This window comes from Polaribacter sp., from assembly GCF_965660385.1.
Taxonomy (GTDB): domain Bacteria; phylum Bacteroidota; class Bacteroidia; order Flavobacteriales; family Flavobacteriaceae; genus Polaribacter.
Map to the genome: position 1 here is coordinate 1 of NZ_CBFHZT010000023.1, position 55,232 is coordinate 55,232.

Here is a 55,232-nt window from a genome sequence, read left to right on the forward strand (position 1 = left end):
GTGTAATTGGATGTTTTGGGCAATTGCAATGGCTTTTATTTTTTGGTTGATGGTTTTTGAATAGGGTTCTAATAGATCCACAAAAATATTTCCAAAAGCATTGGCTCCTTGAAATGCCAAAGGAGACTGCCCTTGTAAATTGATATGATCTTCAATCAGCATTAAGTCTCCTTTTTTATAGTTGAGGTTGATGGCTCCTGCGGCATTAGAAATTAATAAATTTTTGATGCCTAAACCATGAAGTGTTCTAATACCATAAGTAACTTCCCAAGCATTGTAACCCTCGTATAAATGAAAACGACCAGACATCACAACTACTTTTTTGCCAGACAATTCACCATAAATTAATTTACCTGAGTGAAACTCAACGGTAGCTTGCGGAAAATGTGGAATTTCTGCATAGGGAATCTCTTTTTCAATGGCTATTTCATCCACTAATTTACCCAAACCTGTACCTAAAACGATACCTATTGCTGGGTTTGAAAATCCGTTTTCGGTTAAAAAACCAATGGTTTCTTGTAACTGTTGTTGTTTGCTCATAAGATCTTATTTAGATTTCTCAATCGTTCATTCTTCACTCATTTCGAAATGACATTTAAAACGTATACTGCCATTCATTAAGAAGAAGGAGAAGAATGAGAAGAAGTCTATATTTTAATCAATTACTAATTTTTGTGTTTTCGATTTTCCATCAACATCAATTTTTACCAAATAAACACCTTTGTTGAAAGCAGAAATATCAATAGTTTTTTGGCTAAATTTTGATTGATTCAAAACCTGTTTTCCTAGAATAGTAAAAATACGAATTTCAGCAGATAAATTATCTAAATTAGACAATTGAATTTTATCCTTTCCAGGGTTTGGGTAAATGTGAATTTTATCCACAGGAAAATTAGTAACGTTTAAAGCAGCACAAGTGTTTGCAGTAAATTTTTGGAAAGTTCCTAAATCCCAAAAATGATCAAATTGTAAGCAATAAAAAAATAGTTTATCAAATTTTGTAATGTCTTTTCCTTCAGGAATTGTAGCAGTTAGGGTTTGTGCACCACTGGCTTGGGTTAATCCAATTTCTATATAATTTAAATTACTGATAAGAGTTGTTGTTAGTTCAGCATCAGTTTTGCCATCAGAAACTACTAAAAATGCACGAACATCTGGCCCTGGAGTGGTACTAAAATTAGCGCCTAATTGTAAGGTAATTGTGTTGTTGCTATTTAAAGTCAAATCTACATCACCATTGATGTGGTAGGAAGGGCCATCTGGACTGTTGCCAAAACCACCAACACTTTCTGTACATTGAGCATTAATTTGTAGCAAGTTGAAACTTAAAAAAGCAAAAAGTAAACGTGTTTTCATAGAATATTATTTAGCGTTGATAAACATTTGCATAATTTCTGGGATATTTTCAATATCCTCATATACATCTATGTCGTTTTTAAACGCTAATAATTTCACTTTTTTATCATTTAAATCTGTTAACGTCGATTTTCTAACAGTTGCTGTACCCCATTCTTTGTTTTTAAATACCTTTTCTTGTAGCGAATTCATACCTAATAAATAATAACCACCATCTTCTGCAGGTCCAATTACCACATCATTTTCATCCAAAGCTACAAATGCCTTTTCAATATTTGTTGAGGATAAATCGTATAAATCACTCCCTATGATTAGTACTTTTTGGTAGCCAGCTTCAAAGCCGTTTTTAAAAGCATTTAACATTCTGATGCCTAAATCTTCCCCAAATTGTTGGTGTTTTTGGAATATGTTTGCATCCCAAATATCATTTTCTCTAATTTTTACAGAATAGTACACAGCTTTGTCTGCACTTTTGACTTCAGAAGCAATATTTTTAGTTCTTTCTAATAAAAATTTATAGATTTCTAAGGCAGTTTCATCGCCCACTGTTTTTGCCAAACGTGTTTTGGCTTTGCCTAATTCTGGGTTTCTTGTGAAGATTAATAATAGATTTTTATTCATGAATTTTAGCTTCTAAATTAGTTCTCGATACGATTTTTCGTTCCTCAAAATCACTCGAACTGACATTGTTAGATTTTAACCAACAACTAATACACTTTCTTTCCTTTTTTTAACCATTTGCCCCAATTTTTGTTAAAAGCATGTACTTTTTCTGTGGTGTTTCCTAAAGTGTCTACTACTTTAAAATTGGCGTTTTTCCACTCAAAAATACCTCCATACAAATTATACACATTGGTGTAGCCAGCTTCTATGATTTTATGTGCAACCGTTTCTGAACGAATACCTAAAGAACAATACACTACTATTTTAGCATTTTTATCTTTGGGTAATTTTTGAATGGTTTCATCTAATTTAAAATGATTGTAACCAACTTGAATCGCATTTTTTAAATGACTTACCTTATATTCTTTTTCTTCTCTTGCATCTAAAAGTATCGCCTCAGTTTTGGGCATTGCTAAAGTTTCTACAGACATGTAGGGTACATTTCTGGTATTCCATTTATTGAGTAGTTTGTCTAGCTTTTTCTGTCCAAATGCTGTGGAACTGATAACTAAAAAAAGAATGCAAAATTTTTTCATATTATAATTTTATTATCTTTTGTTATTTCGACTTTATGGAGAAATCTTAACAATGAAAAAGATTTCTCAACTTCATTTCATTTATTTAGAAACGACAAACTAATTACTATATACTATTAAGCAAAAACCAAACTAGCAACAGCCGCCACCACCATAATTAAAACTAGACTGACTTATAAAAAGATCGTCTCTGTGTAATTTTGATAATGCTAAAGCCGTTTTATCGCAGATGGCTAAAGGTTGATTTTTATATAAAATATGTCCTTTTTGGTCATCAAAATAATCTTCTTTTCCATAAAAAATGGCTGTTCTTCCCGTAAAAACACAAGGACCATCTTCTGGCATTGGGTCTTTAATGGCAGCAATTTCTATGGATTCTATAAAAATCAGTTCGTCTGTAGGGTAGTTTTCTGGATCTAAAATTCGATACGGTTTTCTCGCTCTAATTTCAATGGTTCCAAAACCAGCATCCGTTAATATTTTTACATAATCTGCAATAGGCAAACTACCACTTAAACAAAGCGCGCGTAATTTTTCGTCATTTCGTAAGGTTTCGTTCATGGGCTGCTCACAAGTTGGATCACTCATAATTAGTTTTCCATGGGGTTTTAAAACACGATACATTTCTGCAACCGCCTTTTTTAAATCGTCCATTTTAAAAATATTAAACAAACAATTTTGAGCAGCAACATCAATAGAATTGTCATCAATTGGCAAGTTTAGGGCATCACCTTTTCTTAAATCTACAAAATCACTTTGAAACCAATCGTTTTGTTCTTCTGCAATTGCAAAATTTTTGCGAGAGGCTTCTAACATTTCATCCACCACATCTAAACCAATTACGCCCCCTTTTTGTCTGTTAAAGTATGAAAATTGTAACAATTCCATGCCTCCACCAACACCAACATATAACATTTTAGGGTTGTTGGTTAAGTCTTTTGCATGCACTGTAGAACCACATCCATAATTCATTTCTTGCATTATTTTAGGAATTTTAAGTCCTGGTAATTCCCAAATAGCATTGGTAGTACAACATAAACCAACATCTGGTACTAAAGCTGCGTCTTTGTATACATTGTGTGTTGTTTCTAGATAACTCATAAGTTTTATTTCAATATTGTTAATTTAATTATTTTAAAGCTGAATTCCAAACCCTTGTAAACCACTTTCTACAGGAGGTAATATTTCACAATTGTCCCAAAGCCCTGTTACTAAGGTTCTAGCATATTCTAAAGGTAACAAATCATTGTGCATCAATTTACTGGTTTTTTGATGATTGTACGAATACGAATGATGTTTAAAATGAAATTCACCATTTTGCTCATCGATAATTACATACCAAACATTTGGGGTTCCATCATTTGCGGGCATCCCAATTACACCTGCATTTATCCAAAGTTTATCATCTCTTTTGTGATAAAAAGGGAGTCCACAATGACCGCCAATAATAACATCACTATTGGTGGCTGTAAAATTTGGAGCTTTCTTTTTCCAAGAAGTAGATTTAAAGATAAATTCTGAGGTTTGAAAATAGGAACCATGCAAAACAAATATCTTTTTTTCGCCAAAATCAAAGGTATAATGATCTGGTAAGGTTTCCATAAAATCTAGGGAATCTTGAGAAAGTTGACTTTGTGCATAAGGATACCAAAGTTTTGAAAACCCGTCACAACGTGAACCTTGTCTAAAATCGCAACCACAGCCTTCTTCACCCTCTCTTAATTGCATTTCTACATTGCCAGCAATACCTCTTGCACCCCAATTTTTAAAGGTTTGTACAGCTTCTTCTGGTTGTGCACAATAGCCCACAATATCTCCAGTAGAAATACAATTTTTAGGTGCGATATTTTCTTTTTCAGCAATTTCAATAAGCGAGTCTAATGCTTGTAAGTTGCTGTAAACACCACCAAAAAGTAGTACTTTCCCCTTTAAATCTGTTAAATGTTCTATTTTTTTATCCACGTTGGTGCTAAATATAATGTTATACAACTTAAAATTCCCCATAAATTTACCCAAAGTAAATCTGCATATTTACCTTTTGTAAAAATAAGTGCTTCCGGAAAACTATTGAAAATCAGTAGAAATCCGAAAATCAATCCACAAAAAACACTCAAATAAAAACTAATTTTTGGCACTTTTACCTTCCAAAAAAGGAAAATAGGTGTTAAGCCAATAACCATGGTGCCAGAAACGGTTGTGGCTGATAAGATTTCTGCATTTAAAAAGATGGGAATTGTACCTAAAATAGCCACTATAATCATCGCTAGTCTCCCAAATCTTAAACTTTTCCCCATTTTTAAATCGACTGCCAATAGTTTTGATGAAGAGGAAAAGGTAGAATCTAAAGTTGATGCTGCAGAAGTAATCATGATAAAGTTGATGATTAAAAGGATAAATACTCCAAACGCTTTACCCACTTCAACAGCAGCTTGACCTTGCATACCTTGGTATTTTGCAAACACGCCAATCAAACTAAACAAAACGATTAAAATTGCCCCAAATAAACTTGCCCAAAGAAAACTTTTACGGGTTATTTTTGGAGAACTTATAAAGGCTCTGTCAGTTAAAACAGGATCGTGAAAAGGATAACTAAAGCATTGTAAAAGTGCTGCGAAAAATAAATTCAGTCCCATTTCAAAACTCCAAACACTTGAATATACAGCCTCTTTTATTGTAAAATCCTCTTCAGAAAAAATGGCTCCAAGAATAATCACCAATAAAATAGAAAACAGTACCATTTGAATTACATCTGTAAAAATAGAACTGCTTAAACCTCCTTTTAAAGCATAGGCTAGCGTTAAAATGGTAAAAATAATTACTGACCATATATACGGTTCGCTTCCTTGTTCTCCAAAATAACTTCCAATAACCATGGTGTTGCTCCAAACTTCATTAAAAAGGCGGATGATAATTAAAAAAGAAAAAATGGCAATCGCTGTTTTTCCAAATTTACTCGCTAGAAATTCGTGAATACTTTTAAAACCACCTTTTACGCGCAATTGATAAATGATAACCCCAGCAACTGCAAATGAAAAATAATATGCTGCATAAGCAATACCACCCACAATACCATAATCTAAACCAAGATTGGCTGCATTTGTAATGCTTTTTGCCATGATCCAAGAAATGATTAAACTTCCAGCCAACATAAAACCATTTGGCGCTTTTTTTCGATGCTGGGCTTTAAAAAATTCTTCTGTTGTTTTTGCCAATGGAGAAATCAATAATAGAATCAAACTTGATGCTATTACCAAAATCCATTGCCAAAGTTGAATGTTATCCATTTTATTTTTTATTATTTCCCCAATCAATTGTATTTAAAAAGATGAGATAAATGCATCTTTATATTATTCTGCCCACCAAACATTAACATCGATACTATTATCATTTGTAGCATTTGCTGCCATATTATAATTGGCTGCATTTAATGCTGCTTCATCAGATGGGTAAGGCATTCTTACAGGATAGACATTGTTGTTTAAACTTGCAGAAATTTGTTTGAATGCAGGAAAACCAGTTCTTCTAAACTCTGTCCAACCTTCATAACCATTTATGATATTTGCAATCCATTTTTGAGTGATAATTTGTTGTAAAGGTGTTGTACCAACTGCATTAAAAGCCGCATTTCCTGTTAAATAATTTGCAGGCATTGCTGTTTGCCAATATTCAAAAGCCAAGGCAACTCCATTTTCATATAAGTTTTGTGCATTGGCAGTAATCAATCCTTTTTGTGCAGCTTCTGCTAAGAAAAAAGAAGTTTCCCAAGCTGTCGCAAAATTAGCGTCTAAAACAGAGGTGTCTTCTCTAAAAGCAGTGCCAGATAAAGAATAATCTGCAGGTGTAATAGAGGTGCTTGTAGCATCAACACCATTTAACAATCCTTTATAAGTGGTGGTGGTTGCATTGGCTACTGGCTTAAAAAAAGTGCCAATTCTAGTATCATTTAAATTTTCTAAAACTTCTTCCATAGTTTCAGAAAGCACATAGTTGTTAAAATCTCCAACTCTTAACTGTGCCAAACGAAAACTATTGGGTTCTGAATTGGTAAAATTAAAAACCGCATTTTGACTATTGGTAGAGATGTAATCTCCACTCGCAAAAATAGCTTGTAATTGAGAAGCTACATTTACCTTGTCTGAAATACGCATTAAATATTTAATTTTTAATGAATTTGCAAAACGAACCCAAGCATTTAAATCGCCCTCAAATAAAATATCGCCTTCTAATTGAATGGAACCTCCATAAGCATTTATGGCAGCAATCCCTTTATCCAAATTATCTAAAATGCCATTTTCGTTTTGATAAATATCTTCTTGTAAATCGTATTTCGGAGTTACAGTGCCATCCACACCATTAAAGGCTTCATAATAAGGCACATCTCCAAATAAGTCTGTTAATCCTGCAGCCATGTATGCTTTTAAAATTAAAGCAGGACCTTCATAAACTGCAAAAGCAGGCGTTTCTTTTGATTGTTTTAAAATGATTTCATTGTCTCGTAAATTGGTGAAAAATATTGGCCAAGGATTGCCTCCTAATTGCGGTGATTTTAAATCATGTCGTCCAAATAAATTAAAATCGAGTGCTGTTCTATATTGGCCTAATAAATCTCCAGCAGCAAAACCTTCGTAACTCATTTCGTCTCCGAAATTGTAAATTACTTGTCTTAACAACAAACTAGGTTGTACAGAAACTGGTGCATTTTGGTTCGTATTTATTTCTTCGAAATCTTTTGTGCAACTTGCCAATGTAATGGCAAAAATTGCGATGCTATATATAATTTTTTTCATTGTTTTTTATTTTTTAGACCTTTCAGGTTTTTATCTCTTATTTTAAGATGCTGAAACAAGTTCAGCATAACTTCGTTAAAAGTTAAATCCAACTTTAAAACCGATGCTTCTGCTTGTAGCATAACTCATGTCTTCTACACCACTTACAAAACCATTGCCTTGCACAGCCAATTGTTCTGGATCAAAATGCGGATTTTCTGTAATTACAAATAAGTTATTTCCTATTAAGGATAAATTCATAGTAGACTCATCTTTTAAGCCCATAAAACCAGGATTAAAATTAAGTGTGTAGCCAACTGAAAACTGTCTTAATTTTAAGAAAGAAGCATCATATACATTGTTTTCTTCATGGTTTCTGTCATAAAACTGTCTGTAATAACTTTCTGGGGAAACAGCAACTGTGTTGGGTAATCCAGTGTTTATGTTAATTCCTTGAGGAACAATATCAACATCTCTATTTGCAGTTTCTGCCAATTGACCACCAACATTTCCTAAAGCTCTTGTTCTAGAAACGATTTCTCCACCTTGTCTCCAATCAAATAAAAAGCTTGCATTCCAATTTTTATATTTGAAATTATTGTTCCAACCTAAGGTAAAATCGGGATTGTAATTTCCAATTTTAATTAAATTATTGTTGGCAATGTAGCGTCCATTATCATCTAAAAGAAATTCGCCATTGTCATTTTTTTGATATCCAGTTCCATACATGTCGCCAATTTGTCCACCTTCTTCTACTTGAAACCAAACAGTTTGGTTGGCACTATCATAAATTCTGCTGTAAGCCAATGTTAATCGACCTTCATCTTGGGGTAAATTTTTAATGATGGATTTGTTACTGGCAAAATTGAAAGTGGTATTCCATGTAAAGTTTTCAGTTCTAATAGGTGTGCCTCCTAAAATAATTTCGACCCCTGTTGTGTTTACTTCTCCACCATTTACTACTTGTTGATTGTAGCCTGAAGAAATTGGAATAGGCAATGAAATAATCTGATCTTTGGTAGTATTGTTATAATACGTAAAATCAATATTTAATCGATCTTTAAAAAAACGAACATCTGCACCAAACTCATATGAAGTGGTGCTTTCTGGCTTTAAATTTGCGTTGGGTATAAAATCTTGATTGCTAAAAGTGGGTTGCCCATTAAAAGGTGTTTGCGATACAAACGCCCCTGAAGTTTGATACGGATTGGTATCATTACCCACTTGTGCAACACTTGCTCTTAGTTTTGCAAAAGAGATGTTTTCTGGTAACTCTGTAAAGTTAGAGAGTATAAAACTTGTAGAAACGGAAGGGTAAAAGAACGAAGTACCATCCACAGAAAAAGGAGTGGCTAAAGCACTAGACCAGTCGTTTCTACCAGTAATATCTACAAATAAGTAATCTTTATAACCAAATTTTGCAATCCCATACAAAGAGTTTATTCTCTTTTTAGATTCAAATTGAAATACTTCTAAAGGAGATGCAGCATTGTTTAAACTAAAAATACCTGGTTGTGCTAAATTGGTCGTTTGAGTTTGTTTGGTGGATGCAGTTTGGTCTAATCGATTTCCTCCAAAAGAGGCATCAAAAGAAAAATCTCCAAAAGTATTGTTATAATTTAGTAAAAAATCGGTGTTAACCTCTCTGTAGAAAACATCATGTTCTGCAAAGGCGCCGTTTTTAAAACGATTGGAACTAAAATTACGTTTAAATTGTCTTCTTTCTGAGGAATAATCCATTCCAGAACGTAAAGAAATACTCAGGTTTTCTGTAAATTGATGTTGTAATGCGATGTTTCCAAAAACACGATCTCTATTAAATGAGTTGGTGTTTTCATACATCGTAAAAAAGGGATTGTCAAAATAGGTGTAGTTAAATGAATAATGTTGAACATCTTCTAAACCTGGTTGCCAATAATCGCGTAAACTATCAATATTTAAAGATCTTGGACCCCAAGCAACAAGCGCATAATTTACGTTTTCACTTCCATAACCATTGGATGGTCTGTTATCACTACCAGAGTTTACATAATTGACAGAAGTAGTAATTTTTGTTTTTTCAGTCGGATTGAAATTCAACTTTAAAGCTACAGTTTTACGTTCTAAATTCACACCAGGAATAATAGATTCGCTATCTAAATCTGTAAATGATAAACGATAAGAACCTCTTTCAAAACTATCATTTATAGCCACGTTGTTAATGGTAGTAATCCCTGTTTGATAAAAATCTTTTAAATTATCTGGATTTGATTTGAATAAAGTAGGTGTAATCGGAATTCCAGAATACAAAGAAGTATCTGCACCACGAACTACAGTGCCATCTGCTAGTGTTACTGGAGAATCAAACTGTGGAATTAAATTACCTGCATCTAATTTTGGCCCCCAAGAATAACTAATCAAATCATTGGTTCCTCCACCTAAACCATCAACATATTCAAACTGACCAGAATTCCCTTGTCCATATTCGTTTTGAAAATCTGGCAAACGAAAAGCATTGTCTAAAGTTACAGAAGAATTAATGCTAATTCCTAACCCTTTTTTCTTTTTACCATCTTTGGTTTTTATTACAATAACACCATTTGAAGCTCTAGTTCCATATAAAGCAGCTGCACTTGGCCCTTTTAAAACGGTTACAGATTCAATATCATCAGGATTTACTTCCATGGCACCATTTCCAAAATCAATTTCTTGAAAACCAGCAGCAGCTTCATTGGTAAAATTAAGAACAGAATTGTTGTTTATGGGTGTTCCATCTACCACAAAAAGAGGATTGTTATTCGAAAACGAAGCTTCACCACGAATGGTAATTTTTGAAGAAGAACCAACACCTGTTGCTCCTTGAGAAATAGTTACACCCGCTAATTTACCAGACAAATTGTCTAAAAAATTCACGGTTTTTACCTCTGTAACATCTTTCGCTTTTATTTCTTGAACCACATAACCCAGTTCTTTTGTTTTTCTGTTTAAACCCAAAGCAGTTACTACAATTTCATCTAAATTGGTTTCAATTTCTTCTAATTGAACATTGATGATTTTTTGATTTTCTACTTTGATTTTTTTGGTTTTATACCCCAAATACGAAAAGGTTAAAATTTTATTTTCATTTGAAACTTCAATAGTATAATTACCATTATTATCTGAAGTAGTGCCATTTTCTGCTGATGAGGAAATGGCCACTGAAGGAATTTCATAACCTGTATTTTTATCGGTTATTTTTCCCGAAATTTTAATTTGTGAAAAACTGATGTTAGTAAACAACAGTAAAATCCACATAGAAACGTGTTTCATTAAGTGTAATTTTTGTGTAAAAAAAGTTGTTTTTTTATATTGCTATTTATCAATATAAATGATGTGTTACGCAAAAATTAACGGAGATCCTTTGTTGAAGTGTTGAGAAAAAAGTACGGTTTGAGATCCCGTTTTCTTATAAATAAACTGTTTTTTTTCAATCCTGAAATAAACAAAAAGTAGCTTTAAAATTGCTGTTGGAATCGCTTTAAAACTATTTATAATTTTTTTGATGTCCTCTTTAGAATCTAAATCATTTAAAAGTTCTAAAAAAGAAATTTGTAATTTTTTGGATGACGAAATTGAAGTAATACACTTTTGTAAACGACTGGTTTGCCAAGGTAATTTTAAAAAAGTTTCTTTGTTAAATAGCGCTTTTTTAATTCCCATTAAATAAAAACCTCCATCTTTAGAAGGTCCTAAAACCAAATCATTTTTATGTAATTGATGCAAAGCAGCAATTAAGTGATGCGATTTTAAGTGAGGCGTATCATTACCAATCGTAATTACGTTGCTAAAACCTTTGTTAAAAACAGCTTCAATAGCATTTGAAAAACGTTCTCCAAAAGAATGACCCACTTGATTTTTTTCTGAAAAATGAAAGAAAGTAATTCCAGATTTTTTTACTGTTTTTAAGGTTTGATGATTCAGTGCACTAAAAATATCTGAAGAAAGAAACGATTTTCTTTCAGCATCTTTTTGAGCTGAATTGGCAAAAACTAAAAGGGCAGTATTATTTTTCAATGATATCTTTTAAGCTACAACTCCTTGACAACTACTTCCTGCACCAGCAGTACAACCATAACAATGTTGATTGATTATGATATTTCTGTTTTGTAACAGTTCTTCATTATAATCAGAAACGTGTTTTACTTTACTGGCTACTTTTAAGTTTAGCATTTGGTTGAAATCGCAATCATACAACCACCCATCCCAACTAATAGAAATTGTGTTAGTACACATTACATTTTCTACAGCTGCAGGATTATAAGCATCTAATAAAGAATGCATATAATCTTCATAATTGTCTGATGCAATTAAATAATCTAAAAATCGACTAATTGGTAAATTGGTAATGGCAAATAAACTATGAAAATCAATATCAAAATCGGCTTTTAAAGCCTTTTTAAAATCGTTTTCTAATGCTTGTTGATCACCAGGTAAAAATGCTCCTGAAGGATTGTAAACCAAGTCTAATTTTAAATCAGAATCTGGCATACCATAACCAACAGCATTTAATTCTTGTAAGGCTTTTATGGATTTATCAAAAACACCATCACCTCTTTGTTTGTCTGTTTTTCCACGCGTCCAATGAGGCATAGAAGAAACTACATGTACATTGTGTTTTTTAAAGAATTCAGGTAAATCGTAATATTTTTTGTTGGCTCTAATGATGGTTAAGTTAGAACGCACAATAAAATCTTTAATTCCTGCTTTTGATGCCTCTTCTACAAACCATCTAAAATTAGGATTCATTTCTGGTGCACCACCCGTTAAATCTAAGGTATGTGCTTCTGTTTTTTTAATAACATGCAAACATTGTTGCATGGTTTCTACAGTCATAATCTCTTTTCTGTCTGGACCAGCATCTACATGACAATGTTCACAGACTTGATTACACATGTATCCTAAATTAATTTGAAGAATTTCTAATTTTTTAGGACGTAATGGAAAATGACCAGTTTCTTTAATTTTAGCTGCAAATGTGGGTAATTCTCCGTCTGCAAAAATTCCGTTTGAAAGAATTTCCATTTGACGAGAAGTATTTGCAATATCGTTATTTCTTGCTTTTAATGATTTTGTAGCCATAAATATGCTGAACTTTTTATTTGTCTTTGTAACTAAATTTCTTCTTTAGGAATACTTACGAAGAAAGTGTTGGTTTGGTTTTTTAGATTAAACTCAAGAAATTTTATGTCTGATACACGTAGCTTTTCGAAGTGTTTTTTATGATAAAATTTCTTTGTTTATTTTTTTTGAGATCCCGCTTTTTTAGCGGAATGAGTGATTCACTCATTTTTTGTTTTTAAATAGATACCCACTTTCGTGGGTATAAGCGACCTCTAAAATTTTGCCTAAAAAAGGCAAAATAAGAGGCTGCTTACATTTCTAACTTATTCACTTTGTTCATCATCTGAACACCATGCACTAAAGTTGCGCCACTTTTTATAGCAGCACCAACGTGAATGGCTTCCATCATTTCTGGTTTTGTAATTCCTCTTTGTAGCCCATCTTTGGTATAAGCATCTATACAATAAGGACATTGCTCTGTGTGTGCTACTGCTAAAGCAATTAAAGATTTTTCACGAGCAGTTAAAGCACCTTCTTCAAAAACTTTTCCATAATAATCAAAGAATTTGTTTCCTAATTCCTCACTCCATTCTGTTATTTTGCCGAATTTTCTTAAATCGGCTGCATCGTAATATGATTTTGACATAAATTGATTTTAATTTTTGAAATTGAAAGATAGTAATTATTTACTGTTTAAACTCCAATCGTATTTTAAATAACTAATTTTTGCATTAGTATTTATTGTAGAGTTTGCATACCTATTTAAATAGTCTATAACAGTTCCTTTTTTTGTAAAATCTTCAGTAAACCAATCGAATATTGAAGAAATTTCAACTTTCTTTTTAGAAATTTTATTTCGATTTGAATCATTTACAAAAGCTGTCATAAGCTTTGATAATTCAGTTTCAATATTTTCCTCTGTAAAAGCACTATTTCCTAATTTCGGGCAAGAAATAGAAGCACAATTTACTCCCACATGAATTTTTGGGTCAAACAAATTTTTACGTAAAATTTCGTGTTCTATATGATCTAATGTATATGTTTCTCCACCCACTTTTGCAAATGGAATTTTCCAAGCGATTTTGCCTTCTTTTTTAATATCCATTATTGATTGTAAAGGATAATTTTCTAAAATTAATTTGATGGTATAGGCATTGTAAGCGTTAATCCAAAATGCTTTTTGTTTATTTTCTGACCAAGAATTGTCTGGATTCGTTTTGTTTAAATAAGAGAGATAATTGTCTAATTGAGCTACATCATTTTTAAATGATTTATAATCTACAAAACCATCATTCGAAACATGTTTTTGTAATAAATTATTAAAAATTGAAGTTTGTGCATTTCCTTGAGCTAAGGTAAAAATGGTTACAAAAAGTAAAAGCGTTCTTTTCATTTGGTAGGTTTATTGTTCTTTAGACGAAACGTAATACTATAAATTACAGAAATTAATCTAAAATTTCTTCATTTACTTTTAAATTGAATCTTTTTCTAAATGCATACACAGCAATATATAACAATGGGGTGTCTAAAGCTGCAATTATCATTTTAAAAAGCACGCCACTAATTAAAAGCCCCAAAAATTTATCCCAATTAATGATGTTGAAAGAACATAATAACAGTAACACAGTCATAGTGTCTATAAACTGAGAGGAAAAGGTTGAAAAATTATTACGAAGCCATAAATGTTTTCCTTTGGTAAGTTGTTTCCAAAAATGATACACTCTAATGTCTATAAATTGCGCAAATAAATATGCCATCATTGAAGCTAAAACTGCTAAAGGAGCTGCACCAAAAACATTTATAAATGTGCTATCATTTACTTGAGACCATGAAGTTGCAGGTACTTCTTTAGAAACATAAATAATTAAAAGCGAGAAAAAAGAGGCGAAAATACCAGCTATTACTACCTCATTTGCTTTTCTTTTACCATAAATTTCAGATAAAATATCTGTTATTAAAAACGTGATTGGATAAGGTAAAAGCCCCACAGAAACCTCAAATAATTTTACGTCAAATACCTCAATATGAAATGGATACCAATAAAAAAATTTCTGAAATATTAAATTAGAGGTTACCAAAGAAGCTATAAAAAGGGCTGCAAGAATTAAGTAAATTCTATTGGCAAGTAATTTGTCTTTGTGTGTCATAAAAACGAAGTTACAAATTTTTGACTCACCCTAATTGTACTAAATGTGGATTCTGCTTTATTTGTCTATTTCAAAAAAAAACTGCCTTTTATGGCAGTTTTTCTTGATTTTTAGTGTCCCCCAACACTAATAAATATTTTTACAATCTAAAACAAAAACCTATTAGAGATATCATATTTTTAATTAATAACATTTATGAATATTATAAAATATTTTTATAATTTATATTTTATTTATAAATTTTTATTTATTTCTACCTTTTTCATTTGGGTATAATGTTGGTAAAGTATCACTCTGAAAAAAAGCTTTTGTATCTATATTCATTGCAGTAACTCTACCCTCAAAAGCGGCACCTGTATCCACATTCCAAATATTTATAGCATTCATAGGTTCAGTTTCATTATAATTGGTGGTTGGTGTATGCCCAATATAAATTTCTTTATAATGTTTTAATCTTTTTGGGTATAAGTGATGGTTAAATTGAATTTTTTGATCCATAACTAAAGCCATTTCCCAAAGCGTTCTATCCGTGCAAAATTTATGTGGATAGGATTCCTTTTCTACTCCATGCATAGAAGTAAAACCTGCGTGTAAAAACAATCGGTTTTGATCATCTAAGAAATACATTTTCATATTTTCGAAAAATAGTAAATGTTGCTTTTTTTCTTGTTCAGAAAAATTGGCATAACTTTCAATGGTTTCTTTGCCTCCGTGCATAAACCAAGTAGGGTTCACATCATTACCATCTTTTAGCCAATTTTGGCACCAAACATCATGATTTCCCTTAATGAAAATACAATCTATCTTTTGTTGTAAATTGATTAAAAAGTCTACAACCTGGGCAGATTCACTCCAACCATCCACATAATCACCCATAAAAATAAGTGTATCAGCATCTTTAAGTTCTAGTTTATTTAATACTTGTAACAAGGCTTTTAAACCTCCATGAATATCGCCAATTGCAAAAATTCTCATGCTTTATCTTTTGATTACAAAACTAAAGTATTTAAAAAAGAAATGGTGTTATTAACCTCTTAAATTTACAAACTAGCTTGCGTTAGGGATAGAAATGGCATCCTTTTTTTTCTTCGGATTTTGCTGTATTCATAAAAATGTTAATACTCTTAAGAGGGACAAATTTTATAAATTTACCATAAAAAAAGATATAATGGATAGCCCGTAAAACGCCCTAAAAATATTGCCCAATACCAAAAACAAAACCTCCTTTAGAATTAGCTTTGGTATTTAAAACACTAAAGCCATAATCGATTCTAAAGGTGGCATTGTATATTTTTTTACTGATAAAACGCAACCCGAAACCTGAGTAAATCCGGATGTTTTTTTCTTGAAAAAAATCGTTTAATTTACCTCCTGGATTTCGCCATGAACCAAAATCTGAAAATACGTTGGTTTGTATGGCAAACCCATTTTTATCGTAAATTGTATGTCTGTATTCAGAGTTTAAAACAATGCTACCTGTACCTCTATCTACCAAAATCCCTACGCCTCGTAAATTAATGTTGTTATCTAAAGCAAATGGTGCAAATGGTGTGTTTTTGTTAGATGAAAGTCCAAAACGCAGTCTGTTTGCCCAGTTTCCTTTATCACCTAATTGTTTATAATAAAAAAAATCGTTCCAAAAAATATAAAAATCGTTTTGAAAATCGTTTTCTGTTATTACATATTGTGTGTACAAAATACTTTTAAAACCATTTACATATTGGTAATAGTAATCTAAACTATCATACGTATACACTAACTTTAAAAGTGCTTTATTTAAGTCTAAAGTTTCAGGAATCTCAGAGGTTGTAAAATCTATATTGCCAGATAAATATTGATATTTTTCTTTAAATACATTAACTCCAAAATTAAGTCGATTTTTTAAATTGATTTGATATAAACCTAAAACCTCGAAAGAAATATTATTGTAAAGATAATTGGCAGTTTGATTTTCGAAATACAAAGGCTCTTCGCTTTTCCAATTTTGATGATTTATAGCCAAGCCCCATTTATTGGAAAATAAATTCGGTGCTTTAAAATTAACAGCATAGGTATCAAAACCATTAAACTGATAAAAGCCACCTAAAGTGATATTTCTCCCTAAAAAATTATAATCATACAAGCCGAGTTTATAAGAAAAAACATTGTTAGTTGTGGTCCATAAATTTACTTCTGGAATAATGGTATAATTCTCTTCGATATGAATAAATATATGGTAATTGTTTTGTTGAGCATCAAATACTTGATAATAAGCGTGGCTGATTGCAGGTAATCTCTTTAAAAAAATGATATCATTCTCTAATGTTATGGAATCTATTGCTTGCCCTACTTTTGTAGTTAACAATGACTTGAGATAAGATACTTTTGTTTTTTCAGCACCTTTTATGGTAATTGAGGTAATTTTATGATTTTGAGAAAAAACAAAGGTAGTTATGCCAATAAAAAAGAATATAGAAAGATATTTCTTGTATTTCATTATTGTGCTACAAATGACTTTTGTAGTACCAAATTTACCCAATTATCTTCACTTACTGCCATGAGTGTAAAATTATAGGTATTGCCTAAAATTAAATTTGGAGGCTGTTCTGTATTTATGTTTAAAACCACGTTTGAGGTATTGTAATATTGAAAATATTTATTGTCTGTATAGGTGCCAGACATAAAATCATTATCTTCATTAGCAATTACTTGAAAGTAAATATCATTATCTTTAATACCAAAATCAGACCATGTAAAAATAGGTTGTAAACTTTGTGAATTATTGATAGTTACCTCTTCTGCCCAATTCGTGGCATTTGTTGCATTTTTTAAACGAATAGGACTAGAAACATGTAATTTACCTTCTAATACATAGGTAACAATACTCCAATTTTCTTCTGAACTAGAACGTGAGAATCTTTCTAACTTTCCTCCAAAAACATTTTCTGCAGAAGCAATATATTTTCGATAGTTAGAAAAATCAGTTTCATTTACATTTAAACTATCTGCTTCGTAATAACGAATATCAGTTGCACCTTCTTCAGGATAATAAAAAATGTAGGTTAAATTGTTATTACCATCTGCACTTGCAGCACAAGCAATTACGTTGCCAACATCTTTATTAGCAAATGTTGCTATGTATTCTTGTAAATTTCTTGGTGTTGTAATATCATTATCTTCTGAACAAGAAAAACAAAAAGCTAAAAATGTTAGGAATATGAAATACTTGTTTTGTATCATTTTATAATTTAAATGTCATAATTGGCAAGGTAGCATGATTTGAAAGATCTTCTGATATACTGCCTTCAAAAATATGCGAAATTCCTTTTCTACCATGTGTTATGGTTACAATTAAATCTGCTCCAGCTACATTAGCAAAGTTTAAAATTCCTTTTTCTATAGATTTTGCACACACAAAATTAACATTTATCAATCGATCTATATTACCATCTACTTTTGTTAAAAAATTATTTGCCATAGTTTCCATCTCAGGCGTAGTTTTAAAGTTTTCGTTTGGTAAATTCACATAAAGAATATGTTTTTTGGCTTGTAAAAAATCTAAACTTTGTAAACTCTTTTTAAATGCTGGTACAGACTCATTAGAAAAATCTGTAGCCATAACAATGTTATTAAAACTGATGTCTTTAATCTCATTTTTTACAATAAGTACAGGTATATTAGCATATCGAATTACTTTTTCTGTATTAGAGCCTACAAAAAATTCTTTTAAGCCAGAGGCTCCATGAGAGCCCATAATAATTAAATCTGCATTTACTTCTTCAGCTACTTTATTTACTTCACTAAACACTTTATAGTGTTTAATTATGGGTACAATATTTACATCACTTAAAAAATCTTGCGCTAAAAACTTTTTAAACTTCTTTTCGGCAAGTTTCAAGAAAAAAATCCCTTTTTCTTGTTTTACATCTGGATTTTCTGAAATCGAAAACTCCTGCATATCCAACATATGAAGGGCGTAAAGAGTCATTTTATATTTTTTTGCAAATAATGCAGCAACTTTTAGTGCATATACAGAGTGTTTTGAGAAGTCTACTGGAATTATAATTTTTTTCATATACTATTATTCTTTTCTATCTTTCAAAGTTAACATCAAAGTGAGTAACAAAAAAGGACTTTTGTCATGTTTTACTATTGGCTTTTATGGCCATATAGCTTTGCCAACCGCTTTTCAGCGGGTTTATTTTGTGGTGTAAATCTGTTATTTTCTTCACCTCCCACTTCATGATGTTTATGAAACCATTTCCATATAAAACCACCTGCAAACCATTCCTCGTTCCAAAATTGATTGTGAATTGCCTGTAAGCCATTTACTTGTGCCTCTAAATTTACGCTACCTTGTATTCTATTAGATTCCCAAGGTTTTCTACCAGCATAATCTACACTTCTATACCCATATTCTGTAAATAATACTGGTTTCTGAAACTTAGACTGAATCCTTTTAATATCATCTTTATGGGGTTTCCAACCATTTTCAAAATCTGTGATTGTAGGTGTTTTTTTATCACTTAAAGGAAAATAGGCATCTATACCTATAAAATCTAATTGATTCCAAAATGATACTCTTTTAAATTCATCCCAATTGGCTGCATAGGTTAGTTTACCTGAATATATTTTTCTGATTTCTTTAATTAAAGTCTGCCAATATTTTGGTCTTTGAAGTACAAATTTTTCTAATTCTGTACCAATACAAAAGATTTCTGCGTTAATTTCTTGAGCTGCTTTTGCATATGTAGTAATAAATAATGTATATGAATCTTCTAGAACTTTCCAATTTTCTTCAGAATTCATTGCTATACCACCCGTAAATTCACCTTTCCATACCCAAATTTGTGGTTTTACCATGATTTTAATTTGGTGTTTTCTAAACTCATTGGTATACTGTACTAAACCTGCTTTTGTTTCACCAAACCACTGTCTTTTTGTATTATGTATAATTTGAGGAGATGCCAAATTTTTAATAAAACCAAAAGGCATCAATGCAACAGTATTGCTTTGTGCCTTTAATACAGGAGCTGTATGTGTTTCATCTATTTTTATGCCTGATGCCACAAAACTAACACCATTGTATTTTTCTGTTTGACTGCTACATGAAAATTGTATCAGTAAAAGACCGAGAACTAAGAGATTTTTTGTTTTCATAAATCTCTTAAAAATAGTTCTTTTTCTTAAAACAACGCTCTTAAACCAATGTTAAAACTTTGCCCCAATCCTGTATTATTTCCTCTAACAAATTTATTGTACAAAACCTCTAGGTTTAAGGCATCTGTTAATTGGTATTTGCCTCCAACACCCAGTGCTGTAAAATCTTGAGTAAAATCTCCAAATCTATTGGTGTGCTGCACAAAACCTAACACTGTAGATTTATCTGATGGAAAATAACTTAAAAATAAACCCGGATTTACAATAAAAGTATTGGTTGCAAAACTACCCTTAGAAGTTGTTTTTCTGCCCAAACTATCAAAAGTAGCAACTTCTTTATCACCAAAAAAGTACTGCGTATTAATTTCAGAGAACAACTGCCAATTACCACTTGCAAAGGTATAATCATAAAAAAGCCTATTTTGTAAATTCCAGGCAGCTTCATCTAAAAAAATACCATCAATAGTTTCTCTTTTTACTAATGGGATGTTTAATGAAGATTGTATAGAAAACTTACCAATACGTTCTATTGGCTGCCATTTTATAGAAGGTGCAATGGATGTGATGCCCTTTCTAGAAAAATTATCCGTTCCTAAATTAAAGACAGCAAAAGCATCTTTATCGCCAATTGTATTTGATCGAACCTCTACAATAACACCTAAATTAAATCTTCTACTATCAGAAATACCTGTAAAAATTTCTAAGGTTGATGTTAAATAGTTTTCTCTCGGTTTATCTGCTTCAACTCCGTCAAAAGTAGCTTTAGTTTCTGTATATAAATTATTAAAAAATTTAATATCCCATTGTTCTTTTTTTAATAAAACAGATGGAGTATAGGTTTGTATGTTACTTCTTTGTACTGAAATTGATTCTGTATCTGTATCATCTTTTTCTTGTGCAAAAGCATTAAAATTAATTATTAAGGTTGATACTAATAAAATTTTAAAATAGCTATTATTCATTTTAGTTGATTTTACTTATGCTGAAATCATTTCAGCATCTAATTACACCATCAGTCTTTGTTTTTTTAATTTTCTTACAATTTTAAAGTTTGATTGTTATTTATTTCTATTCTAAATTACTAAAACCATTTAAGTTCTTAACTTTCGCTTCGACATAAAGTCAAGAATCAATGCACAACTTATGAAACACATTGTAATTATAGGAAATGGAATTTCGGGAGTTACAGCTGCAAGGCACATCAGAAAAAATGCTGATTATAAAATTACGCTAGTTTCTGCAGAAACCAAATATTTCTTTTCCAGAACTGCACTCATGTACATTTACATGGGGCATATGAAATTTGAACATACACAACCTTATGAAAATTGGTTTTGGGATAAAAACCGAATCGATTTAAAAGAAGGTTTTGTAAACAAAATAGACACTGATAATAAAGCTTTACTTTTTTCTGATGAATCTTCTCTTTCTTATGATAAGCTAATCATTGCAACAGGCTCTAAACCCAATAAATTTGGCTGGCCAGGTCAAGATTTAGATGGTGTAATGGGCATGTATCACAAACAAGATTTAGAAAAACTAGAACAATATGCACCTAATAACGAGGTTTGCAAAAGAGCTGTAATTGTTGGTGGTGGATTAATAGGAATTGAATTAGCAGAAATGTTAAGAAGTAGAAAAATTCCAGTTACTTTTTTAGTTCGTGAAGACAGTTTTTGGAACGGAGTTTTACCTGCCCAAGAATCTGAAATGATTAACAAACATATAAAAGCACATCATATAGATTTGCGTTTGAGTACCAATTTAAAAGAAATTAAAAGTGATGCAAATGGCAAAGTAAAATCGGTGATAATTGAAGAAACAGGCGAAGAAATTTTGTGTAATGTTGTTGGTTTAACTGCTGGGGTTACTCCAAATATCGAATTTATAAAAAACTCTGGTATTGAAACTAAAAAAGGAGTTTTAGTAAACCGATTTTTAGAAACTAATATTCCTGATATTTATGCCATTGGCGATTGTGCTGAGCAACACGAAGCAATTGGGCAACGCAGAAACATTGAAGCGGTTTGGTATACAGGTAGAATGATGGGCGAAACTGTTGCACAAACTATTTGTGACAACAAAAGAGCTTACAAACCAGGACATTGGTTTAATTCTGCCAAGTTTTTAGATATTGAATATCAAACCTATGGTTGGGTTTTTAGTGAAAGAAACAAACAAGAAAATGAAACTTATTTTCAATGGCAACATCCTACAAAAAATATCTGTATTACCATTTCTTTTGATAAAAACACTCACAAATTTTTAGGGATAAATACATTTGGGATTCGAATGCGTCACGAAATTTTTGATCGATGGTTATCCCAAGAACAATCCATAGAACACGTTTTAGAATATTTAGCTGATGCCAATTTTGATCCTGAATTTTACAAATTGTATGAAGCTGAAATTGTAGCGAAATTCAATCAAGAAAAAGGAGCAAATATTAAAGTAAAGAAAAAAAGTTGGAAACGAATTTTCGCTAAAGCATAAAAGATGAAAGCAATAAAATACACAGGTTTAGGAATCTTTTTAATAGGATTATCAATTTTTACAGCATCCATTTTTACCGGAAATTTTTCGTTTACTCAAAAAGAATTAGATTCTTTTATCAAAGAAAAAGGATACAAGAGTGATATCATAAAAGAAGAATTACAAAAAGCAATTGTAACTAATGAATCTTTAAACATTTTTGAATTTTCTAAACGTGTTAGAAACGCTGTTGAAAAAAATAACCAATACTACAATGATTTAATTGCAAAATATAACGCAGCAAAAAATTGGGAGAAAAAAGGCGAACAATATCAATATAGAATCAATGGAAAACCGCACACCATAAGTTATGAAATCGCTAAAAAAGCAGGTGCTGGATTTGTAAAAGAAAATGCTGGTTTCATGTGGTTTTTAACCTTTGGATTAGGAATTATTGGAGCTCTTTTATTTATCATTCCAAATTTGGTTTTACAAGGAAAACCTGGAATCAAAAACGATGGAATTTACTTAGAATCTGCAACAAACAGAGGTTGGATTGCTTGGTTGGTTTTAATTTATTTAGTCACTTTTTATTTGGTATTGTATTTTATGACAGATTATGCTGTAAACTGGACCTTTATTTTAGATCCTATAAGTAAAGTATTAAATGGTGGTGAAGCCTCACAATGGTTTGTGTATGGGTTTTTATACTGTACTATAATGCTAACCATGGGGGTGAGAATGTTTATAAAATACAGACATAATAAATACCAAATTGTAAGAACAATTTCAGTATTATTCTTTCAAATTGTATTTGCTTTTTTAATTCCTGAAATAATGACTAGTTTAGGAAAACCTGGTTATGATTTTAAAAATGCTTTTCCTTTAGATTATGATTTCTTTTGGGAATGGAATATCAAAGCTTTAATTGAGAGTGGTGGTTTAGGACTATTTATTTTAGTTTGGGGTATTGTATTAACTTTAATCATTGTGCCTGTAATGGTGTATTTCTTTGGTAAAAGATGGTATTGCTCTTGGGTTTGTGGCTGTGGTGGTTTAGCAGAAACATTAGGAGATCCGTACAGACAACATTCTAACAAAAGTTTAAATGCTTGGAAATTAGAAAGATGGTTGATTCATAGTGTGTTGGTTTTTTCTTTGGTGATGACCCTAGTAACTTTATACTGTTATTTTTCTGGAACATCATCTTTTTTAGGAATAAAATCGCAATGGATAAAAGACACCTACAGCTTCTTAATTGGGGCTTGGTTTGCAGGTGTAATTGGTACAGGTTTCTACCCAATTTTTGGTAATCGAGTTTGGTGCAGATTTGGTTGTCCATTAGCTGCTTATCTGGGTTTTGTACAACGATTTAAATCGAGATTTAGAATTACCACAAATGGTGGACAATGTATTTCTTGCGGAAACTGTTCTACATATTGTGAACAAGGTATTGATGTAAGAGCGTATGCCCAAAAAGGAGAAAATATAATACGTTCTAGTTGTGTAGGTTGTGGTATATGTTCCGCAGTTTGTCCAAGAGGTGTTTTAAAACTAGAAAACGGTCCTGTAGAAGGTAGAATAAATCCTACTGAAATATTGTTAGGTAATGATGTTGATTTAATGAGTTTGGTAAATAAAAAATAATTTTTTTAGATTTAAAAGTACTGATATACAAAAAACTTATACCATAAAATAAGCCACAGATACCATCTGTGGCTTAAGAAATCAAACTAATCAAACACTCAAATAATGTTTTTATAAATTCGGTAATAACACTCTATCAATAACATGCACTACTCCATTTGTTGTTTGCACATCTGGTATTCCCATATTTGCAGCTTCTCCTCCATTTCCTACTCCTGTAACTGTAAGCGTTCCGTTTGTAAAAGCTCCTAAAGTTAAATCATCACCTCCTAAAGGAGTTACAGTACCTGCATTTAATTCTGATGTAAATTTACCTCCATCTGCAATTACATGATTTAAAAGTACTGTTCGTACTGTTTCTACTGGTAATTGACGAATATCTGAAGGTTGTGTAAATGTTAAACCAAGTGCTGCTCCTAAATCTACAAAAGCCTGATCTGTAGGTGCAAAAACGGTAAAAGACGGACTTCCATTAGAAGCTGAAAGCGCATCTACTAAATCTGTATAAATTACAGCTTCTACTAAATAAGACAATTCTGGAAAAGTAAAAACGCTTGAACTTTGTAATGCTATTGCAGATTGTACAATATCTACACCAGTAGCAATCATTACTTTATCAATTACATGTACTGTTCCATTACTTGCCATAACATCTGTAGCTAAGATTTTAGACCCGTTAATGTAAGTATCATCTCCACGTGTAATAAAACGTCTATCTACTGCTAGTGCTGAAGTTGAATTTGCTCCATCATTTATAGAACTTCCTGATAAATTTCCGTTAGAAACATGGTATAATAATGTATTTGTTAAAAATGGTTTTTGAAGAACACCTAAAGTTTGCTCATTTAAACCAAGTCTTGCAAAAGCATCATTTGTAGGTGCAAAAACAGTATAAGCACCATTAGCATCATTAGGGTTTGAGTTACTTAAAACTCCTGCAACTCCACCAGTAATAGCAGCTGCTTCTAGCGTACTAAAATCTGCATTTGAAACTGCAATATTTGCAATTGAAGGCAATTCATCTTCATAACTAGAAGTTGTTTCACAAGAGTATAAAAAGCTAATTGTTAGTATAGAAATTAGCATGTATTTTAAAATATATAAATTTTTCATAATTGTTAAGTTTTATTTGGTTATTAATTAAAATGAGTACACAACACCACCATAAGCTCCAGTAGCTTTACCAAGATTTCTACCAGAAATATAAGCGTTTGTTCCTGCTGTAATACCGAATTTTTCTGTAATTGGCATAAAAACATTTACCCCAATTCTAGTATAATTAACACGAGTTGCAGGGAAAAATCCTGTAAATCCTTCTCCTAAAATATCTACACCACTATCATCTGATAATTGATTGGCAATAAAAGCATCTACATAAAATTTAGAAGCAGCATAACCTAGTTTAAATTCGCTTAATAATGCATTTGGCACATCATTGTTTCTAATACTATAGCCTAACTGACCTGTAGCAAAAAGTCCGGTTTTGATTTTAAAAGTAGCAATACCAAACCCATTAAAAGAAGTGGCTTCATTACCAATAGCTATAATTGATTGTAAGCCTTCGTCTGCACTATAATTTCCTAAAGGAGTTTCTAAACCTGCTGCCCCAATAAAATCTAAGGTGCTTTTTTCAAAATTAATGGTATGGAATCTATATTTCGCATAAATTTTTAAATCTTGAATTCCTTTTCTTTCATTTTCGAAGCCATTATTTGTTAAAACTGCTTCAGTGGCATTACCTTTTGCTTTAATATGTGGCACATTTAATACTAAGTTAAAATTATCTGAAATCCCAATTTCTCCAAAAAATGACAAACTACTAATAGTTACATCATTAAAAGCAGGTACTCCATTAATTTCATTAGGTACTAAAAAAACTTTATTGTAAGATTCTTGAGAGTAAGAAAGTACCAAAGCTCCTTCACCAGATTTTTTCATAAAACCATTTACTGGACTTTGAGCCACACATAGACCCGTTAATAGCAAGCATAAACTTGCAAGTGTTTTCATTTTGTTTGTCATAATTTTAGTTTTTTATGGTTACTGTTACTCTATCTACGTAAAAAACCAAAGGGTGGTTTTAATTTTTTCAAAAAAAAAACCAAAAAACATTTTTCTTCGTATATGATTATAGCAGAGATGAAAGTTTGTTTTGATGTAAACGACCAACTAAAAGTTATCTATGTTTTATAGCCTATCAAAGGCTTAAAACAAATTTTAACCAATTAAAAGAGTTGTTGTTTCAAGCACTTCATTTAAGTATTAACCTTAAAAAATAAAAATATGTTTCTTAGATGTATGATCGTTTTATGCTTAACGATAACAACCCCAAAAAAAGAATATGTAAAAAATTATAACGAAAAAGGGATTCTAATTTCAGAAGGATGGATTCTAAATAACCAAAAAGTAAACTTTTGGACTTTCTACTATCCTAATGGTTCTGTGAAAAAAAAAGGCCATTATACTAATGATAAGAAAACAGATTATTGGTACTTTTACACTGTAGATAATAAATTACTTAAAGAAGGTAGTTATAAAAATAATAAGGCTAGCAATTGGTGGATTTTTTATTCAAAAAAGAAAAAAAGAAAAATTCAGTTTAAAAATGGTAAAAGAGATGGTTATTCTTTAGTGTATATTAATAATCGTCTTCAAAAAGCTGAACGCTATGTGTCTAATAAAAAAACGGGAGAATGGACTTCTTATTTTAGTTTTAAAAGAGATAATCCAAATGTAAAATTTTAAAGAGGTTGAATATTAAAGTCATTATCCCAGCTTATAATGAGCAAGACTCTATTGGTAATGTAATTCAAGACATACCCAATATTGTTAACGAAATTATTGTAATTAGTAATAATTCTACAGACAACACAGAAATCAACGCCAAAAATGCGGGTGCAACTGTGTTATCAGAAATTAGAAAAGGCTATGGTTATGCATGTTTAAAAGGCATGGATTACATACGTAAGCAAAAACAAAAACCTGATATTGTTGTTTTTTTAGATGGTGATTACTCAGATTATCCTGAGCAATTGATAGAAATTATTGATCCAATAATTCATAAAAATATTGATTTTGTAGTTGGGGCAAGAGTGCAACAATTAAGAGAAGTTGGTGCTATGACACCTCAACAAGTTTTTGGTAATTGGTTGGCTACTTTTTTAATGAAACTTTTTTTTAGAGCAAAATTTACAGATTTAGGGCCTTTTAGAGCTATAAAATATGATAAACTTTTGGCTTTAAAAATGCAGGATAAAACGTATGGTTGGACCGTAGAAATGCAACTAAAAGTTTTAAAACAAAAAATGAGCTATCTAGAAATTCCTGTAAAATATAGAAACAGAATAGGTGTTTCTAAAGTTTCAGGAACTCTAAAAGGTACTATATTTGCAGGAGTAAAGATTCTTAGTTGGATTTTTAAATACAGTTTTAAATAAATGGTTTTAGAATACATCATCATTATTGTATACACAATCTGTTTGCTACTTATTTTTATGTATGCATTAGCACAATTGAACCTTTTATTTAACTATTTACGTTTTAGAAACAAAGAAGATCATTCTCTAAAATTCGATTTTAACAACCCTGATGAAATTCCGTTTGTAACCATACAACTGCCTGTATATAATGAGTTGTATGTCATGAAACGACTTCTTAAAAATATTGCAAAATTAGAGTATCCTTTAAATAAATTAGAAATTCAAGTTTTAGATGATTCTACTGATGAATCTGTAGCAATTACTGCAAAACACATTAAAAAAATTCAAGAAAAAGGAATTGATATTCAACACATTCGCAGAACCAATAGAAAAGGTTTCAAAGCTGGTGCATTAAAAGAAGGCCTAAAGATGGCAAAAGGAGAATTTATTGCCATTTTTGATGCAGATTTTCTTCCAAAAAAAGATTGGTTGCACCAAACTATACCTTATTTTAAAGAGGATAATATTGGTGTGGTGCAAACCAGATGGAGTCATATCAACAGAAATTATTCTACCTTAACCCGTATTCAAGCCTTTATGTTAGATGCGCATTTTACCCTAGAACAAGTGGGTAGAAACAGCAAAGGGCATTTTATAAATTTTAATGGTACTGCTGGGGTTTGGCGAAAAAAATGTATTTATGATGCTGGCAACTGGCAAGGAGATACGCTTACAGAAGATATTGATTTAAGTTATAGAGCACAGTTAAAAAACTGGAAATTTAAGTATTTAGAACATGTAGAAACTCCTGCAGAATTACCTGTAATAATTAGCGCAGCAAGATCGCAACAGTTTCGATGGAATAAAGGTGGGGCTGAAAATTTTCAGAAAATGGTTCGCAAAATTATTACCAGTAAAACAGTTTCTTTTAAAACTAAGATTCACTGTTTATTGCATTTGCTAAACAGCTCTATGTTTACATGTATCTTTTTGGTTGCAGTTTTAAGCATACCTATGCTATATATTAAAAACGAATATGCACACTTAAAAAACTACTTTTATGTAATGAGTTTCTTTGTTTTAAGCTCAATTATCTTTTTTGTATGTTATTGGCATATGTACAAGAATATCTATGGAGGTGGTTTTGTTAAATTCTTTAAGTACATAGGTGCTTTTTTTACGTTTTTCTCTGTAGCAATGGGTTTTTCTTTACACAATACCATAGCTGTTTTAGAAGGTCATTTTGGTAAAAAAAGCGAATTTGTTCGTACGCCAAAATTTAATATTAAAACTATTAAAGACGGTTGGAAAAACAACAAATACATTAAAAAGAAACCCTCTGTTCATGTAATTTTAGAAGGCTTATTGGCTGGTTATTTTGTTTTTGGAATGTATAGTGCTTCAATTGTAGGCAATCAAGGAGGAGATTATGGGTTATTTCCTTTTCATTTAATGCTGTTTATCGGTTTTTCTTATGTTTTTTTCAAGTCTATTTTCTCTAAAGCATAGCAATGTCTTTATTAAAACAAAAACAACATGTTTTACTAATTATTAGTAGTATAATTCTCTACTTTTTATTTGCTTATTTCTTAGAAAGAACCTCATTTTATCTGCTTTGTTTTTTGTGGTTTTCACTTTTTGGTTGTTTTTATTTTTTAATAAAAAACAATCAAATTTCATTTACAAACTTAGTTGGTGTTTCCATTATTTTTAGGTTGATATTTTTATTTGCAACTCCTAATTTATCCCAAGATTTTTACAGATTTATTTGGGATGGAAGAATGATTTTAGAAGGTTTAAACCCTTACTTATCACTACCAGAAACTTTTATACAACAAAACAACTACCCTATTGCGCAAGCTAAGGAGCTGTATGTAGGAATGGGCGAATTGAATGGTAGCCATTATACCAATTACCCACCTTTAAATCAGCTTTGTTTTTTAATTGCTGCAGTTTTTTATAGTAAAAGTATTTTTGGTTCTGTGATAGTCTTAAGGTTGATTATTATTTTGGCAGATATTGGTATTTTATATTTTGGAAAACAACTTTTGGAAAAATTAAATTTACCCGTCAAAAATATTTTTTGGTACATTTTAAATCCTTTTATCATTATAGAAATGACAGGTAATTTACACTTTGAACCTGTAATGTTATTCTTCTTTATTCTGGGGATGTACAAACTATATCAACAAAAATGGATTTTAGCCGCAATTTTTATAGCTTGTTCTGTTTCTGTAAAGCTTATTCCTTTATTGTTTTTACCTTTATTTTTTCAATGGTTTGTAAAACAAAAAAAAGCCATTGCAAGTAAAACAAAGCAATCTACAGTTGGTAAAGCTACTATTACATCACCAAATTCTTATCGTCCTAAGTTAAATTTTCACGGTAAAGGAATCTTTCAATTAATTACATTTTATATCATTATACTAGTCACAACTCTTTCTTTATTTCTACCTTTTTATTCATCAACCTTAATCGATAACTATTCAAATTCTGTAGGGTTGTGGTTTAAAAGCTTTGAATTTAATGCTAGCTTTTATTACCTCTTTAGAGAAATAGGCTACTTATTTAGAGGCTATAATGAGATTGCTATTATTGGTAAGATCACTCCTATTTTAACCATTTTATTTCTTATTATCTTAACGTTCTTCAAAAAAAGCACTTCAATAATACAGCTCTTTACGGCTATGCTATTTGGCTTATGTTTCTACTATTTTACAGCTACAACTGTTCATCCTTGGTATTTGGCAACACCAATAATCTTATCGATTTTTACAAAATATAAATTTCCTGTTATATGGAGTTTTGTTATTATTTTAAGTTATCAAGCATATTCAAATTTACCCTGGCAAGAAAATTTATGGTTTGTTAGTATTGAATATATGTTTGTTTTTTGCTATTTAATTTATGAGGTTATAAAAAACACAAAAAAGAAAGTTCAGATTTACTAATTTTTTAAATTAGTAATGGCTTTATTTTTATATATTAGTGTTTAATTTTTTTTATGAAAAAACTAACCATTAAAGACATCGCTAAACAATTTAATGTTTCCATTTCCACGGTTTCTAAAGCATTGAATGACAGCTATGAGATAAGCGAAGCCACAAAAGAAAAAATTCAAAAATATGCTAAGGCACATAATTACAAACCTAACTTTAATGCGTTAAGCTTAAAGAATAGAAGCACAAAAACAATTGGTGTAATTATGCCTACCATGTTAAATTATTTCTTTGCGCAAGTATTTAAAGGCATAGAAAAAACAGCATTAAAACAGGGGTATAAAGTAATTACTTGCATCTCTAATCAATCTTTTGATAAAGAAGTAGAAATTATTGAAATGCTTTCTAATGGAAGCATAGATGGTTTTTTATTATCAATGGCAAAGGAAACAGAATTAAATAACAAATTCGACCATTTTAAAGAATCTATTGAAAACGGAACACCTGTGGTTATGTTTGATAGAGTTGCTCAATCGATTGCGTGTGATAAAGTGGTAACTGATAATATCAATTCAGCCGCAAATACAGTGGAGTTTTTATATAAAAAAGGACACAAAAAAATAGCGTTTGTATCTACCATGAGCGATTTATATATTGGTAAACAACGCTTTTTAGGATACAAAAAAGGGTTGGAAAAAGTTGGTCTTGTGTTTAAAGAAGATTTAGTTTTAAATATTATTGAAAAAGATTACAAAAAATATAAAAATGTATTAAAACCTTTTATACAAGCCAACGAAATAGATGCAGTGATTGCCACTGGAGAATCTGTAGCTGTTTCAGCAATGAAAGCCATTAAAAAAAGTGGTAAAAAAATACCAAAAGATGTTTCTGTAATTGCATTTTCTAACGGAATTTTATCAAGACACTCTAGCCCAAAAATGACAACTATAAGTCAGCATGGAGAACAAATAGGCGAAAAAGCTACTCAAATTTTAATTGATAAACTCAAGAATAAAAATAAAGACATCACTACAGAAGTAATTAAAACCGATATTGTAATTAGAGATTCCACAAGATAAAATGATTGATTTTTCTAAAGTAAAACTTATTGTTTCTGATATGGATGGCACTTTGCTAAATTCCAAGCACGAAGTGAGTCCACATTTTTTTACTCTTTTTCAAAAACTTCAAGAAAAAAATGTTCTTTTTTGTGCAGCCAGCGGAAGACAACACAACAGTATTGTTGAAAGGTTAAAGAAAATAAAAGACGATATCTATGTAATTGCTGAAAATGGTGGTGTTGCCAAAAAAGGAGAAAAAGTGCTTTTATCTAACTTTCTAGAATCAGAAAAAGTACTAAAATTAATTCCTGTTTTAAGAAATATTAAAGGCGCAAATATCGTTTTGTGTTGTGATGATGCTGCTTATATAGAGAGTAAAGATGATTATTTTATTGAACTTTTTCAGGAATTTTATGCAAGTTTTCAACAAGTTGATGATTTAGAAAAAATTGCTAAAACAGTACCTGTTTTTAAAATTGCTGTGTATCATTTTGATTCATCTGAGCAATTTATTTATCCAGAAATAAAGCACTTAAACAACGAAATTCTACTTAAAGTTTCAGGAATAAATTGGTTAGATATTTCTGATGAGAAAGCCAATAAAGGCAATGCGTTAAGAGAAGTACAAAAACTTTTAAATGTAACCAAAGCAGAAACTATGGTTTTTGGAGATTATCATAATGATATAGAAATGATGCAAGAAGCTGGTTTAAGTTTTGCCATGCAAAATGCACATAAAGACATCAAAAAAATTGCAAAATATACTACTAAAAGTAATGACGATTTTGGTGTAGAAACTATTTTAGAGCAGTTAATTAATAGCAAAAGCTAAACCCCAAATGCAGAAAGCACTAATTTTCTAGCACCTCCATAATTTCTATGTTCGCATAAATAAATACCTTGCCAGGTTCCTAAATTTAAGCGACCTTTTGCAATCGGAATTTCTACTGTACTGCCTAATAAAGATGCCTTTAAATGCGCTGGCATATCATCAGAACCTTCGTAAGTATGGATATAGTATGGCTCATTTTCTGCAACCATTTTGTTAAAATGACTTTCAAAATCTACTCTTACACTTGGGTCTGCATCTTCATTAATGGTTAAACTTGCTGAGGTATGTTTTATAAATACTTTTAGGAAGCCTTTTTCTATGATTTTGATTTCTGGGAAAGCCCTTATTACCGCTTCTGTAATGGAATGAAAGCCTCTTTTGTAAGGTTGTAATTGTATTTCTTTTTGTTCAAAAATCATAATACGAATTATTATTTATCACTTATTTTGAATTTTGATAAAACGCTGTCAGTCCGAGTGAATTTTACGATTGAAATGAGTAAAATTTGTATCGAGAACAAAAGTTTTAACTTAAAAAATGTTCTCGATACTATTTTTTCGTTCCTCAAAATCACTCGAACTGACATTTTGTAATTACAATATTCTTTATTTTATCAAATTAAACTTCGATATTCACTACCAAACCTTCATTGCTTCTAATATTAAAAACGGTTTCATCTTCAAAAATTAAATATTGTCCTTTTATACCCACTAATTTTCCTTTGTATTTTAGCGTTTTTATCAAGTTTAAACTTTTAGGTTTTTCTGGGTATTTGGTTACTGGAAAATTCAAATTCGTTTCTTCATTATGCTCTATAAAAAACGCTTTAGCTTCCTCAGGTATGTATTGTTTTAATTTTTCTCTCCATTCCACTAAATTTTCATCCTCAATATCATTTTTTAGCATTTTTCGCCAATTGGTTTTATCTGCAACATGCTCTTTTAAGGCAACTTCTGTAATTCCTGCTAAATATCGATTAGGCACTTCTACAATTTCTATAGCTTCATGTGCACCTTGATCTATCCATCTTGTAGGCACTTGTTGTTTTCTAGTTACACCAACTTTTACATTGCTAGAATTTGCCAAATACACAATATGTGGCTGCAATTGTACTTGCTTTTCATAGGCTAAATCACGATCTTCAATATCTAAATGTGCTTTACTTAGCTCAGGACGCATAATCCAATCGCCTGCATTTGGAGTATCAAAAAAGCACGATTGACAAAAACCTTGTCTGTATATTTTCTTTTCTAAATGGCAATTTAAGCACTCAAAAGTTACAAAACTGATAGAAATTTCTTTATCTATTAACTGATTGACATTAATGAAATCAGTTTTCATATCTAAATAATACTGAATTTCGGCTGAATTTTCAGTTTTCATTTTTTTTAAGACACCTTGATATTGCATAACAAATTTTAGTATTTTTAGCTGTTCACAAAATTACGTAAAAAATCGAACTTAATTCATGGCCTTTCCTTTAGTAAATTCTATAATTTCCTGGTTTTTAAAAAAAAGGATTCATCAAATAGAGTTGTTTTTAAAATATCCAAATGATGTACAAAACGAAGTCTTATTAAAATTAATTTCTACTGCTAAACGCACAGAATTTGGTAACCAACATCAATTTTCATCCATAAAAAATTATAGAGATTTTACAAGATTGGTGCCAATTCACAAATATGAAACTATAGAACCTTTAATTGAACGTTGTAGAAAAGGAGAACAAAATTTATTCTGGCCAAGTCATATTAAATGGTTTGCAAAATCTAGTGGCACCACCAATGCTAAAAGTAAATTTATACCTGTTAGTAGCGAAGCTTTAGAGTATTGCCACATGAAGGCTGGTAAAGATATGTTGTGTTTATACATTAACAATAACGAAGAAACACAACTTTTTACAGGCAAAGGATTACGATTGGGAGGTAGTTCTGAAATTTACAAAGACAATAATTCTTATTTTGGTGATTTGTCTGCGATTATAACTGAAAACTTACCTTTTTGGGCAGATTACAGTTCTGCACCAAGTCAAGAAGTTGCCTTAATGGCTGAGTGGGAAACCAAAATGGATGCTATAATTGAAGAAACCATTCATGAAGATATTACAAGTTTGGTAGGCGTGCCTAGTTGGATGTTGGTTTTATTAAATAATGTTTTAGAGCGTACAGGAAAAGATAATATTTTAGAAGTTTGGCCAAATTTAGAAGTGTATTTTCATGGAGGCGTAAATTTTAACCCTTATAGAGAACAATATAAAAAATTAATTCCGAAAGCTGATTTTAAATATTACGAAACCTATAATGCTTCCGAAGGTTTTTTTGCGATACAAGATCAAAATAACTCTAAAGAATTATTGTTGATGTTAGATTATGGAATTTTCTATGAGTTTATACCAATGGCTGATTATGCAGGTGAAAACTCTAAAACTATTCCTATTTCTGATGTACAAAAAGGGATTGATTATGCTTTAATAATTACCACAAATAGCGGTTTATGGCGCTATTTAATTGGTGACACCATCCGTTTTACATCATTAGACCCTTATAGAATTAAAATTACAGGTAGAACCAGACATTATATTAATGTTTTTGGTGAAGAGTTGAATATTGAAAATGTAGAGGATGCTTTAAAGTTAGCTTGCGAAAAAACTAATGCTATTATTTCTGATTATACAGTTGGCCCTATTTTTATGGAAGATAAAAAAAGTGGTGGTCATGAATGGATTATAGAGTTTAACAACCCACCAGAAAATATGAGTTATTTTACAGAAATGTTAGACAATTCGTTAAAAGCCATCAACTCAGATTACGAAGCAAAACGTTACAATTCTATGACATTAGCAATGCCAAAAATACATGTGGCACGAAAAGGGCTTTTTTATGATTGGCTAAAGAAAAAAAATAAGTTAGGTGGTCAACACAAAGTGCCTAGATTGTCTAACAAAAGAGATTTTGTAGAAGAGTTATTGAGTTTATAAAACTAGTCTTTACTACAATTTTCACAATATGTTTTTCTTAAATATTCATTTTCTAATAACTGAAAAGTAACACCATCATTTAAAGAAGAATTGAATAATTTACAGAATCTTTTTTCATTTAAATTGATAGCATTCAACATCATTGTTCTATAATTTTCTGAAGCTACATTAAATGTATTGGTAATGGTTAAATTAAGATAATAAAACAACAAATCTTCATCTACAGTAATGGTTCTTACCTTATGATCTAAAACATCTATTGCATCATCTTTATTCGAATAATAATTTAAAAATTGAGCTAAACTTAGGTAATCATAATTTGATAGTTTAAAATTTTTATAAGTATCAATTATAAACTCTAAAGATGCATCTTTTGCTTCATATTTTCTGGCTCTCATATTTTTTTCGGCTTTTACGATATGAAAATTAACTAACATTCTATCAATTAAACTTTGCTCAACTCCATACTTTTTTAAATCAATGATTTGCTTTTTCAAGGTTTTCTCATTAATATCTTCCCAATTGTTTCTCCAAATAATAAATCTTGTTACCACTAAATTATATTTTACTTTTATATTTTTTGGAGCTAAATTTTCCAGGGTTTTTAATTCATCAAATACAATTTTTGCATAGCGCAAATCCATCTCATATTTAATGATACTATTCTTATTTAAAATTGAAGTAAATTTTAACTGTTTTGGTACAGTCAATTGTTTTAATTTGTCAGGTGAATTTTCTTCTTTTATTTTCTCAAAAAGCGAGTTTTGAACTATTAAAGCTTCATCTACATTTTCTGAATCAATTAGTTTATTAAACGTTGAAATCAACAAAGAGGTACTCATATCTTTGTATTTATCTTTCTTTTCTAAAGCTAAAGTAATTACTGCTTTTCTATGATTTTTTAAGTACATCTCTAGTTCCTTAGAAACTGTACCAATAACTTTTTGCTTGGTTTCCTTTTTAGAAAGTGTTACAAAATTTTTATACTTCGTTTTTGAAATATCATTTAAAAACTCAACCCAGTTTTCAGAAGTGGTAATCTCAGTTTCAATATCAGGTTTTTGAAAAGATTGCATCGATTTAACAATACTATTTGCTCTTTGTTTTTGCAATTCTAAATTCCGTTCTAAACTACCTTCAATTGAAGAGTAGGCTTTTATATTTATTTTTTTTATGTTAAAATCAGTCAACCTCAAAGAGTCATAAAGCGGTTTTATATCTTCTGGTAAATATTCAGATTTGTTTTTTTTAAAAGGAATTATAAATTTTAATTTTTTGTATTTAGTTATAAATTTATCTTCAGTATTTGTAATTTTTTTTGATTTATAAACTAAAGAATCGAGGTAAATACCCATATCTAACAAATCCCAAGGATAAGACTCTAAATTGTAAATACGTTGGTATCTACACAATACTTTATTGTTTAAGAACAAAATATTAAATTCTAACTCGTCATTTATTAAATTTGATGGTACTGTACCAACTAAAGTTCTAAATCGTTTACCTAGTGTTGGTTTAAAACCTCTAACCAATTGTTTGGCATAAACAGGTTTTAAAATAGTTCCTTTTATTTGCGTATCTTCTATAGTTTTATCACATGCATATCTCGATTTTGAAACTACGTCTATTGCTATTCCATCTCCTGATTTTTTAAACAGGTTTATAGCCCATTTTTTATCTGTAACTACAAAGTAAAGTTTGTCGTTTTCTCTTTGGATAGAAAATCCAATTTCTTTGGGGGTTTGCTTAAAATAACTATTAAAATAACTACATCTACTATCTTGTTTTGTATTTTGAGCAAAAACAATATCAAAAGAGTTTTGTGCTTTTGTTTTAAACAAACACATAAGAGTAATTACAAAAAGAGGGAGAATTTTTTTCATAGCTGCTATTTTTGATGTACATATAAATAATCAACTCAAAAATAATAAAAAACTATATTTTATCAATTTAACTTGGCAAAAAACCTTTTTCACTAACTCAAATAACCATTTTACGAAGTGTAGTTTTCTACACAAACTCTAAAGACCTATTTTTGATCTCTAACTATCATCCAAAATTTATTCTTATGAAAAAAAGTACAGTTTTACTATTTGGCCTCCTTTTTACCTTTTCTATCAAAGCTCAAAATTTAAAGGAAAATATTTTAAAATCTGAAGTAAAATCAGCGGTTGTTTTCTTAAAAAACGCTCAAATTCATAGAGAAAAAACAGTTTCTTTGGTAAAAGGAGAAAATACCTTAAAGTTTGTGAATTTATCGCCTTTTGTTGATGGCAAAAGCATTCAGGTTAAAGCTAAAGATATCGAAATTCAAGCCATTAATTTTCAGAAAGACTATTTAAAACCGATAAAAAAGAATACTAAACTCAACAATTTAGAAACAGAATTAAAAGCTATTGAAAACCTTGTTAGTTCTAAAAATGTTGATTTAGAGATTATTAAAGAAGAAATTTTATTTTTAAAATCTAATAAGTCTATTGGCGGAAATCAAACCTTAACAGCTACAACCTTTAAAGAAGCAGCCAACTATTATGGCGATAAAATTAGAAGTTTAAAAACCAAAGAATTTAAACTAAAAAAAGAAATTCTAAAATTAGAGTTATCGATTTCTAATTTAAAGAAACAAATCAACGAGGTGAATCCAAAAATAAACTTTGGCTCTGGTGAAATTGTTATTCGTTTAAAATCTGAGGTTGCCAAGCAAACCAAATTTACCTTAACCTATAATGTGGATAATGTTGGGTGGTATCCTTCTTATGATGTCCGCGTAAAAAACATCAACACTCCCTTGGAGTTAGTTTATAAAGCAAACTTATATCAAAATTCAAAAATAGACTGGACCAATGTAAAGCTTAGTTTCTCTTCTGGTAACCCAACAAAGTCTAACAAAGTAAAAGAAATCATCCCTTATTTTATAGATTATGGCACACTTCCACCAAATTATAATGATAAAATAAACAGCGTAAATGGTAATGTTAGTGGCTCTGGAACGCCTTTACCTGGTGTATCAGTTCAAATAAAAGGTACCACAATAGGAACAAGCACAGATTTTGATGGAAATTTTTCAATAGAAACTCCACAAAATAATAGTAGTTTAGTTTTTAGCTACCTTGGTTACAAAACCAAAGAAGTGCCTGTAACTAGTAATACCATTAATGTTATTCTCGAAGAAGATTATAATGCATTAGATGAAATTGTAGTAGTTGGCTATGGAACCCAAAGAAAAGGGAGCAGTAAAAATAAAAGAAACATTAGTACAGCTTTATCTGGAAAAGCAGCCGGTATTTCTATAAGAGACGCTTCATCATCTATTAAAGAAGAAAAGGTAAGTACAATAGATACTAAACAAGTAGTGAACCAAACTACTGTTAATTTTGAAGTGGTTAAACCTTATTCTATAAAATCTAGCAATACAAATTTTAGCATTCCAATGAGAAGTTTTAATATTTCTACAGATTATCAATATTACTCTTTTCCTAAAGCTGAACAAAGTGCTTTTTTAGTAGCAAAAATTAGTGATTGGGAAAAATTTAATTTATTAGAAGCTGAGGCTAATATTTATTTTGAAGATACATTTACAGGAACTACTTTACTCGATACAAGGTTTGCACAAAAAGAGCTAGAAATTTCTTTAGGTATTGATAAAAACGTAAGCGTAACTAGAACTAAAGAAAAAGATTTTACAACAAAACAATTTATTGGCAACAAAAAAGAAGAATCTAGAATATGGAATTATTCAATTAAAAATAACAAAAGTGAGCCCATAAATATTGTGGTTTTAGATCAGATTCCTATATCAAAATCAGAAGAAATAAAAATTGAATTAGATACTGATGTAACCACTGGAGTTTTAAATCCTAAAACTGGAGAAATTAGATGGAATATAAATTTACCTAAAAAAGTAGTGCAAAATTTTACCCTAAAATATGCCGTAAAATATCCTAAAAGTTATAATTTAAATATAGATTAGACCTTACGTTCTACCACATAATCAATCATTTGGAGTAATGATTTTTTATAAGGAGAATCTGGATACTCTTGTAAAATAGTAATGGCCTTATTTTTATAAGAATTCATTTTTGTGGTGGTATATTCTATGCCACCATTTTTTTTCACAAAATTAATAACTTGTTTTACCCGCTTTTTATCCTTATTGTGTTTTTTTACTGAGTTGATTAACCAAGCTTTTTCTTTTTTAGAACAATTGTTTAACGTATAAATTAACGGCAGCGTCATTTTTTGTTCTTTGATATCAATACCTGTTGGTTTTCCTATTTTTTCATCACTATAATCAAACAAATCATCTTTTATTTGAAAAGCAATTCCAATGTATTCACCAAACTTTCGCATTTGCTGTACTACATCATTTTTTGCACCAACTGATGCAGCACCTATTCCACAACAAGCTGAAATTAAAGTGGCTGTTTTTTGACGGATAATATCAAAATATACCTCTTCTGTAATGTCTAATTTTCTGGCTTTTTCAATTTGTAATAATTCGCCTTCGCTCATTTCACGAACCGCGATTGAAATCAATTTTAACAAATCAAAATCATCATTATCAATTGATAACAATAAGCCTTTAGATAAGAGATAATCGCCTACTAAAACTGCAATTTTATTTTTCCAAAGTGCGTTTATAGAGAAAAAACCACGTCTTCTATTACTATCATCTACAACATCATCATGCACCAAAGTTGCAGTATGAATTAATTCTATAATAGATGCTCCTCTATACGTTCTCTCATCAAAATTACCATCTGACACCATTTTGGCAATTAAAAAAACAAACATTGGGCGCATTTGTTTTCCTTTTCTACGGATAATGTAATAGGTAATTCTGTTTAATAACGGCACTTTAGAAAGCATAGCCTCTCTGAACTTTTTCTCAAAAAGTTCCATCTCTTGTTTGATGGGTAATTTAATAAGTTCTACTGGCTTCATGCAGGCTTTACTTGGTTTGCAAAAATACGAAATAAAAGAGGAAGCTAAATCGAATTAAAATGAAAGAAAACTTAAATATTGGTTAAGATTTATTGGCCAACTGTCCGCAAGCAGCGTCTATATCTTTTCCTCTACTACGTCTTACGTTTATAGTAATATCGTGCATTTCTAAATTAGAAATATAATTGTTAATGGCAGCATTGCTTGCTTGTTGAAATTGCCCATCATCAATTGGGTTATATTCTATTAAATTTACTTTACAAGGCACATACTTACAAAACTCAACAAGGGCTTTTATGTCTTCTTTTCGGTCGTTAATACCCTCCCAAACCACATATTCATACGTAATTGCTCGTTTGGTTTTTGCGTACCAATATTCTAAAGATTCTCTTAAATCTTTTAAAGGAAATGTAGTATTGAAAGGCATAATTGAGGTTCTTACCTCATCAATAGCAGAATGCAAAGACACTGCTAAATTGAATTTTACTTCTTCATCTGCCATTTTTTTAATCATTTTTGGCACGCCAGATGTTGACACTGTAATTCTTTTGGCAGACATTCCTAAACCTTCAGGAGAAGTAATCATTTCTATAGATTTTAGCACATTTTTATAATTCATTAAAGGCTCACCCATACCCATAAAAACGATATTGGTTAATTTATGATTGTGATATAACCTGCTTTGTTTATCAATCACAACCACTTGATCGTAAATTTCATCAGGATTTAAATTTCGCATTCGCTTTAAACGCGCTGTTGCACAAAACAAACAATCTAAACTGCAACCAACTTGACTAGATACGCAAGCTGTGGTTCGTTTTTCTGTAGGTATTAAAACAGATTCTACCACCAAACCATCGTGTAATTTAATCCCATTTTTTATGGTACCATCGTTACTTTTTTGCATGGAATCTACTTTGATATGATTTATAACAAAGTTGTTTTCTAACATTTCTCGAGTTTGTTTAGAAATGTTGGTCATATCCTCAAAAGTGTGTAATGACTTGTTCCAAAGCCATTCATAAACTTGATTTCCACGAAACGCTTTATCACCATTTTCTACAAAAAAATTGCGCAATTGTTCTTTGGTTAGGGCTCTAATGTCTTTCTTTTTAATCAAAATTTTCTATTCAAAGATTACAATGGCAAAAATACACATATATTTTGAGGTGCAGCTTGTTGTTTTTAAGTAAGCCTGCATTAGCGATTGAAATGGCATCCCCTGAACTTGTTTCAGGGATATAATGGAAAGCGCGCCCTGAAAGGGAATGCCCAAAAAAAAAGACTGACAATGTAGCATTGCCAGTCTTGAAATTCTTGACGTTAATTTACTTAGATAATTAGCATAGCATCTCCGTAAGTAGAAAATTTATAACCTTCTTTTACAGCTATTTTATAGGCTTCCATTAAAAAATCGTACCCAGCAAAGGCTGCTGCCTGCATCATTAAAGTAGATTTTGGTTCGTGAAAATTAGTAATCATTGCATTTGCAATACTAAAATCATAAGGTGGAAAAATAAATTTATTGGTCCAACCTTCATAAGCATTAAGTTTTTGATTAGAGGAAACTGAAGATTCTACAGTTCTCATTACAGTAGTCCCTACTGCACAAATTCTTCTTTTTTCTTCTTTTGCTTGGTTAATTTTATCAGCAGTATTAGCAGGAATTACAATTTGCTCTGAGTCCATTTTATGTTTCGATAAATCTTCTACTTCTACTGGACTAAATGTACCTAAGCCCACATGTAAAGTCATTTCAGCAAAATCTACCCCTTTAATTTCTAAACGCTTTAACAAATGTTTAGAAAAATGTAAACCTGCTGTTGGTGCAGCAACTGCGCCTTCGTGTTTTGCATAAATAGTTTGGTAACGTTCTTCGTCTGAAGGTTCTACCTCTCTTTTTATGGCTTTTGGTAATGGTGTTTCTCCTAATTCTAATAATTTTTCTCTAAACGCTTCATAACTACCATCAAACAAAAAACGTAACGTTCTTCCTCTAGAAGTTGTATTATCAATAACTTCTGCTACTAAACTATCATCATCACCAAAAAACAACTTATTACCAATTCTTATTTTTCTAGCAGGATCTACCAAAACATCCCACAATCTGTTTTCAGAATTTAACTCACGCAATAAGAATACTTCGATTCTTGCACCCGTTTTTTCTTTATTTCCATACATTCTTGCAGGGAAAACCTTAGTGTTATTTAGCATTAAGATATCTCCTTCATCGAAATAATTAATAACGTCTTTAAACGTTTTATGTTCAATAGTTTGCTCTTTTTTGTTCAAAACCATTAAACGAGATTCATCTCTATGTTCTGCAGGATATAATGCTAAAAGCTCCTCTGGTAATTCAAAATCAAAATTTGATAATTTCATAAGTATATTTTGCTGTAAAAACCGCAAATATACGATATCAAGATAGGCGTTGTCAAGTGTTTAGCTATTTATATTTAAAGTTCATCAATTACAATACCAATTTGTTGCATATCATCCCAAAATTTTTGGTATGATTTTGTAACTACCTCTGCATTATTTATTTGAATCGGTACTTTTAATGCCAAAGGTGCAAAAGCCATTGCCATTCTATGATCGTTATACGTTTTTATGGCGATGTTTTTGTTGATGGTTGATGAAACTTTTAAATGTAGACTTTTATCAGTAACAGAAATTGATGCGCCTAATTTAGATAGTTCATCATCTAAAGCCACCAAACGATCAGTTTCTTTGATTTTTAAAGTATGTAAACCTGATAAATTACAAGGAATACCTTCAGCGAAACAAGTTACTGCAATGGTTTGTGCAATATCTGGTGCATTTTTTAAATTGATTTCCAAGGTTGATTTGGTTGTTAATCTTTCTTTTTTTAAAGTGATAAAATGATCACCAAAAGTAGTAGAAACACCAAAATGTTGGTAAATTTCTGCCAAGCAAGAATCGCCCTGTAAACTTTCTTTTTTATAGGCAGATAATTGAATGGTAGACCCAATTTCTGATAGCGCAATAATAGAATAAAAATAACTCGCAGAAGACCAGTCTGATTCTACAACAACAGTTTGTTTTGCTATGGAATTTTTAGGAAAAACCTTTATAAAATTACCTTTAAATGTATTGTCAATACCTAATTGCGTTAACAAACTTAAAGTCATATTTATATAAGGTACAGAAGTAATTTTACCAATTAATTCAATTTCTAAACCATTTTCTAATTTTGAAGCAATTAATAATAAAGAAGAAATATATTGGCTACTTACATTACCATTTATTTGTACTTTATCTTTAATTAATCTTGTTCCGTTCAAACAGATTGGAGGATAGCCCTCTTTGGCTTCATAGGTAATTTCTGCTCCCAAATCTTTTAGCGCATTTACCAAAATTTCAATAGGTCTGTTTTGCATTCTCTCTGAACCTGTCAAAACCGTTTTTCTACCAGCATTAACAGCAAAATAAGAAGTTAAAAATCGCATTGCTGTACCTGCATGACCAATATCTACTAACTCATCATTTGTAGAAAGTGCATGTTGCATGTGCACAGAATCATCTGAATCTGATAAATTTTCAATAGTAATTTCAGGAAAAAGTTTTTGTAAAATCAGCAATCTATTCGATTCGCTTTTAGAACCAGAGATTGTTATTTCTTGGTGTATTTTTTTATCCGATAAAACATTTAACAATATGTCCATTCTAAAACTTGATTTTAATTCTTATTTTTAATGCTCAAATTTATAACTAACCAACATGAAAAAATTCTTTTTTCTGGCAGTTTGCATCCTCTTTTCTGCAAATGCCAAAGTTAATGCACAAAAAAAATCTACCAAAGTTTCTGAAGAATATTTTAGCGCTGTAAAATGGCGAAATATTGGTCCTTTTCGAGGTGGAAGAAGTGCAGCTGTAACAGGTGTTGCAGGCAAAGCTAATCTTTTTTATATGGGTGCTACAGGAGGTGGTGTATGGAAAACTACAGATGCTGGTAATACATGGCAAAATATTTCTGACGGATTTTTTGGAGGTTCGGTAGGTGCTGTTGCAGTTTCAGAATCAGATAATAACGTATTATATGTTGGCATGGGCGAAAAAACCGTACGTGGAAATGTTTCATCTGGAGATGGAATTTGGAAATCTGTAAATGGCGGAAAATCTTGGAGACATATGGGTTTAAAAAACTCAAGACATATTCCAAGAATGAGAATTCATCCAAAAAATGCCGATGTTGTTTTTGCAGGAGTTATGGGAGATTTATACAAACCTACTCAAGAACGTGGCGTTTATAAAACTACAGATGGTGGTGAAACTTGGCGAAAAGTTTTATTTGCCAATGAAAATGCTGGAGTTGTAGATTTAATTATCGATCCTAATAATCCAAGAATTTTATATGCAACTACTTGGAATGTGCGCAGAACACCTTACAGTTTGTCTTCTGGTGGTGAGGGTTCTGCTCTATGGAAAAGTACAGATGAAGGTGAAACTTGGACAAATATTTCTACCAACAAAGGTTTACCTTCTGGTATTTGGGGAATTGCAGGAGTTACAGTTTCGCCAGTAAATTCTGATATTGTTTATGCTTTAATCGAAAATAAAAAAGGGGGCGTTTACAAATCTATTGATGCTGGTAAAACTTGGAATCTAATCAATTCTGAAAGGAAATTACGACAAAGAGCTTGGTATTACACGCGTTTGTATGCAGATACCCAAGATGAAGACATTTTATATGTTTTAAATGTACGTTATCACAAATCTACGGATGGTGGAAAAACCTACAAAACTTATAATGCGCCTCATGGAGATCATCACGATTTATGGATTGCTCCAGAAGATAATCAACGTATGATTATTGGTGATGATGGTGGAGCACAAATTTCTTTTGATGCTGGAGAAAATTGGAGTACTTATATGAATCAACCCACTTCGCAATTTTATAGGGTTACTACAGACAATCATTTTCCATATCGAATTTTAGCAGCACAACAAGATAATTCTACTGTGCGAATTGCCCATAGAAATGATGGAAGATTTATTACAGAATCTGATTGGGAAAGCACTGCTGGTGGTGAAAGTGCACATATTGCAGTAGATCCTTTAAATGATGATATTGTTTATGGTGGTAGTTATGGTGGATTATTAACTAGAGTAAATCATAAAACCAATGAAACTAGAGCAATAAATGTATGGCCAGATGATCCTATGGGCCATGGAGCTGAAGATTTTAAGTATCGTTTTCAATGGAATTTTCCAATTTTCTTTTCGCCAAATAACAAAAAACGATTGTATGCTGCATCAAATCATTTGCATGTAACTGAAAACGAAGGACAATCTTGGAAATTAATTAGTCCAGATTTAACAAGAAATGATCCTAAAACCTTAGGGCCATCAGGTGGCCCAATTACTAAAGACAATACAGGTGTAGAGTATTATGGCACTATTTTCGCAGCGACAGAATCTGCTTATGAACCTGGACTAATTTACACAGGCTCTGATGATGGATTAGTACATGTTTCTAAAAATAATGGTGAAAGTTGGGACAACATCACTCCTAAAAAAATGCCTGAATGGATGATGATTAACTGTATTGAAGTAGATCCTTTTACAAAAGGAGGTGCTTATATTGTTGGTACAAAATACAAATCTGGCGATTATCAACCTTACATCTATAAAACCGAAAACTATGGTAAATCTTGGAAATTAATAACCAACGGAATTGCTAATGAAGATTTTACAAGAGCTTTAAGAGCAGACCCAAAACGCAAAGGTTTGTTGTATGCAGGTACAGAAAAAGGCATGTATATTTCTTTTGATGATGGTGAAAATTGGCAATCTTTTCAACAAAATTTACCAATTGTGCCTATTACAGATTTGGCAATAAAAGATGACAATTTAATTGCAGCTACTCAAGGTCGTGCGCTTTGGATTATTGACGATTTAACTCCTTTACATCAGCTTAGTTCATCCACTTTAAAAGAAGACATCGTTTTATATCAACCAAAAGATGCTTACAATTTATCTGGTGGACGTGGAAGAACATCTAGAACTGCTGGAACCAATCATTCTGGTGGTGTTAACATGTACTATTATATTAAAGAAGTTGATAAAAAAGATACCATTGCCATTTCTATTTTTGATAAGAATAATAAGTTGATTAAAACATTCTCTACAAAACCAAATAAAGAGAATAAAGACGGCACTTTAAAGGTTGAAGATGGTAATAATATCTTTAATTGGAATATGATGTATGATGGTGCAGAATCTGTGAAAGGGATGATTTTATGGTGGGCTTCTTTGGCTGGCCCAATGGCTTTGCCTGGCACTTATAAGGCTGAGTTGCGTGTAAATGATGTAAAACAATCACAGAATTTCACGATTGTAAGAAACCCGATGTCTGAAGCTACTGAAAGTGATATGAAGGCTCAGTTTGATTTTATTAACGACATTAATAGTAAAATGACTGAAATTCATAAAGCTTTAAAAAATGTGAAGAAGGTTAGAAGTCAGGTTGATTTGTTAAAAAAATCAATTAAAGATAAAAAGAAACACAAAGATTTGCTTGATTTTGCAAATGCTTTGGTTAAAGAAATGACAACTATTGAAGAAACTTTATATCAAACAAAATCTAAAAGTGGACAAGATCCTTTGAATTTTCCAATTCGTTTGAATAACAAATTAGGCCATTTAAATTCATTGACTAGAATTGGCAATTATGCACCAACGCAACAAGCCATTGACTTTAAAATTGAAATTACAAAAGATATTGATGCTGAATTGGCGAAACTTTATGTACTCTTTGATAAAAATGTAAAAGAATTGAATCAAAAAGTAAAAGAAAGTACTATTAATTTAATTCAGTTAGATTGATTAAGATAATTTAATTAAATAAAAAAAGGCTGTCTAAAAAGTACTAAATTTTGTCATTTTAAGCATTACTGAAATCAAAATATATTTTGATAGAAAGTAGCTAGCGAAGCTAACAATGGAGCCGAAAAATCTATTCAACTATATTTCAGCAATTTAGATTTCTCCATAAATTCGAAATGACAGGTTTAAAAAACTTTTCAGACAGCTTTTTTTATTTCATATTCTTATTGGTCATATAGATCCCATAAACTAGACTTAAAAAAACTTTATAGCCCCAAAATGTAATCCATTTTCCGTTATTGAAATTCACTTCTGCGACTTTGGTAAAATCTCCTGCGAAAATTTCTCTCCAACTATTCATCAATAAAGAAATAATTGTGACGAAAATAAAAAATGGAATCGCAATTTTTACAGTGTTTTTCCAGAATTCCGTTTTTTGTATTTTTTTAAAAAAAGCCATTTTTTATAGATTTTATATGAGCTACAACTAACTATAATATGGAGCTATCATTACGTATATAATTACGCCTGTTACAGCTACATATAACCAAATTGGGAATGTTTTTTTAGCAATCTTTTTATGTCCTTCAAAATCGGTTAATTTAGCTTTCATATAGGTTAACAACACAAACGGAATTACAATTACAGACAATACAATATGTGATATTAAGATAAAGTAATATACGTATCTAATAATTCCTTCTCCTCCAAACTTTGTAGAATCCGATGTCATATGATATGCGATATACATCAACAAAAAAGCCAGCGAACAAGCAATTGCAGCTGTATTTAATTGCTCATGTAGTTTTCTATTTCCCTTTTTTATTGCCAATACAGCTGCTACCAATAAAACTGCTGTTAATCCGTTTATTGTGGCATAAATGGGTGGTAAAAATGTTAATGGCTTTACATCAAACCCTAATTTTCTTAAGTTAATCCCGAAAAGAGCAGCGACTGCTAATGGAATAATGATAGAAAGTGCAGTAATGATTTTTTTATACTTTTTTTCTTGTGCTAGATTTTGTGCTGAATTCATGTTCGTATTACTCATTTAACAACAGTTTAATATCTTCTTTTAATTCTTTTATTTGGTCTGGAAAATTATTATCCGCAATTGCGTTATAATAAATTAATGGATTGCCTTTATCGTCTTTTCTTGAGCGTAAAAAACCATTTTTATCAACTAAAGCAAAATATCCAGAGTGTTCAAAACCTCCGTGATTTTCATCGCCTTTGCCTGCATATAAGCTAAAACCTTTTTTTGCCAAGTCATAAACAAAGTTCTCAGTTCTGCCTGTTAATAAATGCCAATTCTTGTGCGTTATTCCTTTATTTTTAGCGTATTCTTTTAAAATCTTTGGAGAATCTATTTCTGGAGTTATAGAGATTGATGCAATTCCGAATTCTGGATTACCAAAAAAGGCATCTTGCAAAAGCAACATTTTATCTGTCATTATCGGACAAATTGATGGGCAGGTTGTAAAAAAGAATTCCACAACATAAACTTTACCTAAATAAGTTTCATTGGTAATGGTTTTACCTTCTTGATTTGTAAAACTAAATTCGGGTACTTTTCTGTTTTTAGAAGCGTCATTCACTTTTTTAATGAATACCAAACCATTATCTGCAAAACGATCAACTACTTTTGGCACTGTATAAATACCAAACAACAAAATAATAAAGGCAATACCTATGTAAGAATATTTTTTATTCATAATCCTACTTCTTTTCTATCTGCTTTGTTTTTGTTTTTATTCTTAAAGGCAGCATAATATTCGTAATACAACACTTTTACATCATCTTTAAGTTTTCCATTTAATTCAGCAACGGAGTTTAAATTGTAACCGTATAATTTGTTATTAGTCTTATCATCATTTAATCTACCGCGTAAGTTTAAGTTTTTATCTATTAAAAATGCTTTGGTTGATGTTAAATTAAGTAATGGTTCGTTGTAAGCAAAACTCTGATAAAAACTTTCAATTGCTGATGATGTACTTGGTACAAACTTCCATTTTTGCATATCTGTAAAAGCACCTATTTTTTCTTTAAGTTCATTTACATCTTCCTGTTTATCCTTTGGATAAATAGCAATAATTTGAAACTTTTTATAATCTAAAAACTTCTTATATATTTTTTCATTTAGGTTTAATACCCCAGAAGCCATAGATTGTACATCATTCCCTAGAAAGACAACAATGGATACATGCTCTTTTAGAGCAACACTATTTGATGCCTCTATATCTGCAATATCAGTTACATTTTGAGTAAGTATTGGCAGTTTTTTAAAATTATTTTCTCCAGTAGATAAAATTAAAAAACAGATTAGTGGAAATATAAACAACAAAAATAATACAACTCTTTTTTTAGTAAAAAAACGCATGTAATTATAAGTTTAGATTTTAAGATATTTTAACATTTTTGGCTATAAAAAAAGGTGGTTTAAAAACCACCTGATTTGTTAAATTACCATCTCACGAGTGGTGATAATGTTTCGTATAAATAATCACCTTCTATTAAAAGTAAGGTTACCAAGTAACAGATTAAGAAAATTGCTGTCCATACAACAGCACGTCTAAACCATTTTTTTTCACCTTCCATATGCATAAAAGCCCAAGTAATTCCGTAAGCTTTTGCCAAGGTTAAAATAATAAAAATCCAGTTTAAAGGGCTTGTTCCTAAAAAATTTGTTAGGTGAAGTGCTGCTGGTTTAAAAATACCTAAAGCAACTTCTACTATGGTTATTGCTGATAAAATCCAAAATACATTCCAGATTCTTTTTGTATGTGATTCGTGTGCGTGTGCCATTTTTTAACTATTTTTTCAATTATACTAAGTAGAAGAATGTGAATACAAATACCCAAACTAAATCTACAAAGTGCCAGTATAAACCTACTTTTTCTACCATTTCGTAATGTCCTCTTTTCTCATAAGTACCTAAGATTACATTAAAGAAAATAATAATATTAATTACAATACCAGAAAATACGTGAAAACCGTGGAAACCAGTAATAAAGAAAAAGAAATCTGCAAAAATTGTATTTCCATACTCGTTAACTTTTAAATTAGCTCCTTCAACCACCATTTTTCCTTTCGCTAATTCCTCAGCACCTTTAGCCCTAGATAAAATTACTTTTTGCTTTTTATCCATATCAATCTTTTCGCTTCTAATTTGAATTGATGGATTTGCTTGATAAGAAGCCATTATTTGAGCTACAGAATATTCAGGTACTTTTTCTCCACTTACCCACCAAAGTCCGTTTTTACGACTGTGCGTTTCTTTAGCATCCATTCGTTCTCCTGTAACAAAATCAGCCAGGGCAACTTGTTTAAATATAACTTCGCCATCAGCATTTAATACTTTTGCGCCACTTTCATCGAGTTTAGGAGTTGCAAATTGTAAAACTTTACCATCAGTAGTTTTTACTGCTCCATATGAGCCTTTGATAAAGGTATTCCACTCCCAAGCTTGAGAGCCAACAAAAATTAAACCTCCAATAATGGTAGCAAACATATACCAAGCTACTTTGTTCTTTTGCATTTTATGCCCTGCATCTACTGCCAATACCATTGTTACCGAAGAAAATATCAGTACAAATGTCATAAAAGCAACATAATACATTGGAAATTCGCCATGAATAAAAGGAATGTGTGTAAACACCTCATCTGCAATTGGCCAAGAATCAATAAATTTGAAACGAGTTAAACCATAAGCTGCTAAAAATCCTGAAAAGGTTAATGCATCAGAGAGGATAAAAAACCACATCATCATTTTACCATAACTTGCTCCAAATGGTCTTACTCCACCACCACTCCAAGTGTTTTTTCCGTCTGAAGGTATAGCAATATTTGCTTCCATAAATAATTTTAATTAGTATAAATCTTAAACGTTCGCCAAAAATAACTATTTTCTGTCACTTAATAAAAGAGAAAAAGAAAAATAGATAAATCCATAATATATCTACAAAATGCCAAAATATTGCGCCTAACTCAAAGCCAAGCAGATTATCTGGTTTGTATTTGTATTTAAAATGATTATAAATAACAACAAAAAGTACTACAATGCCTGCTAAAAGGTGTAAAACGTGCAAAAAGGTGATTCCTATAATGAACGATGTAGATACTGTACTGTTTGGCCCTGTAAAATATAAACCAATACTTTTTAGTTGATTAAAACCCACATATTGCTGCCAAACAAATGCTAATCCTAATACTAAGGTTGTTACTACTAATAATAAAGACAATTGTCTTTTAGCTTGTTTTAAAAATCTTTGTGATAAAAATAGAGTAATGCTACTGGCTACAATTAAAAAAGTACTTGTATAAAACGCTTGGGGCAAATCAAAAGCAACCCAATCGTCTCTTTTCATGCTAATTACGTACGCACTTGTAAGCCCTGCAAAAAACATAACCATACTAATCATAGAAACCCATAACATTGGTTTTGCCGATTTTTTCTTAGCTACAACATACTCTTGCCTTAATGCTTGTTCTTCAATCATCTTCTTTCTTCTTTAATGTAAAAATTTATCAACTACATAAACAATTTGCACAACTGTAATGTATAAAACACTGGCTAACATTAATTTTCTAGCATCTGTATTTTGCTCTGTTTTGTGCAATTTAAATCCGTAAAACAACATTATACCACCTAATAAAGCTACAATTACAGCTGTTAAAGGATAGATATAAAAATCACCAGATAATTTTAAAACTGGCGCTATTGAAACCAATATCATAACAAATGTGTAAAAGATAATCTGTTTTACTGCACCTTTATCTTTTGTATTCATTGGTAACATATTGTACCCTGCTTTCTGATACTCCTCAAACTGCAACCAACCAATAGCCCAAAAATGTGGGAATTGCCAAAAAAACTGAATCATAAATAAGAACCCTGCTTCAATACCAAAATTTCCTGTAGCTGCTACCCATCCTAACATAAACGGAATTGCTCCTGGAATGGCACCAACAAAAACGGTGAGTGGTGTTACCGATTTTAAAGGTGTATATACACTAGTGTAAATAAATATTGAAATGGCACCAAAAAAAGCTGTTTTAGGATTAATGCTGTATAATATGGCAATTCCTAAAACTGTAAACAACACAGCAACTGTCATCGCAAAATTAACCGTCATTCTGCCTGTTGGCAATGGCCTATTTTTAGTACGTTGCATTAACGCATCTGTATCTTTTTCTATAATTTGATTAAATGCATTTGAAGCACCAACCATAAAAAAGCCTCCTAAAGCCAATAATAATAATGTGCTGTAGTTAATAACATCTGCAGCCAACATATAACCTGCAACTGAAGAAAACACCACACTTGTAGATAACCCCACTTTAGTAAGCTGTTTAAAGTCAGATAAAAGCGTGTTCGTTGTTGTTTTGGTGTCTGTAATTACTGTTGAACTCATAATTTTGCAAAGATATTTGATAATTATCAATTTACCATACCTTTAACAAGGTTTTGTGAGATTTAAAGCATAAAAAAACCCACTCATAATATGAGTGGGAAAATTGCTATGAAAAAGAAAAAGTGTGACTTTAAAAAAGCCACGTGCAAATATATATATTTTTTTTAAATAAAAACAAAAAATATTTTTAGCTAATTAGTTTTTTAGAGTAAAAGTTGGTAAACCTCTGTATATTGGCTTTAAACTACCATAGGTTTTATTTAAAAAATATACATCTCCAAAATAAATATTTCCATCAATATTGTTTTCTTTCTTTAAAAACAAGGTGTCTTTCTTATAAAAATAAGTTCCTTTTTCTACACAAAAAGATCTAGGATCAATTGTTTTTAACTCAAAAGTATTGTCATTATACAAGTTAATTTCTAAAGATGCCTTTTCTTTTGAATAGCCTTGAAATCGTTGAACTTTATCTTTAAATAAATTTTTATCATGATATTGTAATGCATAATACAAACCCATAGAAAACAAGAATGTGATAATTAAGGGTGTAAAATTAAAAAACTCCTTAGTTAATGTTATATTATACAAGTTGTAAAAAGAAATTGAAATAAAAGCGATAATATACACTATAGTTAACCCACCAATAATTAGCAAATCTACATCTCCAAAACAATAATTTTCGGAATGAATTAACCTATAAAAAGGAAGGAATGCTAATACAATAAGTAAAATATATCTTTTTTTTACTCTTTTCATTATACCGCTTTTTCTTTTTTTCTTTTGATTAATAAATCTGCTATCGTTGGATTTTCTGGATAACTTTTTAGTTGTTGAAATTCATCGCCTACTTTTACAATACCCGTTTGTAAAACTTTAAAATACACCCCACACTTTGTAGTGTTCCAAAATTGTTTTACAATACTGATATCATTAAAACGAATACCCAATTTAAAACACGGACTTCTTTGTAATGTGGCTTCTATAATACTATCACCAACTTTAAAAGTATCACCAACATGTATTTTTGTTTCATCCATACTATCAATGGTAAGATTTTCTCCAAACATACCAAAATTCCAATCTAAATTTGGGTATTTAGGTTTCCAATACTCGTAATGTTTTAATGAATATGCATACACAGCTTGGTCAACACCTCCATGATATTTTCTGTCAGAAATTTCATCGCCTTTTACCTCTTCAACATCTAAAAAAATAGGATTTTGTGTTGGATATTTATAAATACCTGTAATTACCTTTTTCTTTTTCCAAAGAACTTCTTTTTTACCACCAATATTTGTAGATACAATTTTCATCAACTATTTTTTCGAGAATTTAGCTAAAGCTTTTTTTGTAAAATCAGACAAAACCAACTCACCAGAAATTTTTGCTCTTTCTAACAACAACTCATCCCAATTACTAGTATTTTGCCACAACACTTTTTTCATTTCTGCAATAGCTTGTGGATTGTAAGAAGCCAATTTATGTGCAAAAAGATCAACCTCTTCATCCAACTCTTTTATGGTTTCAAAAACCTTGGCATACAACCCTTTTTCTTTAGCCCAATATGCATTTTTCCAATTGGTAGCATCCAAAGTTAATTCAGCTGTAGCTGCCAAACCTATTTTTCTAGACACAGCTGGTTCTATTACAAAAGGCCCAATACCAATGGTTAATTCTGATAATTTGATTGATGCATGTTCTGTTGCCAAAACATAATCACATGCAGCAGCTAAACCTACTCCACCACCAACTGTTTTTCCTTGCACACGCCCAACAATTAGTTTACCACAAGTTCTCATTGCATTAATAACATTAGCAAAACCAGCAAAGAATTTTTTACCTTCTTCTAAGTTTGTAATGGCAACCAATTCATCAAAAGAAGCACCAGCACAAAATGCTCTTTCTCCTTCAGATTTTAAAACGATAACAGAAATGGCATCATTTTTTGAAATAACATGTAATTCTTTTGTGAAACGCGCTAACAATTCACTTGGAAAAGAGTTACTTGCAGGATGCCCAAATTCTAATGTAGCTATTGCTCCTTGAATATTTGTATATAAACTTCCATTTTGTCTTGAAGTAGTCATGCACATAAAGTTTTACCAAAAATAGGTTTTTATTGATAGAAAATCAATGAAATCTAAGTTAGTTATAAGGTTCGCTATTTATGTTTAATTTTCATTAACAAAATATAGATTGATGAAATTAAGGTTATAGCATTTGCAAAAATCATTGGCAAACTGTGCAAATACAATCCATAAATTAACCATAACAAAATACCTATTGAAAATACAATATACATTGATAATGAAATGGATTTTGTCTCCTTGGTTTTATACACTTTAATTACCTGAGGAAAAAAAGCTATGGTTGTTAAAATAGCCGCTAAAAAACCTAATACCTCAAAGTAATTCATGTATCATTTTTAACCAACAATGTTTACAATTTTTCCAGGTACTACAATTACTTTTTTAGGCGTTCTACCTTGTAATTGCGCTTGTGTTTTTTCATGAGCTAATACCGTTTTTTCAATTTCATCTTTCGATAAATCTAAAGAAAGTTCTAAGGTAAAACGCATTTTTCCGTTGAAAGAAATAGGATACACTTTGGTGCTTTCTATCAAATATTTTTCTTCAAATTTCGGAAAAGCAACCGTTGAAATACTTTCTTCATATCCTAACTGACTCCATAATTCTTCTGCAATATGTGGTGCATAAGGTGATAATAAAACCAATAAAGGTTCTAAAATGGCACGTTTATTACATTTTAAAGCAGACAATTCGTTTACAGCAATCATAAATGTTGATACTGACGTATTGAAAGAGAAATTTTCGATATCTTCTTCTACCTTTTTAATGGTTTTATGTAATGTTTTTAACTCATCTTTAGATGGATCTGCATCAGAAACTTCGAAGTTTTCTCCATTATAAAATAATTTATATAATTTCTTTAAGAAAGAATACACCCCAGAAATCCCTGATGTTTTCCAAGG

Annotated in this window: 53 protein-coding genes; 11 read left to right on the top strand and 42 right to left on the bottom strand. The window is 30.8% G+C overall.

Annotation, left to right across the window (positions count from 1 at the left end; genetic code table 11):
- The 20 genes from ACTG3V_RS08625 to ACTG3V_RS08720 all read right to left on the bottom strand — a co-directional run.
- Positions 1 to 540 (bottom strand): purine-nucleoside phosphorylase (locus tag ACTG3V_RS08625; RefSeq protein WP_439131759.1); only part of this gene is annotated, 540 nt, incomplete at its 3' end.
- Between the two features lie 114 nt (positions 541 to 654).
- Positions 655 to 1,356 carry a T9SS type A sorting domain-containing protein gene (locus tag ACTG3V_RS08630; protein WP_439131760.1) on the bottom strand — a complete coding sequence of 234 codons (702 nt, stop codon included), beginning with the start codon at positions 1,354 to 1,356 and terminating at the stop codon, positions 655 to 657.
- Between the two features lie 6 nt (positions 1,357 to 1,362).
- Positions 1,363 to 1,977, bottom strand: coding sequence for a TIGR04282 family arsenosugar biosynthesis glycosyltransferase (locus ACTG3V_RS08635; RefSeq protein WP_439131761.1), 615 nt, complete (start codon positions 1,975 to 1,977; stop codon positions 1,363 to 1,365).
- Between the two features lie 86 nt (positions 1,978 to 2,063).
- Positions 2,064 to 2,555, bottom strand: a complete 492-nt coding sequence (locus ACTG3V_RS08640) for a rhodanese-like domain-containing protein (RefSeq protein ID WP_439131762.1) — start codon at positions 2,553 to 2,555, stop codon at positions 2,064 to 2,066.
- 132 nt (positions 2,556 to 2,687) lie between these two features.
- The gene (arsM, locus tag ACTG3V_RS08645; RefSeq protein WP_439131763.1) at positions 2,688 to 3,656 is read right to left on the bottom strand and encodes an arsenosugar biosynthesis arsenite methyltransferase ArsM; all 969 of its coding nucleotides are present in this window, start codon (positions 3,654 to 3,656) and stop codon (positions 2,688 to 2,690) included.
- Between the two features lie 33 nt (positions 3,657 to 3,689).
- The gene (locus tag ACTG3V_RS08650; RefSeq protein WP_439131764.1) at positions 3,690 to 4,517 is read right to left on the bottom strand and encodes a metallophosphoesterase family protein; all 828 of its coding nucleotides are present in this window, start codon (positions 4,515 to 4,517) and stop codon (positions 3,690 to 3,692) included.
- Complete coding sequence (locus ACTG3V_RS08655; RefSeq protein ID WP_439131765.1) at positions 4,502 to 5,839, bottom strand: sodium:solute symporter family transporter; 1,338 nt, start codon at positions 5,837 to 5,839, stop codon at positions 4,502 to 4,504. Before ACTG3V_RS08655 ends, ACTG3V_RS08650 begins: the two co-directional genes overlap by 16 nt.
- 63 nt (positions 5,840 to 5,902) lie before the next feature.
- Positions 5,903 to 7,342, bottom strand: coding sequence for a SusD/RagB family nutrient-binding outer membrane lipoprotein (locus tag ACTG3V_RS08660; RefSeq protein ID WP_439131766.1), 1,440 nt, complete (start codon positions 7,340 to 7,342; stop codon positions 5,903 to 5,905).
- Positions 7,343 to 7,417: 75 nt separating this feature from the next.
- On the bottom strand, positions 7,418 to 10,609 hold the full coding sequence (locus tag ACTG3V_RS08665; RefSeq protein WP_439131767.1) for a SusC/RagA family TonB-linked outer membrane protein: 3,192 nt from the start codon (positions 10,607 to 10,609) through the stop codon (positions 7,418 to 7,420).
- Between the two features lie 66 nt (positions 10,610 to 10,675).
- A complete protein-coding gene (locus tag ACTG3V_RS08670; protein ID WP_439131768.1) occupies positions 10,676 to 11,353 on the bottom strand; it encodes a TIGR04282 family arsenosugar biosynthesis glycosyltransferase in 678 nt (225 codons plus the stop codon).
- A 9-nt stretch (positions 11,354 to 11,362) separates the two neighbouring features.
- Complete coding sequence (gene arsS, locus ACTG3V_RS08675; RefSeq protein ID WP_439131769.1) at positions 11,363 to 12,418, bottom strand: arsenosugar biosynthesis radical SAM (seleno)protein ArsS; 1,056 nt, start codon at positions 12,416 to 12,418, stop codon at positions 11,363 to 11,365.
- Positions 12,419 to 12,710: 292 nt separating this feature from the next.
- The gene (locus tag ACTG3V_RS08680) at positions 12,711 to 13,046 is read right to left on the bottom strand and encodes an arsenosugar biosynthesis-associated peroxidase-like protein (RefSeq protein WP_439128134.1); all 336 of its coding nucleotides are present in this window, start codon (positions 13,044 to 13,046) and stop codon (positions 12,711 to 12,713) included.
- A 36-nt stretch (positions 13,047 to 13,082) separates the two neighbouring features.
- A complete protein-coding gene (locus tag ACTG3V_RS08685) occupies positions 13,083 to 13,793 on the bottom strand; it encodes a DUF547 domain-containing protein (RefSeq protein ID WP_439131770.1) in 711 nt (236 codons plus the stop codon).
- A 52-nt stretch (positions 13,794 to 13,845) separates the two neighbouring features.
- Complete coding sequence (locus tag ACTG3V_RS08690; protein WP_439131771.1) at positions 13,846 to 14,547, bottom strand: queuosine precursor transporter; 702 nt, start codon at positions 14,545 to 14,547, stop codon at positions 13,846 to 13,848.
- Between the two features lie 243 nt (positions 14,548 to 14,790).
- On the bottom strand, positions 14,791 to 15,522 hold the full coding sequence (locus tag ACTG3V_RS08695; protein WP_439131772.1) for a metallophosphoesterase family protein: 732 nt from the start codon (positions 15,520 to 15,522) through the stop codon (positions 14,791 to 14,793).
- A gap of 214 nt (positions 15,523 to 15,736) precedes the next feature.
- Positions 15,737 to 17,023 carry an outer membrane protein assembly factor gene (locus tag ACTG3V_RS08700; protein WP_439131773.1) on the bottom strand — a complete coding sequence of 429 codons (1,287 nt, stop codon included), beginning with the start codon at positions 17,021 to 17,023 and terminating at the stop codon, positions 15,737 to 15,739.
- Positions 17,023 to 17,766: a hypothetical protein gene (locus ACTG3V_RS08705; RefSeq protein ID WP_439131774.1), complete on the bottom strand. Its 744-nt coding sequence runs from the start codon at positions 17,764 to 17,766 to the stop codon at positions 17,023 to 17,025. Before ACTG3V_RS08705 ends, ACTG3V_RS08700 begins: the two co-directional genes overlap by 1 nt.
- A gap of 1 nt (position 17,767) precedes the next feature.
- Positions 17,768 to 18,601, bottom strand: a complete 834-nt coding sequence (locus tag ACTG3V_RS08710; protein WP_439131775.1) for a universal stress protein — start codon at positions 18,599 to 18,601, stop codon at positions 17,768 to 17,770.
- 74 nt (positions 18,602 to 18,675) lie between these two features.
- Positions 18,676 to 19,686, bottom strand: coding sequence for a glycoside hydrolase family 113 (locus tag ACTG3V_RS08715; RefSeq protein WP_439131776.1), 1,011 nt, complete (start codon positions 19,684 to 19,686; stop codon positions 18,676 to 18,678).
- Positions 19,687 to 19,712: 26 nt separating this feature from the next.
- Positions 19,713 to 20,648, bottom strand: a complete 936-nt coding sequence (locus ACTG3V_RS08720) for a hypothetical protein (protein WP_439131777.1) — start codon at positions 20,646 to 20,648, stop codon at positions 19,713 to 19,715.
- A 181-nt stretch (positions 20,649 to 20,829) separates the two neighbouring features.
- Here ACTG3V_RS08720 and ACTG3V_RS08725 point away from each other — a divergent pair, with 181 nt between their 5' ends.
- Together ACTG3V_RS08725 and ACTG3V_RS08730 are read left to right on the top strand one after the other, a co-directional pair.
- A complete protein-coding gene (locus ACTG3V_RS08725; RefSeq protein WP_439131778.1) occupies positions 20,830 to 22,179 on the top strand; it encodes an NAD(P)/FAD-dependent oxidoreductase in 1,350 nt (449 codons plus the stop codon).
- A 3-nt stretch (positions 22,180 to 22,182) separates the two neighbouring features.
- Positions 22,183 to 23,805, top strand: a complete 1,623-nt coding sequence (locus ACTG3V_RS08730; RefSeq protein WP_439131779.1) for a 4Fe-4S binding protein — start codon at positions 22,183 to 22,185, stop codon at positions 23,803 to 23,805.
- Positions 23,806 to 23,916: 111 nt separating this feature from the next.
- On the opposite strand, the gene ACTG3V_RS08735 is transcribed toward ACTG3V_RS08730, so the two are convergent.
- Entirely contained in the window at positions 23,917 to 24,918 is a 1,002-nt protein-coding gene (locus ACTG3V_RS08735; RefSeq protein WP_439131780.1) for a fasciclin domain-containing protein, read from the bottom strand.
- Between the two features lie 27 nt (positions 24,919 to 24,945).
- Positions 24,946 to 25,815, bottom strand: a complete 870-nt coding sequence (locus ACTG3V_RS08740; protein WP_439131781.1) for a hypothetical protein — start codon at positions 25,813 to 25,815, stop codon at positions 24,946 to 24,948.
- Between the two features lie 273 nt (positions 25,816 to 26,088).
- On the opposite strand from ACTG3V_RS08740, the gene ACTG3V_RS08745 reads away from it, so the two are divergent.
- From ACTG3V_RS08745 to ACTG3V_RS08770, 6 genes are read left to right on the top strand one after another with little or no spacing between them, the layout of a single operon-like run.
- A complete protein-coding gene (locus ACTG3V_RS08745; protein ID WP_439131782.1) occupies positions 26,089 to 26,550 on the top strand; it encodes a toxin-antitoxin system YwqK family antitoxin in 462 nt (153 codons plus the stop codon).
- A 5-nt stretch (positions 26,551 to 26,555) separates the two neighbouring features.
- A complete protein-coding gene (locus ACTG3V_RS08750; protein ID WP_439131783.1) occupies positions 26,556 to 27,242 on the top strand; it encodes a glycosyltransferase family 2 protein in 687 nt (228 codons plus the stop codon).
- Positions 27,243 to 28,733 carry a cellulose synthase family protein gene (locus tag ACTG3V_RS08755; protein WP_439131784.1) on the top strand — a complete coding sequence of 497 codons (1,491 nt, stop codon included), beginning with the start codon at positions 27,243 to 27,245 and terminating at the stop codon, positions 28,731 to 28,733.
- Positions 28,734 to 28,735: 2 nt separating this feature from the next.
- On the top strand, positions 28,736 to 30,175 hold the full coding sequence (locus ACTG3V_RS08760) for a mannosyltransferase (protein ID WP_439131785.1): 1,440 nt from the start codon (positions 28,736 to 28,738) through the stop codon (positions 30,173 to 30,175).
- 53 nt (positions 30,176 to 30,228) lie between these two features.
- Positions 30,229 to 31,242 (top strand): LacI family DNA-binding transcriptional regulator, encoded by a 1,014-nt coding sequence (locus ACTG3V_RS08765; RefSeq protein WP_439131786.1) that lies wholly within the window; start codon positions 30,229 to 30,231, stop codon positions 31,240 to 31,242.
- 1 nt (position 31,243) lies between these two features.
- Positions 31,244 to 32,056, top strand: a complete 813-nt coding sequence (locus ACTG3V_RS08770) for an HAD family hydrolase (RefSeq protein ID WP_439131787.1) — start codon at positions 31,244 to 31,246, stop codon at positions 32,054 to 32,056.
- On the opposite strand, the gene ACTG3V_RS08775 is transcribed toward ACTG3V_RS08770, so the two are convergent.
- On the bottom strand, positions 32,053 to 32,475 hold the full coding sequence (locus tag ACTG3V_RS08775; RefSeq protein ID WP_439131788.1) for a secondary thiamine-phosphate synthase enzyme YjbQ: 423 nt from the start codon (positions 32,473 to 32,475) through the stop codon (positions 32,053 to 32,055). The two genes, ACTG3V_RS08770 and ACTG3V_RS08775, sit on opposite strands and share 4 nt — an antisense overlap.
- Positions 32,476 to 32,674: 199 nt before the next feature.
- On the bottom strand, positions 32,675 to 33,466 hold the full coding sequence (locus ACTG3V_RS08780; RefSeq protein ID WP_439131789.1) for a DUF2797 domain-containing protein: 792 nt from the start codon (positions 33,464 to 33,466) through the stop codon (positions 32,675 to 32,677).
- Between the two features lie 58 nt (positions 33,467 to 33,524).
- Between ACTG3V_RS08780 and ACTG3V_RS08785 the strand changes: the two genes are divergently transcribed.
- The gene (locus ACTG3V_RS08785; protein ID WP_439131790.1) at positions 33,525 to 35,033 is read left to right on the top strand and encodes a GH3 auxin-responsive promoter family protein; all 1,509 of its coding nucleotides are present in this window, start codon (positions 33,525 to 33,527) and stop codon (positions 35,031 to 35,033) included.
- 2 nt (positions 35,034 to 35,035) lie between these two features.
- On the opposite strand, the gene ACTG3V_RS08790 is transcribed toward ACTG3V_RS08785, so the two are convergent.
- On the bottom strand, positions 35,036 to 36,916 hold the full coding sequence (locus tag ACTG3V_RS08790; protein ID WP_439131791.1) for a hypothetical protein: 1,881 nt from the start codon (positions 36,914 to 36,916) through the stop codon (positions 35,036 to 35,038).
- Positions 36,917 to 37,101: 185 nt separating this feature from the next.
- Here ACTG3V_RS08790 and ACTG3V_RS08795 point away from each other — a divergent pair, with 185 nt between their 5' ends.
- Positions 37,102 to 39,003, top strand: coding sequence for a mucoidy inhibitor MuiA family protein (locus ACTG3V_RS08795; protein WP_439131792.1), 1,902 nt, complete (start codon positions 37,102 to 37,104; stop codon positions 39,001 to 39,003).
- On the opposite strand, the gene ACTG3V_RS08800 is transcribed toward ACTG3V_RS08795, so the two are convergent.
- The 4 genes from ACTG3V_RS08800 to ACTG3V_RS08815 form a co-directional block, all read right to left on the bottom strand.
- Positions 39,000 to 39,977 carry a polyprenyl synthetase family protein gene (locus ACTG3V_RS08800; protein WP_439131793.1) on the bottom strand — a complete coding sequence of 326 codons (978 nt, stop codon included), beginning with the start codon at positions 39,975 to 39,977 and terminating at the stop codon, positions 39,000 to 39,002. The two genes, ACTG3V_RS08795 and ACTG3V_RS08800, sit on opposite strands and share 4 nt — an antisense overlap.
- Positions 39,978 to 40,059: 82 nt before the next feature.
- Positions 40,060 to 41,097 (bottom strand): 23S rRNA (adenine(2503)-C(2))-methyltransferase RlmN, encoded by a 1,038-nt coding sequence (gene rlmN, locus ACTG3V_RS08805; protein WP_439131794.1) that lies wholly within the window; start codon positions 41,095 to 41,097, stop codon positions 40,060 to 40,062.
- Between the two features lie 212 nt (positions 41,098 to 41,309).
- Positions 41,310 to 42,359 (bottom strand): tRNA preQ1(34) S-adenosylmethionine ribosyltransferase-isomerase QueA, encoded by a 1,050-nt coding sequence (gene queA, locus ACTG3V_RS08810; protein WP_439131795.1) that lies wholly within the window; start codon positions 42,357 to 42,359, stop codon positions 41,310 to 41,312.
- Positions 42,360 to 42,433: 74 nt separating this feature from the next.
- Positions 42,434 to 43,663, bottom strand: coding sequence for a 3-phosphoshikimate 1-carboxyvinyltransferase (locus ACTG3V_RS08815; RefSeq protein WP_439131796.1), 1,230 nt, complete (start codon positions 43,661 to 43,663; stop codon positions 42,434 to 42,436).
- 55 nt (positions 43,664 to 43,718) lie between these two features.
- Between ACTG3V_RS08815 and ACTG3V_RS08820 the strand changes: the two genes are divergently transcribed.
- Positions 43,719 to 46,826 carry a WD40/YVTN/BNR-like repeat-containing protein gene (locus ACTG3V_RS08820; RefSeq protein WP_439131797.1) on the top strand — a complete coding sequence of 1,036 codons (3,108 nt, stop codon included), beginning with the start codon at positions 43,719 to 43,721 and terminating at the stop codon, positions 46,824 to 46,826.
- Between the two features lie 211 nt (positions 46,827 to 47,037).
- On the opposite strand, the gene ACTG3V_RS08825 is transcribed toward ACTG3V_RS08820, so the two are convergent.
- The 13 genes from ACTG3V_RS08825 to ACTG3V_RS08885 form a co-directional block, all read right to left on the bottom strand.
- Entirely contained in the window at positions 47,038 to 47,286 is a 249-nt protein-coding gene (locus ACTG3V_RS08825; protein WP_439131798.1) for a hypothetical protein, read from the bottom strand.
- A gap of 27 nt (positions 47,287 to 47,313) precedes the next feature.
- Positions 47,314 to 47,877: a DUF420 domain-containing protein gene (locus ACTG3V_RS08830; protein WP_439131799.1), complete on the bottom strand. Its 564-nt coding sequence runs from the start codon at positions 47,875 to 47,877 to the stop codon at positions 47,314 to 47,316.
- Entirely contained in the window at positions 47,870 to 48,541 is a 672-nt protein-coding gene (locus ACTG3V_RS08835) for an SCO family protein (RefSeq protein WP_439131800.1), read from the bottom strand. Before ACTG3V_RS08835 ends, ACTG3V_RS08830 begins: the two co-directional genes overlap by 8 nt.
- Positions 48,538 to 49,206, bottom strand: coding sequence for a hypothetical protein (locus tag ACTG3V_RS08840; RefSeq protein ID WP_439131801.1), 669 nt, complete (start codon positions 49,204 to 49,206; stop codon positions 48,538 to 48,540). Before ACTG3V_RS08840 ends, ACTG3V_RS08835 begins: the two co-directional genes overlap by 4 nt.
- Before the next feature lie 83 nt (positions 49,207 to 49,289).
- Positions 49,290 to 49,631: a cytochrome C oxidase subunit IV family protein gene (locus ACTG3V_RS08845; protein ID WP_439131802.1), complete on the bottom strand. Its 342-nt coding sequence runs from the start codon at positions 49,629 to 49,631 to the stop codon at positions 49,290 to 49,292.
- Positions 49,632 to 49,650: 19 nt separating this feature from the next.
- Positions 49,651 to 50,682 carry a cytochrome c oxidase subunit 3 gene (locus ACTG3V_RS08850; protein WP_439131803.1) on the bottom strand — a complete coding sequence of 344 codons (1,032 nt, stop codon included), beginning with the start codon at positions 50,680 to 50,682 and terminating at the stop codon, positions 49,651 to 49,653.
- 55 nt (positions 50,683 to 50,737) lie between these two features.
- Positions 50,738 to 51,325 carry a cytochrome c oxidase subunit 3 gene (locus tag ACTG3V_RS08855; RefSeq protein ID WP_439131804.1) on the bottom strand — a complete coding sequence of 196 codons (588 nt, stop codon included), beginning with the start codon at positions 51,323 to 51,325 and terminating at the stop codon, positions 50,738 to 50,740.
- Positions 51,326 to 51,337: 12 nt separating this feature from the next.
- The gene (gene cyoE / locus ACTG3V_RS08860; RefSeq protein WP_439131805.1) at positions 51,338 to 52,240 is read right to left on the bottom strand and encodes a heme o synthase; all 903 of its coding nucleotides are present in this window, start codon (positions 52,238 to 52,240) and stop codon (positions 51,338 to 51,340) included.
- A 195-nt stretch (positions 52,241 to 52,435) separates the two neighbouring features.
- The gene (locus ACTG3V_RS08865; RefSeq protein WP_439131806.1) at positions 52,436 to 52,996 is read right to left on the bottom strand and encodes a hypothetical protein; all 561 of its coding nucleotides are present in this window, start codon (positions 52,994 to 52,996) and stop codon (positions 52,436 to 52,438) included.
- Complete coding sequence (locus ACTG3V_RS08870) at positions 52,996 to 53,553, bottom strand: MOSC domain-containing protein (protein WP_439131807.1); 558 nt, start codon at positions 53,551 to 53,553, stop codon at positions 52,996 to 52,998. Before ACTG3V_RS08870 ends, ACTG3V_RS08865 begins: the two co-directional genes overlap by 1 nt.
- Positions 53,554 to 53,556: 3 nt before the next feature.
- On the bottom strand, positions 53,557 to 54,327 hold the full coding sequence (locus ACTG3V_RS08875; protein ID WP_439131808.1) for an enoyl-CoA hydratase/isomerase family protein: 771 nt from the start codon (positions 54,325 to 54,327) through the stop codon (positions 53,557 to 53,559).
- Positions 54,328 to 54,401: 74 nt separating this feature from the next.
- On the bottom strand, positions 54,402 to 54,656 hold the full coding sequence (locus ACTG3V_RS08880; RefSeq protein WP_439131809.1) for a SemiSWEET transporter: 255 nt from the start codon (positions 54,654 to 54,656) through the stop codon (positions 54,402 to 54,404).
- Between the two features lie 9 nt (positions 54,657 to 54,665).
- A partial coding sequence (locus ACTG3V_RS08885; protein WP_439131810.1) for a class I tRNA ligase family protein occupies positions 54,666 to 55,232 on the bottom strand: 567 nt, incomplete at its 5' end.

Excerpts from the sequence above, each read along its gene's own strand:
- ACTG3V_RS08705 (WP_439131774.1), bottom strand. The coding sequence starts at position 17,766 with ATGATACAAAACAAGTATTTCATATTCCTAACATTTTTAGCTTTTTGT.
- ACTG3V_RS08755 (WP_439131784.1), top strand. The coding sequence starts at position 27,243 with ATGGTTTTAGAATACATCATCATTATTGTATACACAATCTGTTTGCTA.
- ACTG3V_RS08775 (WP_439131788.1), bottom strand. The coding sequence starts at position 32,475 with ATGATTTTTGAACAAAAAGAAATACAATTACAACCTTACAAAAGAGGC.
- ACTG3V_RS08655 (WP_439131765.1), bottom strand. The coding sequence starts at position 5,839 with ATGGATAACATTCAACTTTGGCAATGGATTTTGGTAATAGCATCAAGT.
- ACTG3V_RS08660 (WP_439131766.1), bottom strand. The coding sequence starts at position 7,342 with ATGAAAAAAATTATATATAGCATCGCAATTTTTGCCATTACATTGGCA.
- ACTG3V_RS08800 (WP_439131793.1), bottom strand. The coding sequence starts at position 39,977 with ATGAAGCCAGTAGAACTTATTAAATTACCCATCAAACAAGAGATGGAA.
- ACTG3V_RS08690 (WP_439131771.1), bottom strand. The coding sequence starts at position 14,547 with ATGACACACAAAGACAAATTACTTGCCAATAGAATTTACTTAATTCTT.
- ACTG3V_RS08710 (WP_439131775.1), bottom strand. The coding sequence starts at position 18,601 with ATGAAAAAAATTATAATTCCAGTAGACTTCTCAAAACACTCTGTATAT.
- ACTG3V_RS08855 (WP_439131804.1), bottom strand. The coding sequence starts at position 51,325 with ATGATTGAAGAACAAGCATTAAGGCAAGAGTATGTTGTAGCTAAGAAA.
- ACTG3V_RS08700 (WP_439131773.1), bottom strand. The coding sequence starts at position 17,023 with ATGAAATACAAGAAATATCTTTCTATATTCTTTTTTATTGGCATAACT.
- ACTG3V_RS08820 (WP_439131797.1), top strand. The coding sequence starts at position 43,719 with ATGAAAAAATTCTTTTTTCTGGCAGTTTGCATCCTCTTTTCTGCAAAT.
- ACTG3V_RS08640 (WP_439131762.1), bottom strand. The coding sequence starts at position 2,555 with ATGAAAAAATTTTGCATTCTTTTTTTAGTTATCAGTTCCACAGCATTT.
- ACTG3V_RS08685 (WP_439131770.1), bottom strand. The coding sequence starts at position 13,793 with ATGAAAAGAACGCTTTTACTTTTTGTAACCATTTTTACCTTAGCTCAA.
- ACTG3V_RS08815 (WP_439131796.1), bottom strand. The coding sequence starts at position 43,663 with ATGGACATATTGTTAAATGTTTTATCGGATAAAAAAATACACCAAGAA.
- ACTG3V_RS08795 (WP_439131792.1), top strand. The coding sequence starts at position 37,102 with ATGAAAAAAAGTACAGTTTTACTATTTGGCCTCCTTTTTACCTTTTCT.
- ACTG3V_RS08730 (WP_439131779.1), top strand. The coding sequence starts at position 22,183 with ATGAAAGCAATAAAATACACAGGTTTAGGAATCTTTTTAATAGGATTA.
- ACTG3V_RS08840 (WP_439131801.1), bottom strand. The coding sequence starts at position 49,206 with ATGCGTTTTTTTACTAAAAAAAGAGTTGTATTATTTTTGTTGTTTATA.
- ACTG3V_RS08790 (WP_439131791.1), bottom strand. The coding sequence starts at position 36,916 with ATGAAAAAAATTCTCCCTCTTTTTGTAATTACTCTTATGTGTTTGTTT.
- queA (WP_439131795.1), bottom strand. The coding sequence starts at position 42,359 with ATGAAATTATCAAATTTTGATTTTGAATTACCAGAGGAGCTTTTAGCA.
- ACTG3V_RS08870 (WP_439131807.1), bottom strand. The coding sequence starts at position 53,553 with ATGAAAATTGTATCTACAAATATTGGTGGTAAAAAAGAAGTTCTTTGG.
- arsS (WP_439131769.1), bottom strand. The coding sequence starts at position 12,418 with ATGGCTACAAAATCATTAAAAGCAAGAAATAACGATATTGCAAATACT.
- ACTG3V_RS08875 (WP_439131808.1), bottom strand. The coding sequence starts at position 54,327 with ATGACTACTTCAAGACAAAATGGAAGTTTATATACAAATATTCAAGGA.
- ACTG3V_RS08880 (WP_439131809.1), bottom strand. The coding sequence starts at position 54,656 with ATGAATTACTTTGAGGTATTAGGTTTTTTAGCGGCTATTTTAACAACC.
- ACTG3V_RS08785 (WP_439131790.1), top strand. The coding sequence starts at position 33,525 with ATGGCCTTTCCTTTAGTAAATTCTATAATTTCCTGGTTTTTAAAAAAA.
- ACTG3V_RS08830 (WP_439131799.1), bottom strand. The coding sequence starts at position 47,877 with ATGAGTAATACGAACATGAATTCAGCACAAAATCTAGCACAAGAAAAA.
- ACTG3V_RS08845 (WP_439131802.1), bottom strand. The coding sequence starts at position 49,631 with ATGGCACACGCACACGAATCACATACAAAAAGAATCTGGAATGTATTT.
- ACTG3V_RS08720 (WP_439131777.1), bottom strand. The coding sequence starts at position 20,648 with ATGAATAATAGCTATTTTAAAATTTTATTAGTATCAACCTTAATAATT.
- ACTG3V_RS08725 (WP_439131778.1), top strand. The coding sequence starts at position 20,830 with ATGAAACACATTGTAATTATAGGAAATGGAATTTCGGGAGTTACAGCT.
- ACTG3V_RS08765 (WP_439131786.1), top strand. The coding sequence starts at position 30,229 with ATGAAAAAACTAACCATTAAAGACATCGCTAAACAATTTAATGTTTCC.
- ACTG3V_RS08735 (WP_439131780.1), bottom strand. The coding sequence starts at position 24,918 with ATGAAAAATTTATATATTTTAAAATACATGCTAATTTCTATACTAACA.
- ACTG3V_RS08835 (WP_439131800.1), bottom strand. The coding sequence starts at position 48,541 with ATGAATAAAAAATATTCTTACATAGGTATTGCCTTTATTATTTTGTTG.
- ACTG3V_RS08635 (WP_439131761.1), bottom strand. The coding sequence starts at position 1,977 with ATGAATAAAAATCTATTATTAATCTTCACAAGAAACCCAGAATTAGGC.
- ACTG3V_RS08770 (WP_439131787.1), top strand. The coding sequence starts at position 31,244 with ATGATTGATTTTTCTAAAGTAAAACTTATTGTTTCTGATATGGATGGC.
- ACTG3V_RS08665 (WP_439131767.1), bottom strand. The coding sequence starts at position 10,609 with ATGAAACACGTTTCTATGTGGATTTTACTGTTGTTTACTAACATCAGT.
- ACTG3V_RS08825 (WP_439131798.1), bottom strand. The coding sequence starts at position 47,286 with ATGGCTTTTTTTAAAAAAATACAAAAAACGGAATTCTGGAAAAACACT.
- ACTG3V_RS08745 (WP_439131782.1), top strand. The coding sequence starts at position 26,089 with ATGTTTCTTAGATGTATGATCGTTTTATGCTTAACGATAACAACCCCA.
- ACTG3V_RS08630 (WP_439131760.1), bottom strand. The coding sequence starts at position 1,356 with ATGAAAACACGTTTACTTTTTGCTTTTTTAAGTTTCAACTTGCTACAA.
- ACTG3V_RS08740 (WP_439131781.1), bottom strand. The coding sequence starts at position 25,815 with ATGAAAACACTTGCAAGTTTATGCTTGCTATTAACGGGTCTATGTGTG.
- ACTG3V_RS08865 (WP_439131806.1), bottom strand. The coding sequence starts at position 52,996 with ATGAAAAGAGTAAAAAAAAGATATATTTTACTTATTGTATTAGCATTC.
- cyoE (WP_439131805.1), bottom strand. The coding sequence starts at position 52,240 with ATGAGTTCAACAGTAATTACAGACACCAAAACAACAACGAACACGCTT.
- ACTG3V_RS08695 (WP_439131772.1), bottom strand. The coding sequence starts at position 15,522 with ATGAGAATTTTTGCAATTGGCGATATTCATGGAGGTTTAAAAGCCTTG.
- ACTG3V_RS08850 (WP_439131803.1), bottom strand. The coding sequence starts at position 50,682 with ATGGAAGCAAATATTGCTATACCTTCAGACGGAAAAAACACTTGGAGT.
- arsM (WP_439131763.1), bottom strand. The coding sequence starts at position 3,656 with ATGAGTTATCTAGAAACAACACACAATGTATACAAAGACGCAGCTTTA.
- ACTG3V_RS08680 (WP_439128134.1), bottom strand. The coding sequence starts at position 13,046 with ATGTCAAAATCATATTACGATGCAGCCGATTTAAGAAAATTCGGCAAA.
- ACTG3V_RS08715 (WP_439131776.1), bottom strand. The coding sequence starts at position 19,686 with ATGAAAACAAAAAATCTCTTAGTTCTCGGTCTTTTACTGATACAATTT.
- ACTG3V_RS08780 (WP_439131789.1), bottom strand. The coding sequence starts at position 33,466 with ATGCAATATCAAGGTGTCTTAAAAAAAATGAAAACTGAAAATTCAGCC.
- ACTG3V_RS08760 (WP_439131785.1), top strand. The coding sequence starts at position 28,736 with ATGTCTTTATTAAAACAAAAACAACATGTTTTACTAATTATTAGTAGT.